This is a genomic window from Vibrio sp. 10N.261.46.A3 (genome assembly GCF_041472995.1).
GTDB lineage: Bacteria > Pseudomonadota > Gammaproteobacteria > Enterobacterales > Vibrionaceae > Vibrio > Vibrio coralliirubri.
In genome coordinates, this window is sequence record NZ_JBFRRH010000127.1 from 1 (window position 1) to 54,634 (window position 54,634).

The 54,634-nt window shown below is 44.9% G+C and carries 49 protein-coding genes and 1 pseudogene; 21 read left to right on the forward strand and 29 right to left on the reverse strand.

Features of this window, described 5'->3' with window-relative positions; translation table 11 throughout:
- The first annotated feature begins 668 nt into the window (after nt 1-668).
- Nucleotides 669-1,763: a carbohydrate porin gene (locus AB4484_RS24015; RefSeq protein ID WP_372080709.1), complete on the forward strand. Its 1,095-nt coding sequence runs from the start codon at nt 669-671 to the stop codon at nt 1,761-1,763.
- Nucleotides 1,764-1,882: 119 nt separating this feature from the next.
- Here the strand turns inward: AB4484_RS24015 and AB4484_RS24020 are convergent, their stop codons facing one another.
- From AB4484_RS24020 to AB4484_RS24035, 4 genes are all read right to left on the reverse strand, one after another.
- Complete coding sequence (locus AB4484_RS24020; RefSeq protein ID WP_372080710.1) at nt 1,883-2,590, reverse strand: GntR family transcriptional regulator; 708 nt, start codon at nt 2,588-2,590, stop codon at nt 1,883-1,885.
- 334 nt (nt 2,591-2,924) lie between these two features.
- Nucleotides 2,925-5,615 carry an alpha-glucosidase gene (ygjK, locus tag AB4484_RS24025; protein WP_372080712.1) on the reverse strand — a complete coding sequence of 897 codons (2,691 nt, stop codon included), beginning with the start codon at nt 5,613-5,615 and terminating at the stop codon, nt 2,925-2,927.
- 178 nt (nt 5,616-5,793) lie between these two features.
- Nucleotides 5,794-6,561 carry a transcriptional regulator gene (locus AB4484_RS24030; RefSeq protein ID WP_372080714.1) on the reverse strand — a complete coding sequence of 256 codons (768 nt, stop codon included), beginning with the start codon at nt 6,559-6,561 and terminating at the stop codon, nt 5,794-5,796.
- 621 nt (nt 6,562-7,182) lie between these two features.
- Nucleotides 7,183-8,427, reverse strand: a complete 1,245-nt coding sequence (locus AB4484_RS24035) for a membrane dipeptidase (protein WP_086775866.1) — start codon at nt 8,425-8,427, stop codon at nt 7,183-7,185.
- Nucleotides 8,428-8,742: 315 nt separating this feature from the next.
- Between AB4484_RS24035 and AB4484_RS24040 the strand changes: the two genes are divergently transcribed.
- The 4 genes from AB4484_RS24040 to AB4484_RS24055 all read left to right on the forward strand — a co-directional run bounded on the left by AB4484_RS24040 (nt 8,743) and on the right by AB4484_RS24055 (nt 11,898).
- Entirely contained in the window at nt 8,743-9,699 is a 957-nt protein-coding gene (locus tag AB4484_RS24040) for a helix-turn-helix domain-containing protein (protein ID WP_372080716.1), read from the forward strand.
- A gap of 47 nt (nt 9,700-9,746) precedes the next feature.
- Nucleotides 9,747-10,229: a prepilin-type N-terminal cleavage/methylation domain-containing protein gene (locus AB4484_RS24045; RefSeq protein ID WP_050712306.1), complete on the forward strand. Its 483-nt coding sequence runs from the start codon at nt 9,747-9,749 to the stop codon at nt 10,227-10,229.
- Between the two features lie 174 nt (nt 10,230-10,403).
- On the forward strand, nt 10,404-11,027 hold the full coding sequence (locus AB4484_RS24050) for an HAD family hydrolase (protein ID WP_372080718.1): 624 nt from the start codon (nt 10,404-10,406) through the stop codon (nt 11,025-11,027).
- A 37-nt stretch (nt 11,028-11,064) separates the two neighbouring features.
- Complete coding sequence (locus AB4484_RS24055; protein WP_372080720.1) at nt 11,065-11,898, forward strand: hypothetical protein; 834 nt, start codon at nt 11,065-11,067, stop codon at nt 11,896-11,898.
- Nucleotides 11,899-12,012: 114 nt separating this feature from the next.
- Here the strand turns inward: AB4484_RS24055 and AB4484_RS24060 are convergent, their stop codons facing one another.
- Both AB4484_RS24060 and add read right to left on the reverse strand, forming a co-directional pair.
- Nucleotides 12,013-12,579: a sugar O-acetyltransferase gene (locus tag AB4484_RS24060; RefSeq protein ID WP_372080722.1), complete on the reverse strand. Its 567-nt coding sequence runs from the start codon at nt 12,577-12,579 to the stop codon at nt 12,013-12,015.
- 118 nt (nt 12,580-12,697) lie between these two features.
- Nucleotides 12,698-13,696, reverse strand: coding sequence for an adenosine deaminase (gene add / locus AB4484_RS24065; protein WP_372080724.1), 999 nt, complete (start codon nt 13,694-13,696; stop codon nt 12,698-12,700).
- Nucleotides 13,697-13,823: 127 nt separating this feature from the next.
- Here add and AB4484_RS24070 point away from each other — a divergent pair, with 127 nt between their 5' ends.
- Together AB4484_RS24070 and AB4484_RS24075 are read left to right on the forward strand one after the other, a co-directional pair.
- Nucleotides 13,824-14,771, forward strand: coding sequence for a LysR family transcriptional regulator (locus tag AB4484_RS24070; protein ID WP_372080726.1), 948 nt, complete (start codon nt 13,824-13,826; stop codon nt 14,769-14,771).
- Between the two features lie 118 nt (nt 14,772-14,889).
- A complete protein-coding gene (locus tag AB4484_RS24075) occupies nt 14,890-16,344 on the forward strand; it encodes a glutathione synthase (RefSeq protein WP_372080728.1) in 1,455 nt (484 codons plus the stop codon).
- A gap of 109 nt (nt 16,345-16,453) precedes the next feature.
- On the opposite strand, the gene AB4484_RS24080 is transcribed toward AB4484_RS24075, so the two are convergent.
- The 9 genes from AB4484_RS24080 to AB4484_RS24120 form a co-directional block, all read right to left on the reverse strand.
- Nucleotides 16,454-16,834 carry a hypothetical protein gene (locus tag AB4484_RS24080; RefSeq protein WP_050632708.1) on the reverse strand — a complete coding sequence of 127 codons (381 nt, stop codon included), beginning with the start codon at nt 16,832-16,834 and terminating at the stop codon, nt 16,454-16,456.
- Nucleotides 16,835-16,897: 63 nt separating this feature from the next.
- Nucleotides 16,898-18,946: a glycoside hydrolase family 3 N-terminal domain-containing protein gene (locus AB4484_RS24085; RefSeq protein ID WP_372080730.1), complete on the reverse strand. Its 2,049-nt coding sequence runs from the start codon at nt 18,944-18,946 to the stop codon at nt 16,898-16,900.
- 273 nt (nt 18,947-19,219) lie between these two features.
- Nucleotides 19,220-19,723, reverse strand: coding sequence for a YgjV family protein (locus tag AB4484_RS24090; RefSeq protein ID WP_372080732.1), 504 nt, complete (start codon nt 19,721-19,723; stop codon nt 19,220-19,222).
- 129 nt (nt 19,724-19,852) lie between these two features.
- Nucleotides 19,853-20,479 (reverse strand): bifunctional 4-hydroxy-2-oxoglutarate aldolase/2-dehydro-3-deoxy-phosphogluconate aldolase, encoded by a 627-nt coding sequence (locus AB4484_RS24095; RefSeq protein ID WP_017068137.1) that lies wholly within the window; start codon nt 20,477-20,479, stop codon nt 19,853-19,855.
- Between the two features lie 9 nt (nt 20,480-20,488).
- Nucleotides 20,489-21,481, reverse strand: a complete 993-nt coding sequence (locus AB4484_RS24100) for a sugar kinase (RefSeq protein ID WP_372080734.1) — start codon at nt 21,479-21,481, stop codon at nt 20,489-20,491.
- A gap of 3 nt (nt 21,482-21,484) precedes the next feature.
- Nucleotides 21,485-22,897 carry a glucuronate isomerase gene (uxaC, locus tag AB4484_RS24105; protein ID WP_061037857.1) on the reverse strand — a complete coding sequence of 471 codons (1,413 nt, stop codon included), beginning with the start codon at nt 22,895-22,897 and terminating at the stop codon, nt 21,485-21,487.
- Nucleotides 22,898-22,909: 12 nt separating this feature from the next.
- Nucleotides 22,910-24,373 carry a fructuronate reductase gene (locus tag AB4484_RS24110; protein ID WP_372080736.1) on the reverse strand — a complete coding sequence of 488 codons (1,464 nt, stop codon included), beginning with the start codon at nt 24,371-24,373 and terminating at the stop codon, nt 22,910-22,912.
- 96 nt (nt 24,374-24,469) lie between these two features.
- Nucleotides 24,470-25,777 (reverse strand): TRAP transporter large permease, encoded by a 1,308-nt coding sequence (locus tag AB4484_RS24115; protein ID WP_048609953.1) that lies wholly within the window; start codon nt 25,775-25,777, stop codon nt 24,470-24,472.
- A 15-nt stretch (nt 25,778-25,792) separates the two neighbouring features.
- Nucleotides 25,793-26,305 carry a TRAP transporter small permease gene (locus AB4484_RS24120; RefSeq protein ID WP_048609952.1) on the reverse strand — a complete coding sequence of 171 codons (513 nt, stop codon included), beginning with the start codon at nt 26,303-26,305 and terminating at the stop codon, nt 25,793-25,795.
- A 296-nt stretch (nt 26,306-26,601) separates the two neighbouring features.
- Here AB4484_RS24120 and AB4484_RS24125 point away from each other — a divergent pair, with 296 nt between their 5' ends.
- The 3 genes from AB4484_RS24125 to uxuA all read left to right on the forward strand — a co-directional run bounded on the left by AB4484_RS24125 (nt 26,602) and on the right by uxuA (nt 29,870).
- Complete coding sequence (locus AB4484_RS24125) at nt 26,602-27,585, forward strand: TRAP transporter substrate-binding protein (RefSeq protein WP_048610341.1); 984 nt, start codon at nt 26,602-26,604, stop codon at nt 27,583-27,585.
- Nucleotides 27,586-27,692: 107 nt separating this feature from the next.
- On the forward strand, nt 27,693-28,475 hold the full coding sequence (locus tag AB4484_RS24130; RefSeq protein WP_048610343.1) for an FCD domain-containing protein: 783 nt from the start codon (nt 27,693-27,695) through the stop codon (nt 28,473-28,475).
- A gap of 207 nt (nt 28,476-28,682) precedes the next feature.
- Nucleotides 28,683-29,870 (forward strand): mannonate dehydratase, encoded by a 1,188-nt coding sequence (gene uxuA / locus AB4484_RS24135; RefSeq protein WP_017068145.1) that lies wholly within the window; start codon nt 28,683-28,685, stop codon nt 29,868-29,870.
- Between the two features lie 100 nt (nt 29,871-29,970).
- On the opposite strand, the gene AB4484_RS24140 is transcribed toward uxuA, so the two are convergent.
- Nucleotides 29,971-30,744 (reverse strand): helix-turn-helix domain-containing protein, encoded by a 774-nt coding sequence (locus AB4484_RS24140; protein ID WP_372080740.1) that lies wholly within the window; start codon nt 30,742-30,744, stop codon nt 29,971-29,973.
- A gap of 97 nt (nt 30,745-30,841) precedes the next feature.
- Here AB4484_RS24140 and AB4484_RS24145 point away from each other — a divergent pair, with 97 nt between their 5' ends.
- From AB4484_RS24145 to AB4484_RS24160, 4 genes are all read left to right on the forward strand, one after another.
- Nucleotides 30,842-31,975, forward strand: coding sequence for a multidrug effflux MFS transporter (locus AB4484_RS24145; RefSeq protein ID WP_372080742.1), 1,134 nt, complete (start codon nt 30,842-30,844; stop codon nt 31,973-31,975).
- Between the two features lie 189 nt (nt 31,976-32,164).
- Nucleotides 32,165-32,683: a TetR/AcrR family transcriptional regulator gene (locus tag AB4484_RS24150; RefSeq protein WP_017061096.1), complete on the forward strand. Its 519-nt coding sequence runs from the start codon at nt 32,165-32,167 to the stop codon at nt 32,681-32,683.
- Entirely contained in the window at nt 32,680-33,735 is a 1,056-nt protein-coding gene (locus tag AB4484_RS24155) for an alcohol dehydrogenase family protein (RefSeq protein ID WP_372080744.1), read from the forward strand. The genes AB4484_RS24150 and AB4484_RS24155 overlap by 4 nt, the downstream gene beginning before the upstream one ends.
- Before the next feature lie 234 nt (nt 33,736-33,969).
- A complete protein-coding gene (locus tag AB4484_RS24160; protein ID WP_372080746.1) occupies nt 33,970-35,064 on the forward strand; it encodes an HDOD domain-containing protein in 1,095 nt (364 codons plus the stop codon).
- Between the two features lie 101 nt (nt 35,065-35,165).
- On the opposite strand, the gene AB4484_RS24165 is transcribed toward AB4484_RS24160, so the two are convergent.
- The 6 genes from AB4484_RS24165 to AB4484_RS24190 all read right to left on the reverse strand — a co-directional run bounded on the left by AB4484_RS24165 (nt 35,166) and on the right by AB4484_RS24190 (nt 40,769).
- Nucleotides 35,166-35,564, reverse strand: coding sequence for a DUF1090 domain-containing protein (locus AB4484_RS24165; RefSeq protein ID WP_248365885.1), 399 nt, complete (start codon nt 35,562-35,564; stop codon nt 35,166-35,168).
- A 152-nt stretch (nt 35,565-35,716) separates the two neighbouring features.
- The gene (locus AB4484_RS24170; protein WP_372080748.1) at nt 35,717-37,237 is read right to left on the reverse strand and encodes an SgrR family transcriptional regulator; all 1,521 of its coding nucleotides are present in this window, start codon (nt 37,235-37,237) and stop codon (nt 35,717-35,719) included.
- A gap of 10 nt (nt 37,238-37,247) precedes the next feature.
- On the reverse strand, nt 37,248-38,258 hold the full coding sequence (locus AB4484_RS24175; protein ID WP_372080750.1) for a Gfo/Idh/MocA family protein: 1,011 nt from the start codon (nt 38,256-38,258) through the stop codon (nt 37,248-37,250).
- A gap of 113 nt (nt 38,259-38,371) precedes the next feature.
- On the reverse strand, nt 38,372-39,271 hold the full coding sequence (locus AB4484_RS24180; protein ID WP_372080752.1) for a homocysteine S-methyltransferase family protein: 900 nt from the start codon (nt 39,269-39,271) through the stop codon (nt 38,372-38,374).
- A 938-nt stretch (nt 39,272-40,209) separates the two neighbouring features.
- Nucleotides 40,210-40,488 carry a type II toxin-antitoxin system RelE/ParE family toxin gene (locus AB4484_RS24185; RefSeq protein ID WP_372080753.1) on the reverse strand — a complete coding sequence of 93 codons (279 nt, stop codon included), beginning with the start codon at nt 40,486-40,488 and terminating at the stop codon, nt 40,210-40,212.
- On the reverse strand, nt 40,485-40,769 hold the full coding sequence (locus tag AB4484_RS24190; RefSeq protein ID WP_017059448.1) for a hypothetical protein: 285 nt from the start codon (nt 40,767-40,769) through the stop codon (nt 40,485-40,487). The genes AB4484_RS24185 and AB4484_RS24190 overlap by 4 nt, the downstream gene beginning before the upstream one ends.
- 184 nt (nt 40,770-40,953) lie before the next feature.
- On the opposite strand from AB4484_RS24190, the gene AB4484_RS24195 reads away from it, so the two are divergent.
- Entirely contained in the window at nt 40,954-41,655 is a 702-nt protein-coding gene (locus AB4484_RS24195) for a biotin/lipoate A/B protein ligase family protein (RefSeq protein WP_372080755.1), read from the forward strand.
- A 57-nt stretch (nt 41,656-41,712) separates the two neighbouring features.
- On the opposite strand, the gene tsaA is transcribed toward AB4484_RS24195, so the two are convergent.
- Together tsaA and AB4484_RS24205 are read right to left on the reverse strand one after the other, a co-directional pair.
- A complete protein-coding gene (gene tsaA / locus AB4484_RS24200) occupies nt 41,713-42,114 on the reverse strand; it encodes a tRNA (N6-threonylcarbamoyladenosine(37)-N6)-methyltransferase TrmO (RefSeq protein WP_372080757.1) in 402 nt (133 codons plus the stop codon).
- 33 nt (nt 42,115-42,147) lie between these two features.
- Nucleotides 42,148-43,038 carry a DMT family transporter gene (locus tag AB4484_RS24205; protein ID WP_372080759.1) on the reverse strand — a complete coding sequence of 297 codons (891 nt, stop codon included), beginning with the start codon at nt 43,036-43,038 and terminating at the stop codon, nt 42,148-42,150.
- A gap of 119 nt (nt 43,039-43,157) precedes the next feature.
- Here AB4484_RS24205 and AB4484_RS24210 point away from each other — a divergent pair, with 119 nt between their 5' ends.
- Complete coding sequence (locus tag AB4484_RS24210) at nt 43,158-43,742, forward strand: TetR/AcrR family transcriptional regulator (protein WP_372080761.1); 585 nt, start codon at nt 43,158-43,160, stop codon at nt 43,740-43,742.
- Nucleotides 43,743-43,873: 131 nt separating this feature from the next.
- On the opposite strand, the gene AB4484_RS24215 is transcribed toward AB4484_RS24210, so the two are convergent.
- The 3 genes from AB4484_RS24215 to AB4484_RS24225 all read right to left on the reverse strand — a co-directional run bounded on the left by AB4484_RS24215 (nt 43,874) and on the right by AB4484_RS24225 (nt 46,842).
- Nucleotides 43,874-44,749 (reverse strand): radical SAM protein, encoded by an 876-nt coding sequence (locus AB4484_RS24215; protein WP_017087617.1) that lies wholly within the window; start codon nt 44,747-44,749, stop codon nt 43,874-43,876.
- A gap of 215 nt (nt 44,750-44,964) precedes the next feature.
- Nucleotides 44,965-45,786, reverse strand: coding sequence for an SDR family NAD(P)-dependent oxidoreductase (locus AB4484_RS24220; RefSeq protein WP_372080763.1), 822 nt, complete (start codon nt 45,784-45,786; stop codon nt 44,965-44,967).
- A 210-nt stretch (nt 45,787-45,996) separates the two neighbouring features.
- Nucleotides 45,997-46,842 (reverse strand): enoyl-CoA hydratase/isomerase family protein, encoded by an 846-nt coding sequence (locus AB4484_RS24225; RefSeq protein ID WP_048609935.1) that lies wholly within the window; start codon nt 46,840-46,842, stop codon nt 45,997-45,999.
- A 327-nt stretch (nt 46,843-47,169) separates the two neighbouring features.
- Between AB4484_RS24225 and AB4484_RS24230 the strand changes: the two genes are divergently transcribed.
- Together AB4484_RS24230 and AB4484_RS24235 are read left to right on the forward strand one after the other, a co-directional pair.
- Nucleotides 47,170-48,543: an MATE family efflux transporter gene (locus tag AB4484_RS24230; RefSeq protein ID WP_372080765.1), complete on the forward strand. Its 1,374-nt coding sequence runs from the start codon at nt 47,170-47,172 to the stop codon at nt 48,541-48,543.
- A 9-nt stretch (nt 48,544-48,552) separates the two neighbouring features.
- Nucleotides 48,553-49,467, forward strand: a complete 915-nt coding sequence (locus AB4484_RS24235; RefSeq protein ID WP_104216438.1) for a LysR family transcriptional regulator — start codon at nt 48,553-48,555, stop codon at nt 49,465-49,467.
- Between the two features lie 127 nt (nt 49,468-49,594).
- On the opposite strand, the gene AB4484_RS24240 is transcribed toward AB4484_RS24235, so the two are convergent.
- Nucleotides 49,595-51,667, reverse strand: coding sequence for an alkyl/aryl-sulfatase (locus AB4484_RS24240; RefSeq protein ID WP_372080767.1), 2,073 nt, complete (start codon nt 51,665-51,667; stop codon nt 49,595-49,597).
- Between the two features lie 189 nt (nt 51,668-51,856).
- Between AB4484_RS24240 and AB4484_RS24245 the strand changes: the two genes are divergently transcribed.
- Entirely contained in the window at nt 51,857-52,759 is a 903-nt protein-coding gene (locus AB4484_RS24245) for a LysR family transcriptional regulator (RefSeq protein ID WP_372080769.1), read from the forward strand.
- Here AB4484_RS24245 and AB4484_RS24250 read toward each other — a convergent pair.
- Complete coding sequence (locus tag AB4484_RS24250) at nt 52,756-53,655, reverse strand: DMT family transporter (RefSeq protein ID WP_372080771.1); 900 nt, start codon at nt 53,653-53,655, stop codon at nt 52,756-52,758. The genes AB4484_RS24245 and AB4484_RS24250 overlap by 4 nt on opposite strands.
- A gap of 209 nt (nt 53,656-53,864) precedes the next feature.
- On the opposite strand from AB4484_RS24250, the gene AB4484_RS24255 reads away from it, so the two are divergent.
- Both AB4484_RS24255 and AB4484_RS24260 read left to right on the forward strand, forming a co-directional pair.
- On the forward strand, nt 53,865-54,254 hold the full coding sequence (locus AB4484_RS24255) for a VOC family protein (protein WP_048609928.1): 390 nt from the start codon (nt 53,865-53,867) through the stop codon (nt 54,252-54,254).
- A gap of 51 nt (nt 54,255-54,305) precedes the next feature.
- Nucleotides 54,306-54,623 (forward strand): annotated as a pseudogene (locus tag AB4484_RS24260) (hypothetical protein); the annotation flags it as partial.
- Nucleotides 54,624-54,634: the final 11 nt, after the last annotated feature.

The window sequence follows — 54,634 nt, forward strand, 5'->3', positions numbered from 1 at the left end:
CTGTTGCTGTTGCTGTTGCTTCTGGCCTAGCTAATCAATCAACAAGTAATCAGAATTTTCATATCCAAACTATTAGTATTACCTCTCACATACCTTCAATTAACTGACTTTAAATAGTTCAGTAATAACAGGCTGACCTTAATGAAAAATGTTCCACTATAATTTCGAAAATTAATTTCCCCACTTTCAAAGTTTATCTTTTGGATATGGGTTAATTTTATTTAAATGGCTCATAAAAAATTAATGATGTACATTAATTGTCACTATTAATATTTTTAATACTGCTTCATTAACCTTTGGTTAATTTAAATCCCAATAAAAAATATGATGGTTATTAAAACAGTTTAATATAATCTAAATTAAGTGGTTTAGCGTATTGCTATAAAACCACCCAAGTTTTGACTGTTATTTAATCTGTATTGTGCAATAGAGATTATTTTAGTTTTTAATTTTGCGATTTACATTTAAAGCGTTGAATTTAAGGGATATTTTTATAAATATAAAACAGTGATTTAGGTCTGCAATTCCAGATGGATAATATTGTGAGTGAGGAGTTAATTAGTAAATATACGCCCTAGAAATCGAGTCGAATACTGTCCATATATTTCAACTTGAACTTCAAAAAGTTGCTATGCAACTAATAACAATAAAATAATATTAGGGTTTATATGAAAAGCACATTCAAGCTGTCTTTAGCTACTGTTTTAGTTTCTTCTGCAATGGGAGCTCATGCAGGCATTGCCATTGTTGATACAGAAGAAGGTAACTTCTCTGTCGGTGGTAACGTGGAGCTGAACTTCAACTACCAAGATAGAGAATCGAATGATAACGGTGACGCAGAGTTCAACCAAGATGGTCGAGTTCTGATTGAGTTCGCTGGCGAAAAGTACACCAGTAATGGTCACTATGTTGGGGTTAAAGCGCAGCCTCTATTTGAAAGCACAGGCAATGTAGCACTCGATGATGCCTACTTTGAGTTCGGCAAAAAAGACGGGTGGGCGATCAAAGCGGGTCGTTTTGAAGCCTACGATATGTTCCCTGTTGGCCTCGATGTTTTCCTAGAGTATTCAGGTGATACCTCAAATGAACTTTATACGGGTGGCAGCGCTTATGTGTATCAGATGAAAGAAGCTCGCGGTCGTGGTTCTGATGGTCAGTTGATGTATAGCCAAAGTTTTGGGGATCTGTATGTCGAAGTAGGAACGATGATCGGTGACCGCTCTGACTTGTTCTCTGATAGCTACCATGGTGTGGACGTAGACCACGACAACGCAAAAGATGCCTTCCTTGTTCGCCCGGTTGTGTCATATAAAATGGGTGACTTTACTGTTGCAGCCTCAATGGAAACTAACTTAGTCAGCGATGCTGTTGTCGATACCTTGGGTAAAGATATCTCTGACCGAACTGGTTACGGCCTAACAGGTAATTGGTCTAATGATGCTTGGAGCGTTAACGCTAACTTTGCTTACTTAGATGCTGTCGATGAAACTAATGCAACCGCGGGTTTGAACGCGCTTTATAACAACTTCGGTATCGGTTACATCTATGGTGCGAACGAATATGATTCCACATGGGCGAAAGGCGATGTGACGGTTAACACGGGTTACGCATCTTATGAGTTCCAGAATGTACTCGAAGTACAAGACTTCTCTGTGCTTCTTGGTACTTACTACACGACAGTCGACAACGAGACGACCAATACGTCTGCGTTCTCTGAAGACGATGATTTTGGTGCTCGCGTACGTTTGTACTACGAATTCTAATATCAGTTGATTCAATTCTACTGACAACCCGCAACTGTGCGGGTTGTTGTTTTTAGGGCGATACGGAAACTAGAGAAATTAAACGTGGGAAGACAAGTGGCTTAATACAAATTAAGCCGTTACTTTTTGTCTCGGAAGCTCATGCTCTCATTGTTAAAAGGCGTGTGGTAAGTGCATTGGTAGTTGATGTCGATGATATCGCTGACGATGAACAGCTCACCCGATGCTAAGAAACCTCGGTTGGTGATATTCATCGCCGCCGCATTTTTTTTGCAGCCGAGCAACTCCGCATCTTCTTTAGAAACGTTGATCGCTTGATACGTTGTTAAGTAGCTATCGATCTGGAGGCCTTTCGCTAGCGCATGTTTCTGGATTGAGCTTTCAATGATCTCGGCATTCATCTCTGGGAAGACCCTGACAGGGATCTTGGCTTCTTCAATCTGTACTACTTTGTTGTTAATCAATCGAAGCCGTCTAATTTTCCAAATGTAGTCATTGTCGTCTAAAGAAAAAATCTGCTGTTCGTGGTTATCGGGTAGCGCTTTATTCAGTTGGAGCTTTTTATAAGAAATCTCTTCAAAACTGTTTTCAGTGATAGAGTTGTACACCAGTGGTGTACCAATGAGAGAAGTGTTGACGAAGTAACCAGAACCCACCTTAGATTTCACCATGCCAATAGCCTCTAGCTTGGCTAGTGCTTTACGAATCGTGAAACGAGATAATCCATATATTTCAGACAGTTCTCGTTCTGCAGGAAGCTTATGGCTGATACTGTTTTGGCAAATTTTGCTCACAATATCTTGAACAACTAATTCATATTTTTTCATTCTAAAAACTTAAAAAAGCACTCATGGTGATTAAATTATAGTTAACTAAATCAGATACTCAGCGCATTCCGAACTAGCCGATAATTCTAACATAGAAGGCCAATTAGATGATGAGAAATAGGGTGTTTTGGAGGGCGAATTCAAGGGTTACTTCTGGGTGTGTGACTTCATTCTCTTTCTTGGTTAGATAAGGGAGAGGGCGAGGTTACCTGTAAGTAGATAATAAAAAAGCCACAGCATTTACTGTGACTTTTGAACCTGACTTGAAGATGTTTAAGTGGTTGCAGATGATAGGGGGGCATCTGCAACGCCTAATATCTAATGAGTGTGGCTGCTATTTACCCACAAAACCGTTGTACAACATGTAAAGGTGCGCTGCACTCCAAGAGAAGTTATTCGCGCCCTGAACCTCACCCGTTTCTGGGTTGTAGTTTTCCTGAATCGGGGTAGCTTCTGTTAAGCCTTGCGCATTTTGGAATAGCTTGTCGACCATTTGACGCGCTTCCACACCGTATCCATAGTTGTCCATACCGCGTACACCAAAGTAGAACTGATCCAGCCATACGCGACCACGCCAGTATATGTCTGGGCCGTAAGCTGGGTTGTCCATTGATGCCGTACCTAGCGGAATCTTAGGTGAGTTAAACTTGCTGGTATTTAGCATGTTCTCTACGACTTTATCCGCGTGTTCTTGAGTCGCTGCGTTGTTGAATAGTGGTGACCAACCTTCAGGTCCCATACCGCGCTTCACCAGTACCGGACCTGCACATTGGTTAGGGAGTCCATTTGGTACCACTTCAATATCGTAGTAGAAGCCCGTTGACTCATCGTACATACAACGGTTGATGTATTCTTTGGTATCGGCCGCTTTTTCTGCAAACTCAGCGGCTTTGTCTGCTTTACCCAATACGTCGGCAATTTGTGACAGGTATAGGTTGTCTGAGTACCAGTAAGAGGCTTGATCTACCGACTCTTGCATTAATGAGTAACCAGATAAGCTGTCTGAATCATCCGTGTTTTCGTTGAACTTCACCTCCCAGTCTTTCTTCGCCAGAGCCAGTTTGTCCATGTTCTCAACTGAATCATCAAGGTAGGTCACCACTGAACCATCTGTACCCATAGCCATGTCATACGTATTGTCGAAACCATTAGTGTCATGAGCGTAGCGGCCCATTTGGTCTATCACTTCCGCTTTTTCTTGAGTCGGTTGTTCAGATAATCCTTGTAGGTTATCGATAGTGTCGATAAAGCCGAACACGCCTGCGTTATCACGACCCGACTCCCAACCCGCCGCTACTTTCGCTGGGATACTCATTGCTGTGTAATCACCAGTAGTCAGCAATTCATTGTACTTCTCGATACTCGTTTCTTTGATCCACTGGTCGCCATTAGCTTCGTCTTTGTATTGGAACTTCATATCGTCAACAGACGCATCTGATCCCCAAGAACCGTCATTCACGTCACCTGTGAAAACCGTGTGGATTGGATCTTTCGCTGCGCCGTATTCTGGAATGCCGTTCTTGTTCGTATCACGAGCACGTAACCACCAATCGTGGAACGCAACTAGCTTCGGATACATTTCTTCCAGCCATCTTTGTGCTTCTTCTGGACGATTATGTTCGTCTTTCAGAGCGGTATACACTTCCCATACCGCCCATGCTGCCAGTGATGGTTTGGTATTTCGTTCATTCCAGTTCAGGCCATCGGTCGCTTGAGGGAACACTTTTTTGTATTCCGCTGACATGCCTTCCCAGCGTTCTGCTGGTAGGTTGTACGTCACAACATCAAGCAGGTAACCTTCATCCCAAGGGCGTACTGGATCATCAGATTGCACTTGGTATTGGAATACAGTGCGAATGTTTTCCATCGCTACATCTGGGTTGAAGTGAGACATCGCATAAGCTTGCTTCCACGTATCCCACGGCCATGTCATATTGCCCGAGAAGTAAGGGGCCGTAACGGAAGGTGTAACGGTGTCGTGATCAATTGCACCCGCAGCACCACGCCAGTTCGCGTTTAATGTTTCCATTGCTTTTACTGCAACAAACTCATGTTCTTTTGAAGCCGCATCGTTGGTGAGACCGTTTTCTAGATATTCTTCCCAACGCATGGCTGAATCGTGCATGTAACCTTTTGGATCGGCCATCACCTTATTTAGTTTTCCAAACTCAGACGCTTGTTCTTTGGTGTTTTGAACGTGAGTGTAAGCCGTGTATAACGTGATCTCTTCGCCATCACCTAGAGAGGCCGTTTGCACGAAACCTTTCTTGTCGTCATTGATGGTAGAAGTTTCTGGTTTGATAGAACGTGTCACTTCGAACTTTGAATCGCCAGATGTCAACAATGACCATGAATCACGAACTGCGCCAAAAGAGACTTCTACACCATTGTCTGTCGCTGTAATTTCACGGGAGTAAGTTGGGTAAGCTTCTTCAACACTACGAACTGTGCTGTCTTCATTCTTATATGCCGTGCCATCATCAGCACGATAGTTTTGCATCAACTCACCATCCCATTCACCTTGAATATCAAGCTTATTTGGGTTTTTGATGGTGGTTTTTACAAGAGAAGTACGATTAGTCACAAAACGCATTTCTAGCTCGGCTTCGATACCGTTATCGCCTGTATACGCTTGAATCAACGCACCTGGTTGTGAGTATGCGTTTGTCAGTTCTAGCGGCATAACCTGACCATCAACAGCCAGAGACAAGCGGTCAAAACGTGCTGCCATGAATGACACGTATTCTTCGGTCAGCAGTGCTGTACCACCTAAAGTTATTTCACCACCTTTGGTGTCTAATGTGTGACCGTGCCATGAGCCGTTATCGAACATCGGAATGTAGCGCAGGTGACCACCGTGTAAATCACGCAATGCCACTGGCACCCCAGCACGATCGATGGTGTTGTGGAATTCGGTCGCTTTAAGTGGAGCATCCACATTCGAACTATTATCGTTACTGTTGCATCCGCTTAGCGTTAGAGCAACGCCGACAGCAACCGCACATAAAGACGTTTTAAACTGCATGTTATATCCTTCATTTATAGGTTTTTGAACCTGATCAGGCGAAAAAAGGTCGAGACATGCCCTGCCGAGTTTCGTGATGAAGATTCAGCCTTATTTATTTCTTTTATTGGTATGAGAAAAGAACGCTTATTTACGTCGATTCTTTTTTATTCAACTTGTTTAAATAACAAGTAATTAATTATTGTTCTTTTGCCATCGATATAGCTTTTAATAATTCACCGTTAATATTTGGAATCGTATCAGAAAGAAATATCTGATTACCTGGTGTATAGGTCATCAACACATTTCTGAGCCGTTCGCTGCCTTCACCGTTCTTGTTTTGTACATCAAACTCAATCAGCTTGTTGTATACTTCATTCGCCAGTTTCTCTTCTTGTTCTTCAGTAATAGCAATGCTTCCCATACAGATAGGGGGACGTACATCATGGCTGAAAACTTCATTTCGAAAACGTTTAGCGAATAAAGTGTCAAGCTTAGAACCTTCTTCAAAAATAAAACGACCTTGATCTTTAAATCGGTATTGGTCATCACCTTTTAATTCAACGTAATCCATCATTTCTAATGCGCGAAAATATATGGCGACTGACGTATGGCTCAATTGGTAGTTATTGGCAATATCTTGTGGTGACCACTCTTTTCGTCGTAATAGATACAAAAAGTCAAACAAATATGGATATTGGTTAAATATTTCACTGTTGATATCGGTGATAAATTGTTCGTTCTCTTGCTGTAGCTGTTTACCTCTCATAGATAGTTCGACCAAGTCAGTATCTAAATGAGTGGCATACGAAAGTATTTTATCCAGCCCTAAAGACGTATTGTGCAGTTGCCTTTTAATGGTTGAGAGAGGAATTGCCATCCCAGCAGAGAGGTCGGAATAACAAATCCCTTTCTCTTTGATTTTCTCTCGTAAAGCAGCAAGTAAATACGTTGCAGAATTATTCATCTAACAATGCCTGTTTTATTTTCTTCAGCATCCCTGATAATAAATTCAAGAGGTCCTACTCTTGTGACTCTGGTTCCAAATATTTACAACATTTACTATGAGTTAGATAATTTCCAAAATTGAGATTTTTACTTGTTGTTATCTGTACAAGTTGTACTCAATGCTTTTAGTTTTTATCTATTTTTAGTACGCGATGAGTATAATTGTTTTGAGGCATAAAATTAAGTTCACGATGGTTTTTAGTAAAGTTTTCTTTCGAGAGGTTAATTTATTAGGTGGGAAGTATCAAAAAGCTGTACTCAGGAATTTTGTCTAGTTTGATATCACAAATTATTCGATAGTGACTGGTGTTTCATTGAATTGGTGACCAGTAAAAGTCTTGTTATAAGGAATAATTAGGTTAGTTAACTGGCGGGTGTGGTTCTGGAAGCGTAATCATATTATATAATTATTTTCCAAATTTTTATGTATTTATTCCATTTATTATTCGACCTGAAAACTATTTGGTGCTTCATTATTCTCTTTCTTGGTTGGATAAGGGAGAGGTCATCTGCAAGCCGATAATAAAAAAGCACGCCCGATAGGACGTGCTTCGAGTGTTTGAGCTTTGTTGGTTGCGAGCTACATAGCTAAGTTTTCATTTCTTAACTTGGTTAGTGTTTTTAGACGCTTTGTATACTCTTTTTGGAACTCATCAGGGTCAGCGCCCTCAGATACTTGAGCGTACACTCGCATCTTGTTACCACCGTAGATCTTGGCAAGATCATCGTTACTGTAACCGCGTTTCCACAGTTCATCAGTAATCGCCGCTAGGATCTTCGACAGTTCGCCATTACCGGTAGCGCCTTTGTTGAACGCCTCAATCATGTAGCCGCCATCGTCGTACATTTTCGCGTTCTTGGTTGCGAAATCCACAACCATTGCGGTAGAGAACATATCATCAGTTGCGATACCTACGTGGTCAACGCCTACCAATTTCACGTAGTAGTCGATCATATCTGCAGCTTGCACTGGAGAAATATCTTCAGGCCAAACGCCGTCCATCATCCATTCCGTAAAGGTTGGGGCAACGTAGCCACCTGATTTAGCCGCGCGTATCGCTTCATCGTCAGGAATAGCACGGTAGCAACCTTGTGGCGTTGCATCTGGCTCACTCTTATAAAGCCCAGCAGGCACTGAGTGCGTGTAGACAAATGGGGTTCCAGGATACTTCTCTTCCATGTAATCCATCGCGTCATTTGCTGTCTTCGAGCCTGTGTGGCTGAGATCGAGAATGACCTGATACTCGACCATTGAATCAATAACAGACTCGCCCCAAGGGGTTAGACCAATATCTCTACCGTTAAATGCAGCTAACTGACCTGAACCTGTTCTGAAAATGTCGTTATACGCCAAGATCATGCTTTTTAAGCCCATGTCTTTTAGAATCGCCATTTTGGTCACATCTTCTTCCAAAATAGTGGCGGTTTGGCTGTTCCAAAGTACGGCGGTTTTGCCTTCAGTGTGGGCTTTCTCAATGTCATTATTGGAATGTGCGATGATGAAATTGTCAGGTTGTTTTGCCATCGCAGAGCGGTGTTTATGATGGTGAAACAAGAAGTCATCGAAGTTGTGATCAGCAGCGGTAATGGTGTATTCATGCCCTGTGATACCTGCATCACGAGCATCTTGGAAGTAATCCAACAGTTGTTGCTCGTCCTGCCAACCTGCACCATAAGGGCTCGCGAGCATACCAATGACAATGGTGTCTTGAACAAATGTTTTAGCCTTATCTGATGCAGGCCAGGTCTTACTCTCAACACTTGCCTGTGCAACACCAACACTCATTGCAATGCTTGCTGCTACTAACGTTATCTTTTTAAACATGAAAACCTCTCAATTACTGGCTTAAGTCCATTTATATTTATGCCTAGATTTAATAGTAGACCCTGACGGTATCGTTGAGTTATTTAAAATTGATAACCCTGTCATACTTTGTAATCAAAGCGTTACGTCCTGAATTGTGATTTCGCCTTAATGCTAAAAACTTAAAGCGCCTCTTGTTAACTTGAGGTAATAGTAGCTAAGCTAGAAAAGTAAAATGTGCATTTTGTGCCACTGAACTTAGACTGTATTGATGCAGATATTGGGTTGAGTTGTGGGTTTAGCTTGTTTTGGACAATACAAAGGAATCGTGAACTGATGCTTGAATTACCATTGATTGCGAAGAGTGTTGTGAGTCATTTTCAGCAGTGCGTGCGAGAAGATAAGTCATTAACTCCATATCATGCCGCGATAGAAGCGCTCGCAGTTCAAGTGAGCATGCCATTCTCAATGGATACTTCACCTGCTCAATATGTCTCGTTTAATGTGTTTACGCAGTTCTTAGAGGGGGTGAGGAAGGTATTACCATCTGAGGTGTTTGTTTCTGCGTTATTAGGCAATGCTCAACGTGCCGCTCTCGAACTCGATTTTTCCAACCTTTTAGCTCAAGATTTTCTCTCCTTTTTTCCGTTTGAACAATGGTCAGTCGAATCGTCTTCACAGTCATTAAAGCTTTCATTTCGAGTATCTAATAGCTCGCTCAATGGTATTGAAGCCGAGCTGTTTTTGATCGTTTATAGCCACGCTTATTTTAAATCTCAACAAACTGATATTGATAAGCCGATTCGTTACGACTTAGTTTCAGTGTCGGCGAGTGCGTTAAGTGAGTTGAGAATACAAACGGAAACACCACAGTTCATAGGTCAAAATGAGACGAGCATTTCGTATAACCCCATTGATCGAGATTGCTCAATCAAAGCGGTATCAACGGCTACTACTTCCACCTTCAAAGTGACACAAGCATTACTTCCTTATATCGGTCGAGTTGATGTAGATTTGGTGATGTTTGGTCAGATAAACCGAATGGGCAAGCGCACAATTCAGAGGGCGCTTAGTGAAGAGGGGACGACCTTTCGAACCATTAAAGAGACCCTGTCTTTTGAATTCGCCAAGCGCGTTATGACTGAGCAAGATTATTCGATCTCAGATATTGCACTTCACTTGGGATACGCAGATGCCTCACAATTTATAAGAGCGTTTAAGCGATCGAACGGAATAACACCACTTCAATGGAAAAAGAACAATAAAAGTATAGGTGACGGTATAAAATTATAACCCTTCTATGTATACTGTCTTTCGTTCTATAACGTAAGGTACTGACTATGAAAAGATTAAACGGTTTTTCCTTACTTGAACTTGTTGTTGTCGTCGTGATACTTGGCATTCTTTCTGTGGTTGTTGCCCCTAAATTCTTAGGGCTTCAGTCAGACGCGAGAGCGGCGGCATTAAAAGGCCTTAAAGGGTCAATGGAAGGTGCGGCTGCGATTGTTTATGGCAAAGCAGCCATTGAAGGCGTAGAGAATCTACCTGTTTCTTCAAGCCAAGGAACAACGGTCAACGGAGTCCAAACTGATTATGGCTACCCCACAGCGTCGGAAATGGGAATAGGAATCGCGGTGCAAGGTTTAAGTGGTGAGAACAGTGATTGGAAGATGTTAGGCGCTCATGCTGCTTCGGTTCCTAATGAGGTGATTGTCTACTCTTTTGACAACGCGCAGCCAAACGAAACCTGCGTCGTTATTTATCGTTCGAACGCCTCTGCCGGAGCACCAACCATATTCTCGTCGGAAGCCGATTTATGTTAGTTATTTCTTAGCTTATTGATATTGAGAAGGCCGTCGTAATGATGGCCTTTTTTGTACTCCATTGATTGTATATTCTACCCAAGGCTTTTAATTTATAAACGTTCGCTATGAATCTTTATGTGCGGCACTTTGTGCCGCTTTTCCATCAATGACATGGTGATAACGGGAGTGTGTATGAGTTCTAATGAAATCAAAAACGTGGTGTTTGATGTAGGCAATGTCATTGTGCGTTGGGCACCTCTGGAGATTACCCGGCTTACTTTTGGCGATACTGAAGAATTGGAGTCTCGAGCTCGTTCTATTTTTCAAAGTACGATTTGGATGGATTTGAACAAAGGGTTCTTGACCGAAAGTGAGGCCAAGCTTCGTTATCAACAAGAACTCGACTTGTCCCCGTTAGAGTGCGATCGCCTGTTTTATTACGTTAAGCAAACGCAGATCTTATTGCACGATTCAGTTGAACTCATCGAGCGTGTAAAGCGATCGGGTTATGGTGTGTACGCGCTTACCGACAATGTGGTCGAGATTGTTGAATACTTAAAAAATACTTATCAATTTTGGGCGTTGTTTGATGGTGCGGCAGTATCTGCTGAACTTGGTTTGCTTAAGCCACAACCTGAAATCTACCAAGCGCTGTTATCGAATTATGGGCTCAAAGCTTCAGAAACCGTCTTCCTCGATGACATGCCTTATAACGTCGAGGGTGCGAAAGCTGTGGGTATGGCTGCTATTCAGTTTACCGATGCCGTTCAGTGTGAAAATAGCTTGCAGGCGCTTGGTGTGAATTTAATAGATTGACGCCTTGGCGAATGAGTTAAATTTGAGGATGTAGAAAATGAAAAGATACCCACCTAAGTCTATCGTTACATTCTTGTTTTTGACTATGTCGGTGCTGGTTTTAGTGGTGGCTGTCGTGCTTCAAATCCGCGGTGAGCAAGCATGTGATGGTTGCTATGAATCAGATAAAGGACAGTTCAAGTTTGTCCTTTATGATGGAACTTCACCTGCGATAATTCCAAGTATTCACAACGAGCTATTGCTCAAACAGATTCCTTTGATGAAGAGCTTCGGTCTTGACTCGTTACCGGTTATAACGGTGAGAGTATGGCAAAGCCAAAAGGCGTACTTAGATGAGCAAGAGCGTAGTATTGGTCAGCGATATGCGTTTTCTACAGGCTACATCGAGCCTCAAAGTAATGAAATCAGGCTGCTTTATTTTGGTGGCGAAATCCAACGAACGGCACTGCATGAATTTGTGCATTTACTGACACTTCAAGTTAACCCCAATTTCGTGAACAACCCTCGTTGGTTGTGGGAAGCCGTGGCTATCTATAAGTCTGAAGATTACTGGTTCCACATGAATAACCGGAATGCAATCAAAGCCCGTTTTGATGGGCTTGTTCAAGAGTTATGCATAAACCCTAATGGTGGTGCAACAATCTACGAAGTTGGTTATACCATCGGTGAATTTATCGAGCGTTCTTGGGGAGAAGAGGCTTTTATCAAGCTCATAAAGAGTAACGGCGATGTATCTGTAATAACGAATGAGCCGATAGAGTCGCTATTTTCAGGGTGGAAGGATTTCGTGAAAAATACCTATCTTAGCTCACCACAAACCGAGTATGAGAAGGCTTTAGAGCGAAGCCCATTACAGGCCTCAGAGCAGTGAATGAGATAAACTGTGTAGAAAGTTAACTGTATGATAGAGCAATGCTGCTTATTAGATTAAGAGCCATGTTATTGAAACATGGCTCTTTTTAGATTTGGATACGCGCTTTCTTGTTTAGTCGCGGGTTTGTTCGGTATTCAAGTGTCGAATCAGCTTCGCTGGTGTGCCGCCGTACAGGCAATCCGGTGGTACATCACTGTTGACTACTGAGTTGGCTGCGATAACCGAGCGAGCGCCAATCGTCACGCCTTGGTTGATGACTGAGTTTCCACCAATCCACACATCGTCTTCGACTGTGATAGGTAGGCAGAAAGTCTCCCACTTACGGCGGCTGAGATAATCCAATGAGTGAGAGGCTGTATAAAACTGGGCACTTGGCCCCACCAATACATTGTTGCCAATTTTGATATTCGCGCCATCAAGCATTACCACGTTCATGTTGATAAAGGTGTCGTTACCGATCTCGATGGTTTTGCCAAACTCGCAATGAAAAGGAGGACGGACAACGCTGTTTCCTACTTTACCAAACAGATTAACTTGCAGGCTTGGTTGCTGAGTATCGTCTGAACATTGATTGAAGTCTGACAGCGCCTTGCTGGCGTGAGTACGCATGTGGTCTATTTCATGGTCTGCGCCATCAAAAATCTCGCCGGACAGCATTTTCTCGAGTTCTGTTTTCATTGTTTGCATCCCATTCGTCAACATCGATATTAGAATACGGATAATTGGACATAAAAAAAGAGAAAAGCCTACGCCTTTCTCTTCCTGTTTTTCTACTTAGTAATCAAGATTGCTCAAATTAGATTTGCTCAACGAAACCCATTAGGTGCTGTTTTACTTCGTCTGAAGCAAAAGCGCTCTCTACAGAGTATTTGTAGATCTCTGCGTAGTCTTCTTGTGTTAGACCGAACGTTTCATATACACGCTTCACTTCGTTAGTCATGGTTGTGTTCGACACAGTGCGGTTATCTGTGTTGATCGTTACAACGATGCCGTCTTTCTTGAATTCAGCAATTGGGTGGTCGCTGAATTTGTGAATACACTTAGTTTGCACGTTACTTGTTGGGCAAGTTTCAAGTGCAACTTGCTTCTCTTTAACGATGTTGTATGCGTCTTCGTTACCTTGGATGTGAACACCGTGGCCGATACGTTCAGCATCTAGCAGAGTAACTGCATCGTAAACGTTCTGACCATGCCATTGCTCACCTGCGTGAACCGTCACACGGTAGCCTTTTTCGATCGCGTATTGCGTGTACTCAGGGAATTCAGCGCAGAAGCCCGGTTTTTCACCGCCAGCGATATCAAACGCAACTACGCCTTTACCTAGGTAAGGTTGGCCTGCGTCGATCACGTCTTTGATAGAATCTTTCGGGAACATACGAAGTACAGACATGATGTAGTTGCCCTTGATGTCGTACTTCTCTTCTGCACGCTTCATGCCTTTAACCGCACTTGCGATGATCGCATCAAGAGACAAGCCCTTGTTTACGTGAAGAATCGGTGCAAAACGAACTTCTAGGTATTTAACGTTCTCTAGTGCTGCGTCTTCGTAAAGCTCAAAAGAGATACGCTCAATTGCTTCTTCCGTTTGCATCACTTGCAGTGGCAGGCTAAAGCAAGCTAGGTACTCATCAAGGTTTTTGCAATCTTCAGGCACTGTTAGAGACTTTACTACCGCTTCACGGTCTTCTGGAAGTTCGATTCCGTACTGTTTCGCCAGATCAATAATGGTGTCTGGACGAACGCTTCCGTCTAGGTGGCAGTGCAGATCAATCTTAGGGAGTGCTAGAAAGTTCATGAGTATTCCTTAGGTCTATTATTTTTTTGAGTTATTAACTCATAGGTTACATGGGATTAAATTAACAAGTTTGTGATATGATTTAAAGTGACATAAAGTCATCATTAATCTGAATCTAAGGAATATCATGGTAGATGTTAAGAGCTTACTCAAATGTGATATGAATTTACTGCTGTGTTTACACGTGTTGCTTGAAGAGCGCAGCGTGAGCAAAACGGCAGAGCGATTGTTCCTTAGTCAGTCCGCGGTGAGTAAACAACTCACTAAGCTGCGTTCTTTATTTGATGACCCTTTGTTTGAACGTGAGTCAAAAGGTCTGTTTCCAACCCCGAAAGCCACCTCTTTGGCGCCTAAGGTTCATCAGATCCTGCTGCAAGTTGAACAGCTAACCGTGCCGGACATCTTTGAGCCGAAAGACAGCGAACGCACTTTTAATATCGATCTTGTCGAAACCGCTTATACCGCGATTTACCCTAAATTTATGCCTAACGCGCTGGCAGATGCGCCGAACATTACGGTAAACAGCACTACTTGGAGCAGCGAAACTTTTAAGCGCTTACTAAAGCGCGAGGTCGATTTCGGGATTGGAATTTTTGAGCTCGATGAAAGGGCGAGTACCCACATTCAAAATATCCCTGCCGAGCTGAACCATGTCGAGTTGCTGCAAGATTACTCTGTGTGTTTGATGCGCAATGATCACCCAGTGCTTCAAGAAGAGTGGAATCTGCAAGCCTTCCTTAAATACCGTCATATTCAGTTAGTGACCGGTGGCGTTGGCGACTGGTTGCTACTGGAAATCTTGCAAGCCAAACAGCTTCAAATTAACAAAGCCGCCAACGTGTCGGACATCACCAGCGCAGTAAAGTTGTGCAAACAAAGCGATTTGCTGATGTGTTATCCGTACAACTCGGTTTGTGACTATATTGAGAGTGGCGAGCTGGTGATGAAGCCGATTCCCATTGAGTTGGTTCCCGGTGGTTTGTTTCTGCTTTGGCACCGTTACTTTGATTCTGAACCAAGCCACAAATGGCTTCGCGACCTCATAGTCAATAAGACCCAAGAACCTCAGCTGTAAACTGCAAGCTACGATGATCAAAACGGCGAAATAACTTTTTTTAAATTTATTTCGTCTTTTTAGAATGAGCATCGTCTTATTACGGGTGCCAAATGCCCGCCAAGAATGAGATATCTAAATGAATCTAATGCCATCGATTCCGCAACAAGTCATTGAAGATGCTTGTGAGTGGGCAATTATGCACGGTGTCGCTTTTCGTCAGTCTGACAATACCGCGAGACATTGTCCGTTTAGCGTTGCTCCAATGACTATTGAGCGTGAGGTTTTTGAACACCTGTTGAAGGTGACGCCGCTGATCACCAAGCTCATCAATAATGTTTCTGAAGACCACGACTTTTTACAGACATCATTGAGCGATATGGCGAAAGCCGATCCATTTTTTGGTCGCTTGATGGAGTTGCATCGACAAGCCCATGGCAGTGCGGATGAGCGCTTGAACCCAGCTCGACAACCTTTGTTGTTGATGCGCACTGATTTCATGGATGACCGCCAACACGGTGCAAAAGTGATTGAGTTTAATGGCATTGCGGCAGGGATGGCGCCTTTTGGTCAACGCGCAACAGAATTCCACTCATTCATGCAAAACCAATGGCCAAACGTTTATAACCATTGGTTGGAAGACCCGTCAGCAACACCGGCTGAAAACCAAGGTTTAACCCAGTTGGCTTATGGTATCGCTAATGCTGCAAGGCAAGTGAGAGCGGACTTCAATGAGCCAGATAAACCGGTTTTCTTGATGGTGGTGCAGAAGAACGAAGACAACGTTTATGACCAACATTTGCTTGAGGTTGAGCTACAAAAACAGGGCATTCGCACGGTTCGTCGTACCTTTGAACAATTGAGCTGTCAGCTTTCATCGGGTGATAATCAACGCTTGTTATTGAAAGATGTCGGCGCTGTCGATGTGGTGTACCTAAGAGCTGGCTATCAGTATTCAGATTATTGGGCTCCAGAGCTCAATGAATCGGTGTGTTGCCATACGTTAAGTCAGACTCGCTTGTTTATGGAACAACACCATGTTGCAATGAACGCGACCATCAGCCAGCAATTAGCGACCAGTAAAACCATGCAAATGCTGCTGACCATGATGTCAGCAGCAGAATACGCACGTTGGGGTTTAACACGAGAAGAAGCCGAACTGGTCAAGAGTGTTCTGGCTGATATGAAGCCTATCACCAGTGAATCGATTGAGTGGTTTAACACCCAAGCTGATAAGCAAGAATGGGTGCTGAAAAACCAAGGCGAGGGCGGTGGCCATTGTGTCTTTGGTGACGACATCAGCGAACAACTGAGCCAGCTTAAACCAGAAGAGTACGACGCGTGGGCATTGATGCAGCGCTTGTACCCGCATGAACGTGACGTGCCGACTATTGCAGTGCGTGACACTCAACAAACGCTCGTGACAGACTTAGTCAGCGAAGTAGGTTTGTTCACCGCTTACTATCAAGGAGAACCAGTAACAGAGCTCGGCGGCTACGCGGGCTACTTAATCCGCAGCAAACCCGCTAGCGAAAATGAAGGTGGAATCCACAGTGGAAAAGGGATTCTCGATTCGCTGGTGTTGATTGATTAGTGCTTAATTCTGATGACAGACAGAAGGCCAACGTTTATACGCTGGCCTTTTTTATGGTTCTTTTGCAGATTAGCACCAAGTTGGATAAGCGACTCAGCTTCTCGTTGCGTTATGCCGGAACCTTAAAACAAGAATCTTGATTGCTGTATTTTGGTACGAAACACAATTTGTCTGCCGACATTTTTAAGCCGTTTTGCATCTGGATATGTGTTACCGCCCAAATCACGCAGCCGTGAGGCAAATTGAATAGCGAGCGAGTTTGAGTGAACAACACACCGTCATCATAGGCTGGTGTAATGTTGGTCGCTTTACCTTGCCACGCCTTATGAGTGGTTTGCACATCAATATTTGGCACAATCAGTGAGAGCATTTCTGGCTCAACGTCTTTGACGACTTTCAAGCAGATACGACACCCATCGTAGTATTGTTCTATCCAGATTTTATGTGGAATAGCGTTGTCATCCCAACCCAGTTGTAAGATATGTTCCATGACTTTGTCCTTGGTATCTAAGAAGGAAAGGCAGTGCTCACACTGCCTGAATTAGCTCAAATATTATTCGTAACTTAAACCATGTCCGAACGGGTAAAGGGTGTCGGCTTGATCATACCCAGGGTAGTCTGAGTCTTGGTTTTGAATCGCTTGGGCACTGTTCGCTAAAGCAAATGGCAGTTTTCCTTGAGGAGCAAAGTTGCCTGAAAGCACTTCCATTAGGTTGTTGTCTGAGACACCAAATGTGGCTATCACGGCACCGGCTTGCTTAAGATTACTTTGATCGTCTAGCACGAAGGGTTGTCTAAAGTTGATGGACAAGACCGTTTTGTCAGCACCCACTTCGTTCATAACGGCTTTGATGTCGCTTAGGCTTGGTTCAATATGCCAAGATGCAGCTGTAGCCATTTCACTGAATGCAAGAATATCGAGTTCGTCTGGGTTCGCACCACCAAAGATAAGATCAGGATCTGAGCCTTCGTTAGATACGCGAACACGAATAACCGCATAGTCCGTATCGGCTGGTACTGGTGGACGCATTTCTCCCGCTTCGTAATCTCCAGAAGTCACGGTAAAGTTGTACTTGTCGTCTCCAGCGATGTTTTCGTCCATTCCCATGACATACAGAGCAACAGGAGCTTGTGCGGTCGATTCAGCCAAAGGTAAAGTCTTATTGGTATTTTGAAGTAAGACGACAGATTTTTTCTGTGCGTAATCAGCGCGTTCTTGGTACTTCTCATTGCCTAAAATCTCTTGGGCTTTTTTCTCGTCAACGTAAGTGTTTTCGAAAAGGCCAAGCTTGAATTGTTCTTCAAGTAAGCGTGTTACTGATAGGTCGACACGCTCTTCGGTGATCAGATCCTTTTCGACCAGTTTCACGATGACTTCTTTATCATGGAAACCTGAAAGAACATCGACTCCAGCCTCGACTGCCATTGCAACCTGTTCATCAATCGTTTTGTGCTCCACACCCCATGCTCGATCGCCAATGATACCGGTATCTGAGTTCACGTTACCTGTGTAGCCCAATTCGTCTCTGAGCAGGTCGGTGACAATGCCTTTTGAGAAGGACATGCCAACATCATTTGGCATCCACTTTTGATCTACAGGGATGCCGTAGTAAGGCATGATTGAAGAAGCGCCAGCCTCAATTGCGGCAATAAACGGTTTTAGGTGGTAATCAAAATTGTTCTTTGGATAGACTTGGTTCTTACCAAAGTCATAGTGTGGGTCACCGCCGTTTTCTTGTGGACCGCCGCCAGGGAAGTGTTTGATGGTTAGCGCGATACTGTCTTCATTGACCTCACCGCCATCTTGCAAGCCTTTGATCAGTGAACGCATAATGTCAGACGCTAAATCGGCATCTTCGGTAAAGGTTTCGTGTACTCGATACCAGCGAGGTTCTGTCGCCAAATCCATCATGTATCCGTACATACTGCGCAGGCCAATTGAAGACCACTCTTCATTCATGATGCCAGCAAATTCAGTGATTAAATCCATGTCGCGAGTGGCTGCTAAACCGGCCTCTTTAGGCCAAGCAGAAAAGGCACCAGAAGAAACGTTGATCCCTGCTTTTGCCGATGGATCAATGTGGTTACGAGCATTGGACTTGAATAGAGCGGGGATACCCATTCGAGTTTGTTCACGCAGTTCTTGAACACTATTCATGAACTGGGCAGCTTCTGTTGGGGTTATCTGACAGCCTGAACGGCCAGAATCACAGTCAGGTGCATTCATTGGTGTTTCGATAACGGTGTTACGGAAGATAAAGCGCGTCATTTGGGCATCGGCAATCATGTCTTGCCCTGTGCTGCTAACAAGCCCACCTTCGGACGAGTTTAAGGTGTCAATGAGCATCATGCCGGCTTTCTCATCTAGCGTCATGCGGCTAACCAAGTCTGCTGCTCGCTCTTCTGGAGATAATCGCCAGTCTTCAAAGGGTTCCAGTGTTCCATTGCCGTTAGAATCTCGGAATTGGTAGCCCTCAACGCTCAATACATCATGAACACGAGAGTGAACTTGGGGCTGTTGGAAGTTATTGTCGCTATCAGATGAGTTGCATCCTGCAAGAAGTAACGCGATTGCTATAGGTGTCAGGGTAAGACGCTTCATGGTCACGGTCCTATTGTTGGTATAATAATAAGTACATGACCAATTTTAATAATTAACGGGTTATTGGTTAACCAAAATAAATCAAACTAAAGATTTGGATCACCATATAAATTTAATTGGTGATTTAATTCAATTTAGTATTGGAAATATATTGACGACGTTTAAATAACGTAAACTTAACTAGATTTAATTGTTTTGATATCCAATTAATTCCCCATTTGATTAGTGGTGTATTACTTCCATATTTTAAATCTAGAATAAAAAATGTATTGCCTATTTTATCGTTAACAATCTGCGCTGATGTAAACGATAGATAGTGACCATGTTGGTGACTATAAAAGTGATTTCGACAAAGGATCCGCCAATCGAACCAATCCAAATGTTATGGCTAGCCCAACAGACGGAATTGAATAAGATCAAGGACCTCAAGGCGATGCCTTGTCTTGAAAAGAGTGCCCATGTCGCAACGGATGAACCAACAACCGTAATAAACTCAAAGAAATGATTCATGTTGGGTAAAGTCATACACCACATCAAGCCAATAAAGAACCACATCACTTTGCGTGATTGAGTTTTTATCGATACATAGCTGCGAATAGCATTAATAATTACGCCTATAGCCGCCACTATGGCACCCATTAATATGAAATGGATACTCATGACAAAACAAAAGATCATCATCTGGTAGCGAAAACGCATATCATCTTTTTGCCAAAAGGCCATTACACCGATACAAAAAGCCAGGCCGCCAACTCCTTGTGTTATCCAGTTTTCCATATTTAGCCTTTATTTTTAGATGCTATCGATCACAATTAAATATTAACTTTGAGAGAATAATGCTCAACCATAAAATAACCCTCCAAAAGGAGGGCTAGATATAACGTTAAAGGTGCTATTGCATTAGGTTTAATTGACTAGTTTAACGGCTTCACGAGTTAAATGAGCCAGTTCTTCCCAATTGCCTTCTTCAATCAGCTTCTTATCCACCATCCAAGTACCACCACATGCGAGTACTCGAGGTATCGCTAGGTAGTCTTTAATGTTGTTTGGATTAATACCACCTGTCGGCATGATCTCAATATCCGTGTAAGGCGCAAGAAGTGATTTAACCATGTTGATGCCACCTGATGCTTCAGCTGGGAAGAACTTCAATGTGGTTAAACCCATTTCTAGAGCGGCTTCTACTGTACTCGGGTTGTTGACCCCAGGAATGATATCAATACCAATCTCTTGGCAGGCTCTTACCGTATTTGGGTTAAAGCCAGGAGAGACGACAAACGTTGCGCCCGCTTCTTTCGCCGCGATAGCCTGCTCACGATTGAGCACAGTGCCTGCGCCGATCAACATATCTGGTTGTGATTCACGAAGTAGACGAATAGCTTCAACTGCAGCTTCCGAACGGAATGTAATTTCTGCTGCCGGTAAACCATTTTCAGCTAACACTTTACCCAGAGGGATGATGTCTTCAGCGTTGTCGATAGCGATCACAGGGATAACTTTCAGTGTTTTCAGTTGTTGTTTGATGTTAGACATTGGTATTCCTTAAATGGCTGTGATGGCCGCTTGAGTTAGTTCTTTTGCAATAATGGCACCACGATGTTGGATAACGACGCCTGCCATGGCATTGCCGCGCTGGCATGACTTTGTTAAGTCTTCGCCCGCAAGGTAAGCAGATAAAAATCCGCCATTGAATGAGTCTCCTGCCGAGGTCGTATCAACGACATGTTCAACAGGTAAGGTCGGCACCGCCCGTGGAGCCGAAGCGGTACCAGAATCTGGATTTATGTCACCCTGAATTTTGGCATCTTGAATGAGACAGCCATCTGCACCCAGTTTGACGATGCATCGCTTAACACCCAGTGAAGTTAGACGTTCGATAGTTTGTTCAGGTGAAGTATCTCCCCAAATTAGCTGTTCATCATCGAATGTAACCAAGGCTAAATCCGTCAATGTATACATGGCTTGGTAGCTATTTTTGACGGTTTGGTTTTCGTCCTGTGGCCAAAGTGCAGGGCGGAAGTTACTATCGAAGGCGATCTCAACACCTTGTGTTTTCAACTCAACCAAGATGTTTAATAGCTCGATACGATCTTGTTCAGGCAGAATCGCTAATGTGATACCGCTGAGAAAGACCATATCGACATTGCGCAGTGCCTGCTTTATCTGATTGAAATCTGGGTGCTGCAGTAGGTAGCGTGCAGCCGACTGATTTCTCCAATACAGAAAGGTACGTTCACCTGCGTCATCAAGCTGAATTAGGTATAGGCCTGGCGTACGTTGGTTGTCTTGTAGAACTAGGTCCGTCGACACCCCTTCTTGTTGCCAGCGTTCTAACATTCCCTTGCTAATCGGGTCTGCGCCTAAAGCCGTGACGTAGGACACTTTGATGTCATCTTGATTGAGGTTGGCTTCACAGCCGCGGCTTAAATAAACCGCAGCATTGAGAGTGTCTCCGCCAAACGTTTGATGCATTGAGCCGAACGGTTTGCCGTTAAGCTCGATCATGCACTCACCAATGATGGCGATATGTTTCATGGGTTACGCCCTCTCTTCGAAGTAGCGTTTTGCGTTACCAAAGCAGATGTCTTCGACCATAGGGCCAAGCAGTGACATGTCGTTTGGCACCTCGCCGTTTTCAGCCCAACGACCAAGCATGTCACACAGAATTCTGCGGAAGTATTCGTGGCGTGTGTAAGACAAGAAGCTGCGAGAGTCAGTCAGCATTCCGACAAACTGGCTAAGCAGACCAAGTTGAGATAATTGTTCCATTTGGCGTTGCATGCCGTCTTTCTGATCGTTGAACCACCAACCAGAACCAAACTGAACTTTGCCCGCGATGCCGCCACCTTGGAAGTTACCAATCATAGTTGCCATCATCTCGTTATCGCGAGGGTTTAAGCAGTAAAGGATGGTGCGAGGTAACTCGTTGCTTTGATCCATCTCGTCTAACAGGTGAGCCAATTCGAAGGCAAACGTCTTATCGCTAATTGAATCAAACCCTGCATCTGCGCCTAACAGTTGGAACATGCGCGTGTTGTTATTGCGCTGAGCACCAATGTGAAGCTGCATTACCCAACCCATTGCGGCGTAACGCTTGCCTAGCCACACTTGAACCGCTGTTGAAAACTGCGCACATTCTAGATCGGTGAGCGTTTCGCCGTTGAGGCGTCGAGCTAACAGGGCATCCAAATCCGATTCTGATGGAATAGGTGCGTAGCGAACCACTTCAATACCGTGGTCTGCGGCACGGCAACCATGGTCGTTGAAATGCGTTAGGCGGCTGTCTAGAGCACTCAATAGATGATGGAAGCGAGTGATCTCAACGTCAGCAACCATGCCTAATTTTTGTAGGTAATCAGCAAAGCCATCAAGTTCAATTTTGAACGCTTTATCTGGGCGCCAGCTTGGTAGAACCTTCACATCAAATGAATTGTCTTGAGCGATCGCTTTATGGTGTTCAAGAGAATCAATAGGATCGTCTGTTGTACCTGCCATCACCACATTCATTTGCTTCATGATGCCGCGAGCACTAAATTCTGGTGTCGCTAATAGCTCGTTGCCTTCGTGCCAAATCTGGTCTGCGGTTTCTGGACCAAAGAGAGTGCCAGTAATACCAAATGGGCGGCGTAGTTCTAAATGAGTCCAGTGGTAAAGTGGGTTGCCCAAGGTTTGAGGGACGGTTCTAGCCCATGCCATGAACTTATCATAATCGCTTGCGCCTCCAGTAATCAGACGCTCATCAATCCCTGCTGAACGCATACCACGCCATTTGTAGTGGTCACCTTCAAGCCAAATCTTAGACATGTTTTCGAACTGACGATCTTGAGCCACTTCTGCCGGGTTTAGGTGGCAGTGATAGTCATAAATTGGCTGGTGGCTTGCGTGTTCGTGGTACAAACGGCGTGCAGTCTCATTCGACAGTAAAAAGTCTTCACATAAGAAATTCTTCATTGTTTGTATTCCTTATAACGCAGCCACGGTCGCAACAGCACCGTGTTCAATTAATGATTGGTACGCTGAACTTACTGCATCAATGACCTGCGGGTTTTGGCCTAGCTCTGCAGGGAAAATAGCTTCAACCGCAAGCAATGCCGGAACCACAGAAACATTGAGCCCATGCTGGTCGCAGATCTGGCGAAGTGTATCTGCCATTGGATCGCGAACATCAATCTCATTGCCTTGCTCATCAACGCCAGATACATAACGCATCCAGCCAGCGATAGCGGTTGCAAGCCACGAGAAATTTGAGCCTTGCTCTAAATGGAATCGTAAGCTGCCACCCATGCGTTGAGGGATCTTCTGGCTGCCATCCATCGCAATCTGCCACGTCTTGTGCTTCAAGCTTGGGTTAGTGAAGCGGTTGATCAGCAAGGTTGCGTAACCTTCTAAATCAGTCCCTTCAGGCATGGTTAACGAAGGCGCTTGGGATTTCATCATCATGTCAAAAGCGGCTTTTCGGTAGCCTGCATCTGTCATGGTGTCGGAAATGTGGTCGTAGCCACCAAGGTATCCAAGGTAAGCAAGGAAAGAGTGACTGCCATTGAGCATGCGCAGTTTCATCTCTTCGTAAGGCACCACATCTTCGACGAACTCTGCGCCAGCGACATTCCAATCTGGACGACCTGCCACAAAGTTATCTTCAATCACCCATTGGCGGAAGGGTTCACAGGCGATGCCACATGGGTCTTCACAACCAAGCAGTTCTGCAATTTCTGTCAGTGTTTCTTCTGTTGCTGCGGGTACGATGCGGTCAACCATGGTGCATGGGAAGGTGACATTAGTTTCAATCCAATCACGTAATTCTGGGTCAAGCAGTTGAGCGAACTCAATGATCGCTGCTTTTGCTACATGACCGTTCTCTTGCACGTTGTCGCAAGACATAACCGTGAATGGTGTTAAGCCACGTTCACGTCGAATTTTTAGCGCTTGCACAATATAGCCGAGCGCTGATTTTGGTTGAGTTGGGTTAGCTAGGTCAGCGATGACTAATGGATTATTTTTGTCGAGTTTTCCTGTCGCAGGGTCAGCGCAGTAGCCTTTCTCTGTGATGGTCATAGAAACGATAGCCACACGAGGTTCGGCCATTTTTTCTAATACGGTTTCGATGCCATCTAGACTTGGGTGAAGAGATTCGGTCACTGAGCCGATCACTTTAACGTCTGTGGATTCAGCGCCTTTTTCAGCTACGGTGTAAAGGTGATCTTGCGCGCGAAGTGATTCAATCAAGTCTTCGCCGCCGAATAGGTTTATCTCACAAATGCCCCAATCAGTGTTGGTTTTGCTGAGCATTTCGTTGGTAAACAGTGCTTGGTGTGCTCGGTGAAAAGCACCGAAACCAAGGTGCACAATACGGCTTTGGAGTGCTGAACGGTCGTAGTCAGGTCTTAATACAGTGTTTGGCAGCGTAGAGTTAGCAACAGTCTTCATTATTCAGTTCCTTTTCCCGCCAGCGAACCAGCGGGATTTTATTATTTGATAAAGCGTTTGAGTGTTTAGCAGTCTTAGAATCTATCTGTGACCAAATTACGAACCGTAGCCCAGTACCAATTCAGGTAGGAACAAGCTCAGCTCAGGGATAAAAGTAACGGCCATTAGGGCTGCAATCAGTGCTGCGTAGAATGGCAACAAAGGCTTGATGACTTTGTCGATGGCAATGTTGGCAACCGAACAACCAATGAACAGAGCACTACCTACTGGCGGTGTACAGATACCGATAGCAAGGTTGAAGGTCATCATGATGCCGAAGTGCACAGGGTCGATGCCTAGGTCTAGCGCGATTGGCAAGAAGATTGGTGTGAAGATCAGTACCGCTGGTGTCATATCCATGAAGATACCCACAATCAGCAGGATGATGTTGATGATCAATAGAATCATTAGCGGATTATCAGAAACCGCCAGTAATGCATCAGCAATCATGTAAGGCACATCGGCGTTCGCCATTGCCCAAGACATACCCATTGATGCACCAACTAGTAATAGAACGATAGATGTTGTTACTGCAGACTCAAGGATGATCTTTGGAATATCACCCCATTTCACTTCACGGTAGACAAGCACAGCTAAAACAAACGTGTATACCACAGCAATTGCGGAAGCCTCAGTCGCAGTAAAGATACCGCCAATGATGCCGCCCATGATGATGCCGATCAGTGCTAAAGAAGGTGCCGCTTTTAGGAAGGTATCCCAAACCATTGATAATGAAGGACGCGCTGCCACTGGGTAACCGCGACGTTTCGCAATGATACCCGCAACAATCATGATACTTAATCCCATCAAGATACCTGGGATGTAGCCTGCTAAGAACAGCGCCGCAATTGAAGTACCACCAGAAACCAATGAGAAAACGATCAGCGTGTTACTTGGTGGAATCAATAGACCAGTAGGACAAGAAGTAATGTTTACCGCAGCAGAGAAGTTTTCGTCGTAGCCGTCTTTCTTTTGCAGAGGTGACATGGTGCCACCCACTGCAGCCGCCGATGCAACCGCTGAGCCTGAGATAGAACCAAACATCATGTTTGCCATCACGTTTACGTGTGCCAATGAACCCGGTAGACGACCACCTAACACTTTCGCGAAGTTGATCAAACGCAGCGCGATGCCGCCTTGGTTCATGATGTTGCCCGCCAAAATGAAGAACGGGATTGCCAATAGTGCAAAGTTATCAAGGCCAGCGGCCATACGTTGAGCAACTACAGCGATTGCAGGCTCAAGCGGTAAGCTCATTAAGATGGTTGCTAGTGACGATAAACCAATCGCAAAAGAGACCGGTACACCGATTGTAAGCAGTACAGCGAAACTACCGAATAAGGTCAGTATTACTTGCCATTCCATTGTGAAATCCTTCTATCAATCAAGTTGTGAGTCGGTGATCAAATCGTCACCTGACATTAATTGTTTAACGCGTTCGTAGGTAAATACGACGGAGTAAAAAATCATCAAAGCGCCACTAATCGGTAAGCAGAAGTAGATGTAACCCATTTCTAAACCTAGAGCGGGAGTCAGCTGTCCCATCGCAAGCGTTTTAGCAGCAAGTTGGCTTCCACCGTGTACCAGAACGATATAAGAGAAAGAAGCGATGGCTATTTGGATAACGATTTCGTTGATTAATTTGCGTTTGCCAGTCAGCTTCATCGTAAGCAGGTCGATGGCAAGGTGGCGTTTCAGCCCCGTAGTGTAAGCAGCACCAATTAAGGCTACCCACATAAAGAGATAACGCGCGAGCTCGTCGGTAACAGTACTTGGTTTGCCAATAACATAGCGGGATAAAACCTGCCATATCACACACAGCACTAGGAAAGACGATAGAGACACTGTAAAGGCGGCCAACCCTCTATTTATGTAACTGACCAATTTATTCATGTTTATTTCCTTTCAACAAAATTGCGTATCTCATAACAATTGGTTTACCAATGTAAGAAATTGTTTCTATGTAGGGATGGGATGTTCAAAAATCTGGCTGAATCATAAGCTATTCATTTTTTGGTTGGCGTGAGCAACTTCACAAATGATTTTGGTTGACCAATTTATGGGTTTTTATTGTGATATTGGTCAATCAATTTTAAATTCAGCTTTGACGGTTCCTTTTTTGAGCCCCAATATGAGCCCATAACAAAAAACACCCTACATTTTGGATAACCAATCCACGGAGAATAAGAATGATGACACGTAAAACTTTGATTAGTGCGGTTGTCGGTGCTGCTTTCACTTTTGGAGCAACAGCTTCTGCTTATGCAGCGACAACATTGAAACTGAGCCATAACCACCCTCGTGACCATGCAGTACATGAAGCGATGACGTTTATGGCGAAAGAAGTACGTGAATTGACTGACGGTGAGGTGCGTATTCGTATTTACCCTGATGCTCAATTGGGTACACAGCGTGAATCTATGGAGCTGATGCAGAACGGCGCTTTAGATATGGTGAAAAGTAATGCTGCTGAGCTAGAAGCTTTTTCTCCTGCTTATTCATCATTCAACATGCCTTACTTATTCCGCGATCAAGCGCACTACTACAGTGTGACCGATGGTGAAGTCGGCCGTGACATTCTTAACTCTTCTCGTGATAGCGGCTTTATTGGTGTGACTTACTACGACGCTGGTGCGCGTAGCTTCTATACCAATAAGCCAATTAACACACCAGAAGATCTGAAAGGTTTGAAAGTTCGTGTTCAACCAAGCCCATCAGCAATTGCGATGGTGAAAGCGTTAGGCGGTAACCCAACGCCACTAGCTTACGGTGAGTTGTACACAGCACTGCAGCAAGGCGTCGTAGATGCGGCTGAAAATAACATTCCTTCTTTCAGCTTGAGCCGTCACAGTGAAGTGTCTAAATACTTCAGTTTAGATGAGCACACGATGGTTCCGGATGTGTTGGTTATCTCAACCAAAGCATACGATAAACTGACTACAGAACAACAAGATGCGCTAATGAAGGCGGCAAGTGATTCATCTGAATTGATGAAAAAATTGTGGGCTGAATCGGAAGCAAAAGAGCGTGCTAAAGCCGAGAAAATGGGCGTTACTTTTGTGGAACCAGACAAAGCTGCGTTCGCACTAGCGGTTCAACCTATGTACGACGCGCTAGATAAAGCTGACCCAGAATTGAGCGCATTGATTGACCGTATTCAGGCTGTTGAATAACGAGCAAACATAGAAAAAAGAGTAATACAAAAACAAGGTGTTACTGCATTTTAAGATATAGAGGTTGACCAATTATATTTGGTCATTATGATGGCGAGAGAAATACAATGGAAAGAAGTGACAATATCATCATGATGCCTTTCGAGCCGAAAAGACCTTATCAGGAGATAGGGTTAGTACTAAGAAAAGAACTGATTGAAGGCCTGTATAAGGTCGGAGATAGGTTGCCTCCAGAACGCGATATTGCTGATCGTCTAGATGTAAGCCGCACTGTGGTGCGTGAAGCGATCATCATGCTGGAGCTTGAAAACTTAGTTGAGGTGAAAAAAGGGTCGGGTGTTTATGTCCTGAACATTCCAACTCATTCTCGCGAGAATGTGGTCAGCGATGACGCTGGTCCATTCGAGATGCTGCAGGCCCGCCAATTACTAGAAAGTAATATCGCGGAGTTTGCGGCAACTCAGGTCACTCCGGGCGACATCATTAAGATGCGCTCAGCACTCGAACTCGAGCGCGAAGAGCTTGCAAGCGGCACCACCGATTGCAGCGGAGATGAAAGATTTCACATGTGTATTGCAGAGGCAACTCAAAACTCTGTGCTGGTAGATATGTTGAAACAATCCTGGGAGCGACGCGAAAAGAGTCCAATGTGGAATAAACTCCACTCTCACATCAGTGGTCAAGATTACCGTGAAGAATGGTTAGATGATCACGCTCGTATCCTCGCCGCCTTACAGCGCAAAGACCCTGTCGCTGCTAAGAACGCAATGTGGCAACACCTTGAGAATGTTAAACAGCGTTTGTTAGCGCTGTCAGACATTGATGACCCAAACTTTGATGGTTACTTATTTAGCTCCAACCCAGTGGTGCTGCTTAGCTCAGAAAGCTAGTTCTGAAGCTAATGTTGAATTCAGCGACAAGGCTCCTCTTGAAAGCTGATTCATTCACTAGGTTGTAGATAGGTAATCGTCTTTAGACCGGCGTAGACCGGTGCTATCTCGGGCAGTAATTGTCATTGCTGCCATTAAGAAGTCGTTATTGCATTTAGCTTGATTAATTCGAGCCGGCTAAGTGCGTCTTAAAGAAAGGTAAGTCTCATGGAACAAACGTGGCGTTGGTACGGCCCTAATGATCAAGTTTCGCTAGACGATATTCGTCAAGCGGGCGCAACTGGTATTGTGAATGCACTGCACCATATTCCAAATGGTGAAGTTTGGACAAAAGAAGAAATCCTTAAGCGTAAAGCCATTATCGAAGAGAAAGGTTTAACGTGGTCGGTTGTAGAAAGCGTGCCTGTGCACGAAGAGATCAAAACTCAAACTGGCAACTACCAGCAGTGGATTGATAACTATAAGCAAACTCTGTCTAACCTTGCTGAGTGTGGCATCGATACGGTTTGTTATAACTTCATGCCAGTGTTGGACTGGACGCGTACCGATTTAGAATTTGAAATGCCTGATGGTTCTCGCGCACTGCGCTTTGACCAAATCGCGTTTGCGGCATTTGAGCTGCATATCTTGAAGCGCCCAGGTGCAGAATCGGACTATTCAGAATCAGAGCAAGCGCAAGCGTTGGATTACTTCAACAACATGACGCCAGAGCAAATTCAGCAACTGACTAATAACATCATCGCTGGCCTGCCAGGCGCTGAAGAAGGTTACACACTGGAAGCGTTTCAAGCACAGCTGGATCGCTATGCGGGAATCGACAAAGACAAGCTACGTGAGCACATGTCTTACTTCCTCGCTGAGCTGATGCCTATCTGTGATGCGAATGGCTTGAAGATGGCGGTTCACCCAGACGATCCACCGCGTCCGATTCTAGGCTTGCCTCGCATCGTTTCAACGATCGAAGACATTGATTGGTTGACCGAGCATGTACCGAGCAAAATGAATGGCTTGACGATGTGTACGGGTTCATACGGTGTTCGTGGCGACAATGATCTGGTTAATATGATCAAAAAGCACGGTGACCGAATTTACTTTACGCACCTGCGTTCAACTAAGCGTGAAGAGAGCAACCCAATGACATTCCATGAAGCAGCGCACCTAGATGGTGATGTGGACATGTACAACGTTGTGATGGCCATTTTGGATGAAGAAAATCGTCGTGCAGAAGTGGGCGATCACCGCTTAATTCCAATGCGTCCGGATCACGGTCATCAAATGCTGGATGACCTTAAGAAAACCACTAACCCAGGTTATTCGGCGATTGGTCGATTGAAAGGTTTGGCTGAAGTTCGTGGTTTAGAGATGGCATTGAAACGCGCTTTCTACACTAAGTAACGACGGCATCTAGCTTTAAAATACTTTTAAAAACCAGAACTCATGTTCTGGTTTTTTTGTATCTGAGCTAAGTAAAACCTAAGAGTTTGGATTACTACAATCACGCCCCTAACTTGGTAAACGCCAACGGAGTTTGTCCGGTTTGCTGTTTGAAAAAAGCGATAAACGCACTGTTGGACGAGAACTCTAGCAGATGAGCCACATCACCGACTTGTCGGTTTTCTGAGAGCAGTTCAATCGCTTTAAACAAGCGCCATTGCTGTCGCCACTCTTGATAAGTCATGCCTGTTTCGGCTTTGAATAATCGAGTAATCGTCTTGGTACTTGCACCAACTGAGTTCGCTAATGTCGAGAGGGCTGGGGCAAGAAAGGAAGCGGTTCGGACTCGTTTGCAAAAGCTTTTAAAGCGGCGATCTGTCGGTAGTGGCAAGATAAACGAGTGTTGGTTAGCGCTGTAAAACTCTTCCCAAAATAGGTTGGCGGTATTGGTGGTTTGCTCGCGGGCAACGTCCCAATCCCAGAAAGCCATCTTATTGATTAGGGCTTTTAAAAGCTCATTCACTTCCACAATTTCAATCGCTTCTGGGCAGGTGAAAATACTGCTATCAAAATAGAGCGACCGATAAGCAACCACATTGGTCATCTGCGCTCGATGCTTGGTATAAGGCGGGATCCACACGGCTTTGGTCGGCGGCAAAATACAAATGGCGTTTTCTAAGGTTAAGGTGATGCAACCCTGCGGAGCATACAGCAACTGTCCTTTTACGTGGTGATGTATTCCTGAGTCATGCTGACCGAGCTCTGCCGCAATCCCTATTACGGGCGCAGGCAAGCTGTCTGCATCAAACTCAATGGTTTCGTTGATTAATGCCATTTGTCCTAATCTTGTTGTTTTTGGTTTTAATGTTGTTAACGAGCCAAGGTTAGTTTCCCCTAGACTCCTCGTCAAGTTCACTGGTCTTGGAAAAATGATGAAAATAAAACCTTCTTTATGGCAAATGGTGCTATTGCTGATGTTCCCTCAAATCGCAGAAACCATTTATAGCCCGACTCTGGATTCAATATCGAAATCCTTTGAGGTGAGTTACGCACAAGCGGCGCAAACCCTCTCGATCTACTTCTCAGCGTTTGCGCTCGGTGTTGTGGTATGGGGCATTTTGGCAGACAAATGGGGGCGCCGACCAACCATGTTATTGGGCATGGGGTTATTCGCCTGTTCAGCACTTATTGCTATGCAAACCAATAGCTTTGTTTGGTTGATGATAGCCAGAGCCATGGGCGCTTTCGGGCTTGCCGTGGGCTCGGTGGTGACACAAACCATGCTGCGAGATGCTTTCAGCGGTACTGAACTGGCTAAAGTGTTTGGTTACATGGGGATGGGGCTGTCGATTAGCCCAATCATCGGGCTGCTTCTTGGCGGCCAATTAAGCCAAGCGGGCGGGCATCAATATGTGTTTATTGCCTTGTTTATTATGGTGTTAGCGCTGTTGGCACATAGCTTATGGTCATTGCCTGAAACGCAACAATCTAGGCAGCCATTGCAGTTAAAGTCACTCAGTATTCACATGGTCAAAGATAGCGATATATGGATGTCTGCGTTACTGGTCGCGTCGTTCAATATTGCGCTGTTTTCCTATTATCAATTGGGTTCATTTGCCTTCATTCAACTTGGATTTAACGTTGAGCAGTTTGGCTACAGCGGCATTGTGCTTGGGTTCGGGACTCTGTTAGGAAGCTTGGTAAACAAGACATTATTGAAGCGACAGGTGTCTTCAATGTCTTTGATTGGTATCGCAGCAGGGCTTCAAATATTAGGTGCGGTGGGTGTCTATTTTTCACAACACTCAATATGGTTTTTACTTCCGATGATGCTGGTGGTCATGGCGTTTGGTATTGCGATCCCCAATGTGTTGAGTCGCGCATTAGTTAGCTACCAATCTCAAGCGGGAAGTGCAGGCGCACTGTTTGGTTTGATGTATTACACCTTGATCGGTTCAGGGCTCGCTTTAGCGGGAATGATTCAAGATTTAGGGGTGGTGTTAGTACTGTGTGGCGCGTTATCTGTGTTGGTGACGATACGCAGTCGACTCCAGCTTAAACGCTAAGTCTCTCATCTGTATTGATAAATTCCGTGTCCTGTTTGGCGCGGAATTTATCATTTCTTGGTTTGTAAATTTGGATATTGACAGAGGTAGAGTGATCGTTCTACCCTGTAAGTAGAACAATCATTCTACCAATTGTTATGCCAATCACAGTTATTTACTACGATTGGTATTCGGTATTAAGAGAGCACTATGTTGAGAGAACAGATTGCAGCAAGCTTAGAGGTGGCGTTTAGCCAACAAGGTTTTGCTGAGCCGAGCGTTGCACAGCTGAAAACGGCGTGCGATGTAAGCCTAAGAACCTTGTATAAACACTTCCCTTCAAAAGAAGCGATGATCGTTGGTGCCTTGGAATATCGACACCAACGTTACCTAGATTTCTTGTTGGAAACGTCGCCTGAAAAGGGGCTCGCATCGGTTACTCATATCTTCAACAAGCTTCAACAATGGTTAGAAGAATATGCGCCGCACGGGTGTATGTCGATGAATGCGATGGCCGCGTTTCCCGATAATGAGCTTATCAGCCAAGCGGTTACACAGCACAAAGAACAAGTACGTTTGCTAATAGGCAAGCAGAGCCTGCGGGAGGATCTCGCGACACCGCTGTTTTTACTTCATGAAGGCGTATCAAGCGCGTGGCCTGTATTGGGCGAAGAAGCAGTGGCATCGGCACAGAATATGGTGACAAAATTACTCAAGGAAACAGTATGAATTTCGAACTACCGAAAACAATGAAAGGCGCAGAGATGCTAGGACACGGTGGAGCAGAAATGCTTGGCTACCGCGAAGATATCGCTGTTCCTCAAATCGAGCCTAATGAAGTGCTGATCAAAGTCATGGCTGCAGGCGTTAATAATACCGACATCAACACGCGAATCGGTTGGTATGCAAAAAGTGATGATTCAGACGATGCCAGTTGGTCTGGCGAAGCGTTGAAATTCCCTCGCATCCAAGGAGCGGATGTGTGCGGTTTCATCGTAGCCGTTGGTAACGAAGTTTCGGCTGAACGTATTGGCGAACGTGTTCTGATTGAGCCTTGTTTGACTGAGGTTTATGGACAAGATCTACCACAGCCATGGTATTTCGGATCTGAATGCGATGGTGGTTTCGCTGAATACACCAAAGTAGCAGCAAAACATGCTTACGCGGTGAACAGCACTATGTCGGATGTCGAGCTGGCGTCTTTCCCATGCTCTTACTCAACCGCAGAAAACATGCTGACGCGTGCCAATGTAGCTGAAGCTGATCGCGTGCTTATCTCTGGCGCATCGGGCGGTGTGGGCTCTGCGGCTATTCAGCTAGCAAAAGCTCGCGGCGCGTATGTTATTGCCATCACTAGCCCAAGCAAGAACCAACAGTTACTTGAACTTGGCGCTGATGAAGTGATTGCCCGTGATGCGGGTTTGGTTAAAGCGCTAGGCGAAAGCAGTGTGAATGTGGTTATCGACTTAGTCGCTGGTGACAAATGGCCGGAATTCCTTGAAGTGCTCAAACCACACGGTCGTTATGCCGTATCTGGCGCGATTGGCGGTGCGATGGTTGAGCTTGATGTTCGCACTTTGTATCTCAAAGATCTCAGCTTTTTTGGTTGTACGGTTTTAGAACCACAGGTCTTCCAGAATCTAATCAACCGTATCGAGAAACAGCAGATTGGCGCTATCGTTGCAGAGTCTTATCCGCTAGCCGATATCCATAAAGCGCAAGATGAGTTCTTAAAGAAAAAACACGTTGGTAAGATCGTGTTGGAAGTAGCCCAGAGCTAACTCTAGACAGTTACACGTCTAATCTATGTAAGAGCGAGCAAGCATTATGTGTTCGCTCTTTTTGTTTCTGGCGAATACAGGCGGGTTTAGTCTCGCAGCCCGTTGAGTAACAGATCCTATACAGCTGAGAAATTAATGATTCATTTGTCATTGTGTGGTTTATGAATTAACTGTGCGATAATCACCGCCGTTATATATCCCGAACTGTTTGATAATCATCTAGGAGCCGTATTGATGTTTAAAAGGGTATTGCAGGCACTATTCTCACCTTTTGTTGATTCAAAAAACAAACCCTCTGCAGAGCCTGTCCAACAAGAGCAACAACAAACCGTTGCTACTGATTCTGTTCAGTCTTCAATCTTTGTTCCGCCGTCGTCAGCTCAGCCATCATCATTAATCGTCGATAAGACGCTTAGCCTTCACGATGGTGAGTTCCTTGATTATTTGTTTGGAGAGTCTCGTCTTCGAACGGAGTCAGACCCATTTAGTGATTTTGTCGCTTGTCAGATCGAACGTTTGATTCGCTCTCCAAAAGCCTTGCTCAATGAATTGCCAGTGATGCCAGCCTCTGTGACCACATTAATGACAGAATTACAGAGCGATGAGTTTGATGTCGATGCACTGTTAAGAGTGATTGAGCGTGAGCCGAGTATGGCTGCCGATGTGATTAAGTTGGCAAATAGCGCCTTTTACAAACGCAATGAAAAACAGGTTACCGACCTAAAAACAGCATTCCTAAATATGGGTTCTCAAGGGCTTGTTGAAGGGGTGGTGAATAGCTACATGAAGAACTTCACGCCGGGGAACAATATTTACTGGCGTCACTTCGGTGAGAAAATTTGGAATCACAGTGTTCAAACCGCGTCGTTTTCTAAGGAGTTGATGAAAGACTCTTCATCTCAAGAGGATCAAACGGCGGCGTACTTTGTTGGGTTGATTCGAAACTTAGGCAAGATGATCATTTTCCAGATGATGGTAGAAGCCTTCAAGCATGTTGATCCTTCTGTTCCACCTAACTCGTTAGCATTGAAGCGCCTGATGAACAGCTACTCTATTCGCCTGACTTACACTATTGCTAAGTTCTGGGAGCTGCCAGAATCTGTGTTGACCGCAATTGGCTACCAAGAGTCTAGCCGATACGAATGTACGCCACTTGGTCAAGCTGTCTTTGAAGCTAACTACTTGAGTGAGTTGTACTATTTATTGGAAGAACAAACGGTTGAAGTCGAGCAATTTAAGCGTAGATGCAAAGATACGCTAACGTCGCCTGCGGCATACAAAGTGGCAAACCGTATCTATAAAGAGTCTGAATTGGCACTGGTGGGATAATAACGGCTGGCGTTGGCTAGGTTGATTCTGAAGTCGTCATAAAGCGGTATTTTCTAAATGGTCTTACTAAGCAGTAAGACCATTTTTGTTTCAATTATCGATTAAGGGATCTTAGCCAGTTCTTGCTTTAATTTATCGATTTTACGCAGTTCCTTTTCGATCTTACCCTCATACTTTCGAATTTTATCCGCTCTTTCATCTCTTTTTGCTTCTTCTAAGTCGGCTTGGTATTCAGCTAAATCTTGTTCATTGGATTCAATCTTCTCGCGGAGATCATCCTTCAAACCTTCATTAGTGCAGTTCTCTTTCGCGGCTTTCAACGCTTTTGTTAATCGCTCCACCTTGTACTGATTGTCGTACTGTTCCGCTTTCTTTATCTGATATTCGATCTCACAGAACTTCTTTTCACAGCCAGTTAGCGCGTCGCATTGGGTGCTTGCCATGCTGTTAAAAGAGAGTGCGCAAAGAAACAGTAATGAGCCTGTTAGGTGTCGAGTCATGGTTTACCTTCTTATTGGGTCTATTTAGTTTGTGCTTATATTTGTTGAGTCTCACTTCGAGAGTACATTAGCACCCCATTTCTTTGCTATTGGCAGGGGAGTGTTAAAGATAAGTCTCTGTGCCTAATGACTTATTTTGAACACGACTAGATTTACAAATGGCTAATCCACAACTTATCGAGCTCACACCAACCGAAACCATTCACTTGCGATCCGTGTATCTTTTCTGAAACCTCCAAATTGAACGCCTCTTGCTTGAGCTCAACCACAACCCCAGATTCATGCAACCAATGCTTGAGTTCCAACAGTGCATTCATCGCTAACTCAAAGTTGGGTTGGTTTGTTATTGAGGCTAAGCCGTGTTCGATTTTCTCTAGCATCTCAGCAGACAAAGTTAAGTCCTCAAATGGGAAGCGAGTGAAAAAGCTTAACCACGCAGTGAAGGTGTCGTTCTCATCAATAATGCTGCACAACGCGACGTCTTTGGTAGTTAGGTAGTTAGCTAGGTAGTGCCCATATTCCACGCTGGTTTTGTTGTCGCCGGATACTGATAATTGCTCGAAAAGGGTTTGGCATTCAGAGGTGTCTTCAACAGTGAATTCACGAACGGTTTTCGACAACATCGGGCTTTGAATCTTGAAGAAGGTTGAGCCGAAACTCGGTTGAGAAGCATGGTCATCGTTACGCACGGTGGTCGTCTTTTCGGGCAGTTTCACGCACACCTGATTTTGAGCGCAGGCTTTACTCTGTGCCCATTCCGGGTAGACCCACAACTCGACTCGATTGAGAATCGGCGTGCTGTGTGAATAGGCGCTATTACGGCTCAATCTCAACATCTTGCTTGAGAATATGTCTAATGAGAACGCGCCAGATCCAATCAGCCTGTCAGTCGGTGATGAGTGATCAAATACGGAGGCTTCAGCCCTAGCAAGTAAGCGCGGTAAATGCCAATCAGGTTGATTCAATTTCACGACAACCACATTGCCTGCCGAGACAGAGACCTCATCAATATGCTGATAACAGCGACGCCATATTTTGCTTTGGCAGAGCGAGCTAAGGTTGCGTGCTATGTCTTGAGGTTCGAGTGTTCTTCCGTTATGAAAGTGAACACCATTGCGAATCTGAAAGTGCCACTGTGTCGCATCTTGATTAGGCTGCCAATGATAAGCCAGATCCCCGCTGAGTTTGCCGTGCTTAACGGAGGTTAGGCGTTGGCAAACTTGCATAACTAAGAAACGTTCGGTGCGTCTAAGCACGCGTTGAGGGTGAAGAGCCTCGAGTTCTCGGTGAAAGGGGATGTACGCGATATTCTGCGCCGACGGATTGGTATTACTTAGAAAGGCTTGCAACTCAGCGCCAGCATTGCGGCCATTGAAGCTCAAGGTGCTAAAGACCTGTTCTATGTTGCCTGCGTCAGCTTGGGTTTGTGCGTATCGGTAACACGCCTCAATGGGCTCAACCAGACACGTCAGCTGTGCCTTCTTGCTGCGGCCTGAGCTAGCTTGCCACTCAATCCAGCCTTGTGCTGTCATCGCTTTGAGTAAGGTCTGAACGTGACGTTCACTCACGTGCAGCAGTGTGGCCAGTTGGTTGACCTGACAATGTGATACACCAGGCCCAAAAGCCTGAAATATCTTTTCATACAGTTCAAGCTTGCGCTTAAGGTTGCCCAATGTGCTTTTCCTAACGACGAGGTTGAGTTAAATGTGGATAGCCAGAGTCAATCAGTGCGTTTTCCATCGTGTCGAGAACTCGAGAGGTTATCTCTGAGCTTAGGATATTCGATTCAGTTTTGCCTTGAAGGACTAACTCTGAAAAATGGTCGATTTCAAACTCGAACCCATTCCCTTTCACACGGTAGTTGATGGTCGACTTTTGGCCTTGATGTTCAATCTCAATAAAAGCTGGATTCCACCATTTTTCGTGAATGGTGATTTTGGTTTCGGGTCCACTTAAATGTGCTGTTCGGGGAAGGTTTTGCACTGTTGATGCCGATATCTTACCGCTTATATCACCAGAGAATGTAAAGCATGCATTGGTATCAACATTTGCCCCTTGATAAAGACACGACATCTCTACCTGAGGTTTTGAAGGGTTTACATCCAGCGTTCGGCACAGATCGTAAAAGAACCAAAGCCCATAGACCCCAACATCGAGCGTTGCTCCGCCTGACAAATCCGGATTAAAGATAAACAAATCGGGCTCATAGTCGTGCTGGTTGCCAAAGCTGGCTTCGATTGAATCTATCTGAATGTTGTTGTCTACCAAGAATGATTGGAGTTCACGATACGCGGGAAACACCACGGTTTTCATCGCTTCTAACAGCATCACGCCATTTTGCTTGGCAAGGGCTTTCATCTTAAGCCAGTCAGCAAGGTTGGTAAAAGCCGGCTTCTCGACCAATACGTGCTTGTTATTCTTCAGAAACAGTTCAGCGAGTGGCTGGTGGTATGGGTGAACCGTAGCGATGTAAACCGCTTCAACACTGGGGTCACTTGCCATCTCTTCATAAGAGCCATAAGCCTTGTCGCAACCAAACTTGTTGGCGAACGTGACTGCGCGTGTATGGTCTCTAGCAGCAACGGCATACAGCTCACCATGTAAACAGTGCTCTGTGACTGCGGTTGCGAATCGATTAGCTATATTGCCTAGCCCTGCGATGCCCCATTTAATTTTGCGTTGCGTGTCGCTCATCAGTTACTCCAAATCGTTGTTTTGTATCAGTGTACTCAGAGACGCCACATACAAATAGAGAACAGATTTCTCAACCTGTTCTCTATTTATTTTATTCTAGTTGAAGCTCAGGATTAGCTCTGTATTGAGTGTTTCCAATCGGCTAGGGCTTGAATGTGTTTTGGCCCAATGCCACAACAGCCACCGAGGATATTCGCGCCAAGTGCGTGCCAGCGTTTTGCGTAAGCTAAGTAACCTTGGCCATCCAGTTCACGCATCTCCTGAAACATATCATTCGCTTCATGTTCGTTGCTGATAGGCGCAAAGTTATTGGCGTAGACACCAATTTCTAAATTACTGCCTAGCTCATCGATCACTTTCTTGGCATCGATAATGGCTTGGTCCATCACTTCAGGCACTGAGCAGTTAAACATAATGCCTGTCGCGTTTGATTGGCAGGCAAGTTTGATCGCGTCTGTTACGCTCTCGCCTGAACGAATATTGGCAGAATCGCCCTTGGTGTCTTCCAAACTGAATGCGTAATAACAAGGTTTATCTGACTGCTTAAGAACCGCATGAATGGATTCGAATTCTTGCAGACTACAGATGGTTTCCGCTATCCAAAGATCGATGTTTGGATCTTGGGCATCGTAAAGGGTTTGGATGATTGGCGCCGCTTCTTCTACCTTAAACAAGTCTGGTCGGTAGCTGCCAAATGGCGGTGGAATCGCGCCCGCCACTTTCACGGTGTGAGAAGCATTGTCTGCAACTGCTTTAGCCAACTCACCAGACAGTGCGGCTAGTTCAAAACCTCGTTGCTCAAACAGCTCTTCACCCAAATGAAAAGGTACACAGGCGTAGCTGTTAGTGATCAGGATTTCAGCACCGGCATCGACAAAGTTTTGATGTGCTTGGCTGACAAATTCGGGTGCTTCAATCAGCGCTTGAGCACTCCAAAGCGGTTGAGAAAATGGTGCGCCAATTTCTTTGAGTTCTCGGCCCATGCCGCCATCAAGTATGGTTAGTGTTTTCATATTCAATACTATCTAAACAATTGCTGAAGTTCTGCCGCCACCATATCAGACAACCTTGTTAGACAGAAGTTATCAATACTGTGTTGCCCAGAATGAATCATGGCTTAAACAACAGCGGGTTTTAACTATGGTTTAGCATGAATAGAACGATCAACCACTTTTAGAGAGTTAATAAATAGATAACTCAATGGGAAGTTCAGATTGATAATGAGCCTTTCGTAGGAGGTAATGTGTGCGTGAACAATTTCACACTTAAAGTTTAAAGTTTTCTATATATCACTCAGTTGGTTATAGGCAATCTTTTTGATATGTTTAGCGAAAGGGTTTGTGCTCGCACGATACTAAGATTTTATGTTTACAATCACTTTAATTGTTTGACTAAGCTACTAAATTAAAAGAGAATTAAAGTACTCACACAAGGGTTGCGCCCTTGTGTGATAGGGGTGCATTAAGTCTAATAGCGATCTGTGGTCGCTCGTCTGTCTTACGATATAGATATTAGAATTAATGGTTGCACACGCTGCTGTTGTCATTGCAACTGACAACAAAATAATCGTCGTTAGAGATTGCAAACCTCTTTCTGCGCGTGGTGGCCAGCCACGAAAAATCAGGAATTATTTCCTGAGCCGGCTCGGGAGTTATCAGGCAACGAATTGTATGTTTACTGTAAAGACCCGAAACATAATGGTTTCAATCGATATTGCGGCAATTACTAGAGCATTCGCTTTGGTGTTGCTGTTAACGGTATAACCTTTGGCAAGGGTGATGAAAGTCACCCTTTGTCATAAAGCTACCCACTCTACTTCTCTTTCTTCAACTTCACTTGTAAATATAACAAATTGCTCAAGAGTGATTCTGTAAACACGTGCCGAACTCGCTTCGCTCAGACATGGCACACATTCATTCAATGCTTGGCGTTAGTTGCCCAGAGGAAGTAATCAATCCATAGGGAACTTTTGCTTCTGGTGGAATACGCGCATAATTCGGATAATGTCGCCTTCGATCCAATAGGAGACGATCATTGAAATCTCAGGAATTATAAGTAATCGTCCACGAATGCCGTCTCTCTGTACACCCATAAGAGGCTGCTCAAGCAAGTTTTCTACTTTTGTTTCAATGAGGTTGTCAGCGTTCTCTGCCGCATCAGGGTTGAAGTCATAGATAAACTCAAAGATCCTTTCACGATCATTGAGTGATTCTTCTTCCCATAAAATCATTGCTTACCTCGGTTACGGATTCTGGCTTTGCGTTCTTCCATTCGAGATTTAGCAGTTTGGTGTTCAACGAAAACGGATTCTCCTGAGTCAAACTTCTCAAATGCTAGGTTTACTTGTTCAGTTAGCCATGCATCGTGAGATAATGTCTGTCTTTGTTGCTCAGCGAGTTGCTCAGTAAGCTCACGGCAAGCACCACTCAGTGTGCGACCTTGGCTCTCAGCCATCTGTTGAGCTAGGCGTTTTGTTTCTTCATCAACACGAAATTGAATTCTAGTGTCCATGATGTATTCCTTCATTGGTGTGTGTACAAATGTTAGCACTCACCTTTGAGATGGGCAACTGACAAGCTACTATGGCACCAATAACTAAATTTTGGTGCTGTTTCTATCCCATATAGTGCTATCTATAATCAACCATTCCAGAACGTAAAATGGTAGGTCACCACCATCTGTAGAGGAAAGTGCATTGAAGTTAACGAATAAACTCGTACGTTACCCGCACATTGATGTTGATCGTGCGTTTGAAAAAGAAGCTGAATTATTGCAGCAAATTCAGGCGGGTGAGATTGGACAAGCCTTAATGCTGTGGCAAGCAAAAACGCCAACACTCGTTTTGCCCGCAGGTAAAAAGTGGCCAGTGACCGTAGAGTCTAGAAAACAACTCGCGGCACAAGGTTGGCAACTCACCTCACGTAAAACAGGTGGCGCTCCCGTTCCCCAACTGCCGGGGATCATTAACTTATCGCACATTTACCATTGGCCTCGTGATGAAGCCTACAACATCCAAAAAGCGTATCTACATTTATGTGATGTATTAACCCTGTTTTTTAAAGAACTGGGCATCGATGTGGATGTACACGCGACTCCCGGTTCTTATTGTGATGGTGACTACAACCTCAATATCAATAAACAAAAAATAGTGGGTACTGCGCAACGTGTATTGCTTAAACAAGGGGGCGGCCAAATCGTACTTTCGCAAGCTTGTATCTTGTTAGATGTCGACTTAGAAAACATCGTTGCGCCAGTGAGTTTTTATAATCAAGTTTGCGGGAATCCAACCGTGGTCGATGCGCAGGTTCATACTCCCTTGTCCGCGCATTTGACGAGCCTTCCCAACGTAGATTCACTCTTTCAGAGGTTAAGCCAAGCTTTCATCAAGTATGCGTAATGTCTTCCTTTCGTTAACGCACAGCTCGCTTTTGGTTTAGGAAGGCCAACTTCTCGCTTATCCTTTCTCTCTATAGATCGCCGGCTTGATATCCAACAGTGGTGTGTTGTTCAAGCAATCTAAGCCTCTCACGGTTACGGTGCCATTCTCGACTTTTTCAATCGGTAGCACGGCGGCACCAATTGGGTTTGGTCTGTGCGGTGAGCGCAGTGCGAAGGTGCCTCTGGTCGGCGTTTCGTCATTCCTGCTTTGTACCAATTCATCTCGGTTAGCGCCTTCTAGCCAATAGAGAATCAGGATGTGGTCGCCAGTGTTTAAGCCCAGTAAGCCTTGCTGATAAACGTCATCTAAGATGATTTCACAGATCGGACCGTTGTCCGGTTGGATGTTATTCGGACACTCCGAAACCGAGTGATAAGGCGTGGTAATTCGGCCAATAAATTTCAGTTCTGCAGCCATATTTAGCTCCTATTAGTCTCTTTATTAATCGATTTATTTGTCATCGTTTTTCATGGTCACTAAGGTGTAGATGAAGATCGTAATCAAGATCACCACACCGCCGATAATACTGGTCATTGGTGGGATCTCAGTGAAGAAGATAAACGCCCAAACTGGTGCTAACACAGTTTCCAACATCAGAGTCATTGATACCTCTGGCGCGGTAATGTGGCGCGTTGCGACCATAGATAACACTCTGCCGACAGGAGCCGTAAACAAGCCCATCATGCCCATGATTAACCACGTTTCAACGCTGTAGCTTGATGGAGTTGCGAAGAAAAACATCACAACCGCTAGCAACAAACCACCTAGGCCCACACTCGCCAATCGGCTGACGTCTTGATATTTACGCAGCAAGGTAAACATCATAGATAAACAGATCACTGCGAATACCGCTAAAGCATCACCCATCCAATTACCTGAAGAAAACGAACCCGAAACGACAATCGTAATACCAATCATCACCGCAACAATGGCAACCAAAGTCGATCGACTAGTGGCTTCTTTCAAGATCAACCAGCTGAAAATAGCCGCAACAGCAGGGGCCGCACTGAGGATCACAAAGGTATTGGCAATCGAGGTCATCTTAATGCTGAACACCAAGCCTGAGGCACTGCCGAGCATAAGAATACCCGCTGCCAACAATGGCCAACCGCTCTGTACGACTGCTTTTCGGATTCCACGTTTGTCGTTGAACTTAAGCAAAATCGGCATCGAGATTGCGCTGAATAAGCCGAACAGAAAGGCAGTATCGAATCCGCTGACACCGGCATAACGAATGAAGATGGGATCAATACTCATTAATACGGCACCTGCGATCGCGAGGGTAAAGCCGAGGGTTCGTGTGCTTCTTGCTTCAGTTTTAGGGAGGTTCATTGTCGTCATTTCTCTATCCAATTATTTGTTATCAATAAATCATACTGGTGAGTATGATTTTAAAAATTGGTTGAGTCAATACAAATCATACTTTAAAGTATGATCTCTGTTTTGGGGTGGATGAAGTAATGAGCAAGATTGAGCAGAACAAAGAGAAGAAACGACTCGCGATTTTAAAAGCGGCGAAGGAGATATTCCTCGCGGAAGGCTATGTGCAAACCAGCATGGACCGAGTCGCTAGTGAAGCGAAAATGACCAAGCAAACGCTTTATCGTTACTTCTCTTCTAAAGATGTGTTGTTTGAAGCGACGTTAAGACAAATGGGTAGCCAGACAGACGATAAGTTGGTGGTGCATTTGCAACACGCCGATACTCGACAAGCGCTATTGGGCTTCGCAAAAGACTTCGTTTTGTTTCACCTTTCGAGCGAGCATATTGCGACCTTTAAGCTGTTGATAGCAGAAGGCAGCAAGTCTCCAGAATTGGTCAGTCGCTGTATGGACGTTGGCCCAGATGATACCGATCGAGTGCTTGCTCAGTTTTTCAACGAGCGATTCGATATTGAAGAACCACAAACCAAAATTAAGCTGTGGCTTGGTATGGTGATGAGTGTCAGAGAGGGTGTGTTGATGGGAATGCCTGCACCCACAGAACAAGAGATTACAGCTCACGTTGAAGCGAGTACTGACTTGTTGTTAGCGGCTTTGGCTTAGGTAGGGCTGTGAATCTGAAAAAGTAAGATATACGTTAGGCGCTGCTGGACTTTGATTATTCCATAATTTGGAGCTGCAACGCCTGTCGTTTGGTCTGTTTACGTTTACTGTTTACGAATTAAATCGAGCTATTACCAAGCAAAGGTTTTAATGACGTTTTGCTTAGTGATTGGGTTGTGAGCGATGTCTTGATTGATCTTATCAAGAAACGGCTTGCGAGCCTGAGGCAACATGCCACGCATTGGTGAGATGTTATTGCCGTGGTCGCCCCAGTAGTAGCAATCGAAATCTTCTAGGTTTTCGAGTAAGTATTTTTCTTCTTCCAGAATCTGCAATGGCGTTGGTAAAACAAACTCGCCACGGTTTACTTCTTTTTCCAACACCGATCCCGGTTGAACGGCTAAAGCCATTGGTGCAATCGCATCCGGCTGCATGATGTTCAGTAAGCTGGTGGTATTAATCGCATGCTCGACAGAACGCTCTTTGCCGCCAAGACCAAAGATGAAAGAAGCCAGCACCTTGATGTCTGCTTCACGGGCTAGGTTCATACCTTCAATTGCATGCTCACGCGTCATGCGCTTTTGAATACGTTCAAGCACAATTGGGTCACCGGACTCCAAGCCTGAATAGGCCATGCTTAAACCTGCCGACTTAATCTCTTTTAATTCAGACAAGCTCTTACGACGGAAGTCATTGAACCCTGAATACAGAGAAATATTCTTGATCTCTGGGAAGGTGATTTTGATGTAATCCAGAATCGAAATCAGCATCTCGGTTCTAATCGCCATCACGTTACCATCGACTAAAAAGATAGACTCTACATGCGGGTAGATCTTTCTCGCTGCATCAATATCTTCAAAGATGTCTTTGATGTCTCTTACTTTGAAACGCTTATCATCAAACATCGTGCAGAAGGTACATTGGTTGTTACTGCACCCCAATGTTGTCTGGATGAGTACGCTCTCTGCTTCCATCCAAGGACGATAAACTTTACCTTCAAAACGCATAAATGCTCCTCGGCCGTAGCCTGTGTTGTTTCGACGAGAGCAAGTTTAGCAATCTGCATCTTGGGTGATAATTGGGCAAAGCGGGGAATCAGTATTAAAGAAATTTTAATAATCGAAAGAGTGCGCAGTTCTTTGTCTGTATGGATAGAACTGCGGCTTGGATTGTGTGTGTGGGGGGGGGGGGAAGTGTTAGTGGTATTTTTACTAATGAATGATCAGTGCGCAACGCACAGCTTTTCTTCGAGCAATTGATCAAGCACGGTCACCAGCTTGTGGTTCTTGGTGTTGTCTAATGCGTCGGCGTGTGGGTCTTTGAACAACCCAGAATCATTATCAAAATATTTACCGGAAGCGTTGGCAAACTCATCACTGAGCGCAGCACGACAAAGAATATCGGCTCCAATCGCCAGATCGTTTCCATCAACGCCATAAGCATCTTTCACCAGTTTACTGCCAAGGAAAGAGGCTGGGTTTACAGGGATAATTGCAGTGCCTTTGTCTAAAAGAGTATTGGCTAATTCGATGGACCACATCGTTAGCGCGAGCTTACTTTGTGCGTAAACCGGACCATCAAGTTCCCCCGCATTCGGGCTAATCAATGCATCTAAATCTACGGGTGCTTGGGCTGCTGAAGATAGGTTGACGATACGACCTGTCGCATCAAAAAGAGGAAGCAGCTTTTGTGTCAGTAGATACGGCGCAATGGTGTTTACGACAAAACGCACATCAAGATTGTCTGGAGTGGTGATGTCCGACACCTTATACACACCTGCGTTGTTAATGAGTATATCGAGTCGTTTGTGATCGCTTTTGATTTGGGTTGCGAGCGCCTCAACTTCAGAGAGCGTCGATAGGTCTGCGATGTAGCTTTCGATGATTGCATTCTTAGACAGGCGAGACAAAGCGGTCACGACTTTATTGACCTTAACTGGGTTGCGGCCATGAATCAGAACATGGTGCCCTTGCTGCGTTAGTGCTTTTGCGGTCTCTAAACCGATGCCATCCGTGGCCCCTGTGATCAGAATTATTTTTTGCATGTTCCGTCCTTCAAAAAATAGTTTGAACAACGTTATAACAAAGATTAATGACACATAGTTGCATTTGGCTCACAAGCTGAAGACTCAAATGTGAGTCTATGGGGCAAATAATGACCATTTTAACACTTGGTGGGTAACCGTTGGCGTGTAAGCATTAAGTAAGACAATGGGTCAGTTTGTGGCTGACCCAAATTAAGAGAAGTGAACGAACTATTTGATGTCTTGAACGTTCATAACCAGAGTTTCCCAGTTACGTTGGTTTTCCATATCGTGCTCTAGGCCTTGCTCATCGGCAATTTGGAAGCGCTTAACCGCAGGTGTTTTGCTGGTGGCTTGATACAACCAGTAGGCCTCTGCTTTGAGTGCTTCGTCGATCGGTTTATCGATAGACTCGTACACCGCTTGCTTACATGCATTGATCGATTCGGCAGGGAATTGAGCGATTCGTTTGGCAAGAGTATCGACGTATTCGCCAATTTCATCCGGTTCTAGTGCCTTGTTGATGGTGCCGTATGCTTCGGCTTCGTCAGCATCAAAGTCTCGTGCACTTAGGACGATTTCGAGTGCGCGACCTAAGCCGACTTGGCGCGCCATACGTGATGCGCCGCCACCACAAGGAAGGATGCCCATACCCACTTCCATTTGCATGAATTTGTATTTACCACGAGCCGCGAATCGCATGTCACACGCCAGTGCAAATTCGTGGCCTCCACCTCGAGCGAACCCTTCAAGCTTGGCAATGGTGGCTTGTGGCAGTTTGCTGATTCTTTCTAGCACCACTTGCAGGTCGAGTAACTTCGCTTCTTCACGAGAAACGGCTTCTGTCGACATGTCTTTTAATAGATTAGTGTCGTAGTGGCAGACCCAAACTTCAGGGTTTGCTGACTGAAATACCACGACCTTGATGTCACGATCGCGCTCTAGTCTCATTGCTAAACCATTGAGGTCGGCAAGCATCTCTTGCCCTTGAACATTCACAGTACCGAAGTCAAAAGTGACGGTAAGAATTCCATCCTCGGCTTGAGCTTTAAACGTTGTATAACCTTGATATGCCATTTCCATATTCCTTCTGAGAGATTTCATTTCAGCCTATTCAGTGTGAATGCGACCTAAATTCAGGCTAGCGAGGAATGTTCGAACCAACAATTAACCATTAAACGAAACACTATTAACGAATTATTAAGAGTGTTGGCGCGTTTGATAATTTCAATTTATTCAGTGTCTTAGATGGATATTTTAACGTTGAAGGTATTTTGCTAATTCGATTGTCAACGAAATCTAAAAACTCATTCCTTGTCTGGCGCTCTTATCCTTTTCATTTAGCTTCGTATACTGCTCAACTAGGTAATTAGCCCCAAGGTACAGACAAGAGTGAACCGACTTATGCAGATGAGATCCGCGACTTTGAAAACCATTATTGAGAAAACGCTGCCACTGACGCTGGGTGTGTTTGCGATCATGATGGTTCAATTGGTCGATTCGATCTTTATTGGTCAGCTAGGGGTGAATGAATTGGCGGTTCACGGTATCACCTTGCCATTTCAAGCGGCGTTTACCGGGGTTCAAGTGGGCATCGGTGTGGCGGCAACGTCCATTATTTCTCAAGCGGTAGGGGCAAAAGAGCAACGTAAATCCACCTCAATTGCCACGCTGTCGGTCGGATTTGGAGTCTTGGTGATTGCTTTGATCTGCATCGGGCTGATTGTTTTTAGCGATTCTGTATTTGCGTCGTTTGTGAATGATGTCTCTGACGCTCAATATCAATCCATGCTGTCTATTTTTAATGTGTACTGGCCGCTGTGGCTGTTCAGTGCATTGATGGTGGCGGTGCTTTATTTGGCCACCTGCGTTTATCGTGCTAATGGGGATACTAAAACAACCGGCAGCATGTTCTTGGCTGCTAGCGTGATTAACCTAATTCTCGACCCTATTCTGATCTTTGGATTGGATATGGGCATCGCAGGGGCGGCGATCGCATCGAGCATTGGCTACGCATTCGGCGCAATCTACATGTTAATTAAGTCTCGCGGCAAAGGTTGGTTTGGCTTCAATGGCGCGTGCAGTAATCGAATCAAAGGCTACAGTTTTGAGTTATTCAAGACGGTAATGCCAACCACTGCGAATCAGATATTACCTGCGGTCAGCGCGTTCTTCTCAATGCTTTTGATTGCGAGAATCGGAACCGATGAGATGGCTTTTTGGAGCCTACTCGCCCGTGTTGAAAGTTTTATGTTGGTATTTTCTCTTGCTCTGACCATGTCTATCCCGCCTATGATTGGTCGTTACCTAGGGGCACAGCAGCGATGCAAAATCCCAGAGCTATTGAATACAACAGCGAAGTTCTTACTGGTTTTGCACACCGTGATGGCAGCATTGCTGGCGCTGTTTAGTGGCTGGATTATTCCTGTTATCTCGGAAGAACAAAGCATACGCAGCTGGTTTGAAGTGACCTTGTTATTTATACCGTTCAGCTATGGCCCGCTTGGGCTTTGCATGTTGGTTGCGTCGGCTTTTAATGCCTTGGGTGTGCCTCGTAAAGCTTTGAATGTCTCTTTCTTACGCTTGTTTGTTTTCTACATTCCCGCTTTATGGCTCGGCTCGATAACTGGAGACATGATCAATGCGGTTATTGCTGCGACAGTCGCCAATGTTTTAGCGGGTGCTTTTGCATGGTTTAAGCTTAATGCCTATATTAAAACTCACATTATCCCTCGTGCCGCTGCGGCCAATAAGCAGCGTGTACTCAGCGCAGGCTAGCCATTATTGATGAACATTGAACATCTAAAATTGTTTGTGCGACTCGCGTCTACGCACAATATAAGTCAAGCAGGACAAGAGCTTGGGTTGTCACCTCCGGTAGCCAGTATTCATATCGGAAAGCTCGAAGAGAGCCTAGGTGCACGTCTTGTGCATCGCACCACGAGAAAGGTTTCCCTGACCGAAGAAGGCATGGCATTTCTTCCTCACGCCAAGCAAATCCTTTTGAGTGTCGAAGCGGGGGTAGCCTCTGTCGGAACCGGTAATGAATTACCCAAAGGGGTGTTGCGAATATCTGCACCTTCTTCGTTTGGTCGGATGCATGTTATGCCAGCGCTAAAAGGGTTTTTGGCTAAGTATCCAGATCTGTCGGTGGACATTTCACTCAGTGACTCAATCGTCGATCTGGTCGATGGTGGCTTTGATGTAGCGATTCGTAATGCGGAGCTACAAAACTCAAGCCTGATCGCTCGTAAGCTCTCTACTGATAAGCGTATTCTGTGTGCGTCGCCAGAATATTTGGCAGTTCATGACTATCCGAAAACACCAGAAGACCTCAAGCAACATCAATGTATCAATCAAACCGGCTTAGAAGGTTGGACGTTCGATACACCAGAAGGCGATGTCACCATCAAGAAGAAAGGTGCTATCCGCGTCGATCACGGTGAAGCGGTAAGGGATCTGTGTGTCGATGGCTTGGGCATTGCCATGTGTGCGACTTGGATTGCTTATAAGCAGCTCGCGGAAGGTTCGCTGGTTGAGGTGTTACCGGATTACCCTTTAAAGGATGAGGCGGCTATCTGGGCGGTATACCCGAGTGCTCAGTTACTTGCACCTAAGGTACGCGTATTTATCGACTACTTTGTGCAATATTATGGTTCACCTTCTTATTGGGATTGTGAAGTAAACGGTCAAGCTGAGTAGCGTCTAAGAGACACTCATTGAGAACAAATAAGAAAGCCCCGACCAAAAGGTAGGGGCTTGTTTTTATGTTCTTTATAGAACGTTTTTCTAGCTAACTGCTGTTGTTTTTATTTAGTGTATCCGGCGTTTAATGAGCGTGTACCGCTGAATCTTGGTATAGCTCGGCATCAACTTCTTCGCCTTTGTTTGGACGTGGCACAATCTCAAAAGAGGTGTCAGCTTCTGTCAGTGAAGACAGCAGTTTGTTAAGCGATGTTTTGTCACCTTTCACTCCTGCTTGTCCGTCTTCTAACAGTTTTCCAAGGCTTGTTTTCTTAAGCACGATGTCAGACACGTCAGACTTATTGATGATCAGTGTCGTATCAGCGTCTTGTAACTCGTTCACTTGAATGTTGTTCAGGTTACCGTTAGACATCTCAACGTAGTAGAACTCTTTCACATCAGGCAACTGAATATTCAACGTAAATGGTGTTTCTTGTGCTTTTAGCGAATCCACTTTTACGGCTAAGTAATCGAGTAGGTTTTCAATCGTCATGTTCGCCAACACATCCGGAGATGCAGTTTTTGGTGCGCCTGGTTGTGTTCCAATGCGAAGCTCTTGAGCGCCGGTTAGGTAGATGTTTCTCCAACCTGCACCTTCTGATTGATAACCCAATTGCTCATAAGTATCTGCCAATAAGCCACGCGCAACTTTGTTCTCTGGTTCTGCTTGAATCACCTTATTCAGTGCTGTTGCAACGAAGCGGTATTCGCCTTCTTGGAAGTCTTTCTGCGCTTTTTCAATCACAGCGTCGCTGCCGCCCATGTACTCAACAAACTTCACTGACTCTGGCTTGATTGGTAGTGGGTTTAGGTTAGCTGGGTTCATGTCGAAGTAACCAAGGTACATGTTGTACACAGCGCGAGCATTGTGAGAGTAAGTACCGTGGTAACCGTTGGTGTGCCAAGACTGTTGAATGCTGTCTGGCATGACCTTGTAAATCTCGTCCCCGATGTCTTGTAGAACCACACCGTTATTGGCTAAGCGAAGCGTTTGGTTATGAGTAAAACCGTAAGCGTCACGCTGCATTTTTAGGTAATCAGAGATCTCTTGTTCGCCCCAGATTGGCGATGAGTGAGACGCAAACAGCACCTCAGTATCTTCCCCCCAAGTGACTAACATCTCGTTGATCTTCTTAGACCATTTCAAGCCGTCACGTACTTTAGCGCCACGCAGCGTGTACAGGTTATGCATGCCTTGGTAAGTCAGCTCGCCAGTCCAAAGTGCTTTCATGCTTGGAATATACGTCACCATTTCAGAGGCCGCTTCGGTACCTGAAGCATCCATGAATTGCATTTCTAGGCCGTCAATAACCAGAGTTTCAATCTCTTCGTTATGGTTCAGCTCGTAGTCTGGCAGTACGTAAGTAATGCTACCGGTTGATAGGCCTTTCGACAGTGCAGCATCAACAATACCGTGCTCGTGTCGGTTCAGGGTTGCACCATACTGATAAGCGGTACGACGAGACATTGCATTACCCGCCAATACGTTTTCGTCGACGATCTCTTTAGTAATGTTTTTCGAACCGTACACTTTTACATCTGGGTATGCGTCTTTGATTGCTCTTGCGCCACCAAAGTGATCAGCGTGCGAGTGAGAGTAAATCATAGCAACGACGGGCAGTTCGCCGCCATCAGGCACATTGCTCTTGAAGAATTTGAGTGATTTAGCGGCCGCTTCTTTGGTAAGAAGAACGTCGTAAGCGATCCAACCGTTGTCACTACGAATGAAAGAGATAGACGCTAAGTCAGCACCTCGAACTTGGTAAACTTTACCCGGAACAACTTCATATAAGCCTTCTGCTGCTTGGTTCAATACCGCTTGGCGCCACAGTGAAGGGTTTACTGAATCTGGTGCTTGGTCTGCATTCGTCACACTTGGGTCGATAAAGTTAAAGCTATTGCGAATGATGTCGCCCGTCTCTTGATCAAAGCTAGCAATCAGACCCTTGTTGTTATTGTCGAAAGCACGAGTGTCGGCAAAGTTAAGTGTTTTTGCGAACTCTTGGTTTGCTTTGGTGGTCATCTCGGTTGCGCTTTTGCCACCTTGGTCGCCAATTTCGCTGAAGTGTGCGTGATCATGGTTAGCTGCAACTGCTGGGAATGCCAGCGAGATAGCTAGGAATAGTGATGCGTTTTTGAACGTGCGAGAAGTTGTCATAAGAGCCTCTTCATTTCAGAATTTTGTTTCGTTGAGGCGATTATAGGAATAAGACATATAGCAAAAAATAAAGTAAGCTTTATTTAACACATCACGAACTGTTATGTGTTGTATGCTTAAAAGTAGCAGATTGAAGCGAAAAGCTTGTCGCATACCCAATGCGAGTGCACCTAAACATGGAGAGTGACCGTGAGTGATGTTGAAAAGTTAGATCTAAATTTACTGAGCGTATTTTTGGAAGTGTATCGACTGCAGTCGATCACCTTGGCATCTGAATCGCTTGGTATGACTCAGCCTGGAGTGAGTGGGGCATTGAAGCGACTGCAATCTCAACTCGATACCGACCTGTTTATTCGTGAAGGGCGCGGGATTATTCCGACTAACGCTGCGGTGCAATTAGCAAACCGAGTGGAACCGGCTCTTGAAGGCATAACCAGTGCAGTCAGCACCTTAAAGCAGTTCGATAATCAGCAGCATCATGTGTTTCGAATTCTGGTGAATGAGATCGGCTTAACCAAGCTTCAACCCCTTGTCGAGCAAGATGAAACGTTGGGGAATATCTCTATCGAGTTCAATATGGTGCCGAACAACGAAGAAGAGCTTCTTCAGAGCTTAAGCATGCAGCAAGCTGATCTAGCGATTGATATCCATTACCCGCAAGTGAATGGATATATGAAGCAGCCGATGATTGAAGATGAGTTGGTGCTGATAGCTCGAAAGGGGCATCCGAGAATCAATGGCTCTGTGACGCAAGAGCAATATTACACCGAAAAGCACGTTACTTTTAGAATGCGTCGAACCCGTTTATACACGGCAGATTACTTTACCAAGTCGCCACTGAAACAGAGAAAAGTGAGTGCCGAGTGTGACTCGCTGATGACCATGTGTGTGCTGGTATCGGGCTCAGATTGTGTCGGCAGTACGTCGCGTGATTTTGCCAATCAATTTTCCGAACCCTTCCAGCTTCAAGTGCTTGATCAGCCGTTCGAAATATTGCCGATGCAGCAATACATGATCTGGCATAAAAGAACCGATTTGAATCCTGCTCATCAGTGGTTGAGAAACAAGATTCAACAATACATGGTTGATTAACGAGCCGCTCTTGCCGCTCGTTTTTGTTTGGCGCTCTCTATCATCTTAGAAGGCGTCATACCGGTCACTAACATGGTGCCGGTAATAACCAGAACCGATCCGAAAATGGTGTTCAGGCCAATCGCTTCGTCTAAGAAAAGGTTGCCCCACAAGATGCCAAACACTGGAATCAAAAAGGTAACAGACAGAGCCGAAGGCGCACCCAGTTCAGAAACGAGATTGAAGTAAAGCAAGTAAGCAAGCCCAGTACACACGGCGCCTAATAAGATCACTGATGTGGTGATGGTTAGATCCGGAGCCTCTCTCATCGGCATGAAAAAGACAAACGGCAACACGATTAATACCGCCGCCCACATGCTGCCATGAGCATTGTTGAATGCCTCAACTTTGGGTGCTTGTTTGGTATAGTTTGACGCGACTCCGTAACTAAAGGCCGCCATCACCGCCGCAAAGATTGGAAGCACAGCCTCACGGCCAATGTTCATCGCATCCCAACCGACCAACACGCCAACTCCCGTTACCCCAATCCCAAGCCCTAATAGAACACGCGCCTCGAGTGTAGTTTTGGTCCATATCGCACCGATGATTGCCGCCCAAATTGGCGCTGTCGAGTTCAAGATGGCGAGTGTCGAGGCGTTCAGTGTCTGCGCGGCATAAGCGAACAGTAAAAAGGGAACTGCGGTATTAAACAACCCAAGAATAAAGAAGTGTTTAGCGTGAGTGTTGAACGTCAGCTTTTTTCTTAAATACAAAGACACCAACAGTAGCGTGATTGCTGCAAATAGTACTCTTGCTTCAATCAACACTGCTGGGCCCAATGGATTAGCGGCAATTCTCATGAACAGAAACGAACCGCCCCATATCGCAGCGAGAGTTATTAATTTTAGAAAGTTCACGGCGTATATCTCAGAATGTGTAAAACACCGACTATTGATCAAAGCTATATATTACACAAGCTTAGATATTAATACTGTGCAGCTAATTGTTGTGATTTTGATAACCAAACGGCTCGCTAAATAGGAACACTTTTGATGAATTCTGTTCTGTTTATCCTTCCTGATTTGGCGGGTAATCTAGCGTTAGACATCAAACTTAGGCAAACAAAATGAAGATTGAACACATCGCAATTTGGACCAAAAAACTCGAAGTTTTGAAGAGATTTTACGAAGACTATTTCGGTGCGACATCGAACTCAAAATATCACAACCCAACCAAAGGGTTTTCTTCGTACTTCCTCTCATTTGAAACTGGAAGCCGCCTAGAGATCATGGAAATGGATTCGGTGCCTGAATCGAAAGATGACATCTATGATCAGTTTACAGGCTTTGTTCATATGGCTATTTCATTGGGGTCGGAGCAAGCGGTCGATGCACTCACTCAACGCTTGGTCGAAGACGGCTATGAGCGCTTAGATGGCCCAAGAAGAACAGGCGATGGCTATTATGAGAGCTGTGTACTCGATCCTGATGGTAATCGTTTGGAACTTACCGTTTAATGTAGAGACTTAATTGAGTTACTCATCTACTAACGGAACTGAGGTATGACAATGATGAAGCGTGCTGTGACTTTCCTTTTTAGTCTTGGGCTTATGGGATGTGCTACCTCAGAACCGGCGTATGAGCAGGAGACGGACGCGAAACCTGAACCATCACAACCCATAGGTTACCTTGGTTTTAAAGCTCACCAAGAATGGGCTATTCAATTCAATGATTGCACGGTCTACGATTTAATCGGTGCACAACCTTACCAGTGGTTTGATCGCACCTCAGCCTCTGTGAGCTGTTATACGTTTAAGCCAAATGATGCCATCGAGCCATTATCAGTCTATGCCAACGCAAACTTCGACAGCAATAAGCTATACCCGTGATCATTGAA

Coding starts and splice junctions, on each gene's coding strand:
- AB4484_RS24015 (WP_372080709.1), top strand. CDS start 669: ATGAAAAGCACATTCAAGCTGTCTTTAGCTACTGTTTTAGTTTCTTCT.
- AB4484_RS24020 (WP_372080710.1), bottom strand. CDS start 2,590: ATGAAAAAATATGAATTAGTTGTTCAAGATATTGTGAGCAAAATTTGC.
- ygjK (WP_372080712.1), bottom strand. CDS start 5,615: ATGCAGTTTAAAACGTCTTTATGTGCGGTTGCTGTCGGCGTTGCTCTA.
- AB4484_RS24030 (WP_372080714.1), bottom strand. CDS start 6,561: ATGAATAATTCTGCAACGTATTTACTTGCTGCTTTACGAGAGAAAATC.
- AB4484_RS24035 (WP_086775866.1), bottom strand. CDS start 8,427: ATGTTTAAAAAGATAACGTTAGTAGCAGCAAGCATTGCAATGAGTGTT.
- AB4484_RS24040 (WP_372080716.1), top strand. CDS start 8,743: ATGCTTGAATTACCATTGATTGCGAAGAGTGTTGTGAGTCATTTTCAG.
- AB4484_RS24045 (WP_050712306.1), top strand. CDS start 9,747: ATGAAAAGATTAAACGGTTTTTCCTTACTTGAACTTGTTGTTGTCGTC.
- AB4484_RS24050 (WP_372080718.1), top strand. CDS start 10,404: ATGAGTTCTAATGAAATCAAAAACGTGGTGTTTGATGTAGGCAATGTC.
- AB4484_RS24055 (WP_372080720.1), top strand. CDS start 11,065: ATGAAAAGATACCCACCTAAGTCTATCGTTACATTCTTGTTTTTGACT.
- AB4484_RS24060 (WP_372080722.1), bottom strand. CDS start 12,579: ATGAAAACAGAACTCGAGAAAATGCTGTCCGGCGAGATTTTTGATGGC.
- add (WP_372080724.1), bottom strand. CDS start 13,696: ATGAACTTTCTAGCACTCCCTAAGATTGATCTGCACTGCCACCTAGAC.
- AB4484_RS24070 (WP_372080726.1), top strand. CDS start 13,824: ATGGTAGATGTTAAGAGCTTACTCAAATGTGATATGAATTTACTGCTG.
- AB4484_RS24075 (WP_372080728.1), top strand. CDS start 14,890: ATGAATCTAATGCCATCGATTCCGCAACAAGTCATTGAAGATGCTTGT.
- AB4484_RS24080 (WP_050632708.1), bottom strand. CDS start 16,834: ATGGAACATATCTTACAACTGGGTTGGGATGACAACGCTATTCCACAT.
- AB4484_RS24085 (WP_372080730.1), bottom strand. CDS start 18,946: ATGAAGCGTCTTACCCTGACACCTATAGCAATCGCGTTACTTCTTGCA.
- AB4484_RS24090 (WP_372080732.1), bottom strand. CDS start 19,723: ATGGAAAACTGGATAACACAAGGAGTTGGCGGCCTGGCTTTTTGTATC.
- AB4484_RS24095 (WP_017068137.1), bottom strand. CDS start 20,479: ATGTCTAACATCAAACAACAACTGAAAACACTGAAAGTTATCCCTGTG.
- AB4484_RS24100 (WP_372080734.1), bottom strand. CDS start 21,481: ATGAAACATATCGCCATCATTGGTGAGTGCATGATCGAGCTTAACGGC.
- uxaC (WP_061037857.1), bottom strand. CDS start 22,897: ATGAAGAATTTCTTATGTGAAGACTTTTTACTGTCGAATGAGACTGCA.
- AB4484_RS24110 (WP_372080736.1), bottom strand. CDS start 24,373: ATGAAGACTGTTGCTAACTCTACGCTGCCAAACACTGTATTAAGACCT.
- AB4484_RS24115 (WP_048609953.1), bottom strand. CDS start 25,777: ATGGAATGGCAAGTAATACTGACCTTATTCGGTAGTTTCGCTGTACTG.
- AB4484_RS24120 (WP_048609952.1), bottom strand. CDS start 26,305: ATGAATAAATTGGTCAGTTACATAAATAGAGGGTTGGCCGCCTTTACA.
- AB4484_RS24125 (WP_048610341.1), top strand. CDS start 26,602: ATGATGACACGTAAAACTTTGATTAGTGCGGTTGTCGGTGCTGCTTTC.
- AB4484_RS24130 (WP_048610343.1), top strand. CDS start 27,693: ATGGAAAGAAGTGACAATATCATCATGATGCCTTTCGAGCCGAAAAGA.
- uxuA (WP_017068145.1), top strand. CDS start 28,683: ATGGAACAAACGTGGCGTTGGTACGGCCCTAATGATCAAGTTTCGCTA.
- AB4484_RS24140 (WP_372080740.1), bottom strand. CDS start 30,744: ATGGCATTAATCAACGAAACCATTGAGTTTGATGCAGACAGCTTGCCT.
- AB4484_RS24145 (WP_372080742.1), top strand. CDS start 30,842: ATGAAAATAAAACCTTCTTTATGGCAAATGGTGCTATTGCTGATGTTC.
- AB4484_RS24150 (WP_017061096.1), top strand. CDS start 32,165: ATGTTGAGAGAACAGATTGCAGCAAGCTTAGAGGTGGCGTTTAGCCAA.
- AB4484_RS24155 (WP_372080744.1), top strand. CDS start 32,680: ATGAATTTCGAACTACCGAAAACAATGAAAGGCGCAGAGATGCTAGGA.
- AB4484_RS24160 (WP_372080746.1), top strand. CDS start 33,970: ATGTTTAAAAGGGTATTGCAGGCACTATTCTCACCTTTTGTTGATTCA.
- AB4484_RS24165 (WP_248365885.1), bottom strand. CDS start 35,564: ATGACTCGACACCTAACAGGCTCATTACTGTTTCTTTGCGCACTCTCT.
- AB4484_RS24175 (WP_372080750.1), bottom strand. CDS start 38,258: ATGAGCGACACGCAACGCAAAATTAAATGGGGCATCGCAGGGCTAGGC.
- AB4484_RS24180 (WP_372080752.1), bottom strand. CDS start 39,271: ATGAAAACACTAACCATACTTGATGGCGGCATGGGCCGAGAACTCAAA.
- AB4484_RS24185 (WP_372080753.1), bottom strand. CDS start 40,488: ATGATTTTATGGGAAGAAGAATCACTCAATGATCGTGAAAGGATCTTT.
- AB4484_RS24190 (WP_017059448.1), bottom strand. CDS start 40,769: ATGGACACTAGAATTCAATTTCGTGTTGATGAAGAAACAAAACGCCTA.
- tsaA (WP_372080757.1), bottom strand. CDS start 42,114: ATGGCTGCAGAACTGAAATTTATTGGCCGAATTACCACGCCTTATCAC.
- AB4484_RS24205 (WP_372080759.1), bottom strand. CDS start 43,038: ATGACGACAATGAACCTCCCTAAAACTGAAGCAAGAAGCACACGAACC.
- AB4484_RS24210 (WP_372080761.1), top strand. CDS start 43,158: ATGAGCAAGATTGAGCAGAACAAAGAGAAGAAACGACTCGCGATTTTA.
- AB4484_RS24215 (WP_017087617.1), bottom strand. CDS start 44,749: ATGCGTTTTGAAGGTAAAGTTTATCGTCCTTGGATGGAAGCAGAGAGC.
- AB4484_RS24220 (WP_372080763.1), bottom strand. CDS start 45,786: ATGCAAAAAATAATTCTGATCACAGGGGCCACGGATGGCATCGGTTTA.
- AB4484_RS24225 (WP_048609935.1), bottom strand. CDS start 46,842: ATGGCATATCAAGGTTATACAACGTTTAAAGCTCAAGCCGAGGATGGA.
- AB4484_RS24230 (WP_372080765.1), top strand. CDS start 47,170: ATGCAGATGAGATCCGCGACTTTGAAAACCATTATTGAGAAAACGCTG.
- AB4484_RS24235 (WP_104216438.1), top strand. CDS start 48,553: ATGAACATTGAACATCTAAAATTGTTTGTGCGACTCGCGTCTACGCAC.
- AB4484_RS24240 (WP_372080767.1), bottom strand. CDS start 51,667: ATGACAACTTCTCGCACGTTCAAAAACGCATCACTATTCCTAGCTATC.
- AB4484_RS24255 (WP_048609928.1), top strand. CDS start 53,865: ATGAAGATTGAACACATCGCAATTTGGACCAAAAAACTCGAAGTTTTG.